The 53,651-nt window shown below is 42.5% G+C and carries 49 protein-coding genes (1 of these 49 only partly in view); 46 read left to right on the top strand and 3 right to left on the bottom strand.

What is annotated here, in order from left to right:
- Positions 1–678 carry the 3' portion of an ABC transporter permease gene (locus K1J09_RS09725; RefSeq protein WP_223323990.1) on the top strand. Its footprint begins 96 nt before the window's first position, so 678 of the gene's 774 nt are visible here — the last part of the coding sequence; its start codon lies off the left edge, out of view; its stop codon occupies positions 676–678.
- Entirely contained in the window at positions 675–1,745 is a 1,071-nt protein-coding gene (locus K1J09_RS09730) for an ABC transporter substrate-binding protein (protein WP_223323991.1), read from the top strand. The genes K1J09_RS09725 and K1J09_RS09730 overlap by 4 nt, the downstream gene beginning before the upstream one ends.
- Before the next feature lie 70 nt (positions 1,746–1,815).
- On the opposite strand, the gene K1J09_RS09735 is transcribed toward K1J09_RS09730, so the two are convergent.
- Entirely contained in the window at positions 1,816–2,232 is a 417-nt protein-coding gene (locus K1J09_RS09735) for a DUF6556 family protein (RefSeq protein ID WP_223323992.1), read from the bottom strand.
- 193 nt (positions 2,233–2,425) lie between these two features.
- The gene (gene ppdK, locus K1J09_RS09740) at positions 2,426–5,038 is read right to left on the bottom strand and encodes a pyruvate, phosphate dikinase (protein ID WP_223323993.1); all 2,613 of its coding nucleotides are present in this window, start codon (positions 5,036–5,038) and stop codon (positions 2,426–2,428) included.
- A 244-nt stretch (positions 5,039–5,282) separates the two neighbouring features.
- Between ppdK and K1J09_RS09745 the strand changes: the two genes are divergently transcribed.
- From K1J09_RS09745 to K1J09_RS09795, 11 genes are all read left to right on the top strand, one after another.
- Positions 5,283–5,912, top strand: a complete 630-nt coding sequence (locus K1J09_RS09745) for a CBS domain-containing protein (protein ID WP_002915339.1) — start codon at positions 5,283–5,285, stop codon at positions 5,910–5,912.
- A gap of 5 nt (positions 5,913–5,917) precedes the next feature.
- Entirely contained in the window at positions 5,918–6,736 is an 819-nt protein-coding gene (locus K1J09_RS09750) for a pyruvate, water dikinase regulatory protein (protein ID WP_125347762.1), read from the top strand.
- 41 nt (positions 6,737–6,777) lie between these two features.
- Entirely contained in the window at positions 6,778–8,688 is a 1,911-nt protein-coding gene (locus K1J09_RS09755; RefSeq protein WP_223323994.1) for a fructose-1,6-bisphosphatase, read from the top strand.
- 99 nt (positions 8,689–8,787) lie between these two features.
- Complete coding sequence (locus K1J09_RS09760) at positions 8,788–9,930, top strand: cysteine desulfurase family protein (protein ID WP_223323995.1); 1,143 nt, start codon at positions 8,788–8,790, stop codon at positions 9,928–9,930.
- 3 nt (positions 9,931–9,933) lie between these two features.
- The gene (gene thiI, locus K1J09_RS09765; protein WP_125330955.1) at positions 9,934–11,148 is read left to right on the top strand and encodes a tRNA uracil 4-sulfurtransferase ThiI; all 1,215 of its coding nucleotides are present in this window, start codon (positions 9,934–9,936) and stop codon (positions 11,146–11,148) included.
- 21 nt (positions 11,149–11,169) lie between these two features.
- Positions 11,170–11,691, top strand: coding sequence for a methyltransferase family protein (locus K1J09_RS09770; RefSeq protein ID WP_125330954.1), 522 nt, complete (start codon positions 11,170–11,172; stop codon positions 11,689–11,691).
- Between the two features lie 206 nt (positions 11,692–11,897).
- On the top strand, positions 11,898–12,386 hold the full coding sequence (locus tag K1J09_RS09775) for a hypothetical protein (protein ID WP_223323996.1): 489 nt from the start codon (positions 11,898–11,900) through the stop codon (positions 12,384–12,386).
- Between the two features lie 315 nt (positions 12,387–12,701).
- On the top strand, positions 12,702–13,016 hold the full coding sequence (gene rplU, locus K1J09_RS09780) for a 50S ribosomal protein L21 (RefSeq protein ID WP_002904398.1): 315 nt from the start codon (positions 12,702–12,704) through the stop codon (positions 13,014–13,016).
- 15 nt (positions 13,017–13,031) lie between these two features.
- Positions 13,032–13,376: a ribosomal-processing cysteine protease Prp gene (locus tag K1J09_RS09785; protein WP_002930300.1), complete on the top strand. Its 345-nt coding sequence runs from the start codon at positions 13,032–13,034 to the stop codon at positions 13,374–13,376.
- Positions 13,377–13,392: 16 nt separating this feature from the next.
- Positions 13,393–13,686 carry a 50S ribosomal protein L27 gene (gene rpmA, locus K1J09_RS09790; RefSeq protein ID WP_002895619.1) on the top strand — a complete coding sequence of 98 codons (294 nt, stop codon included), beginning with the start codon at positions 13,393–13,395 and terminating at the stop codon, positions 13,684–13,686.
- A 250-nt stretch (positions 13,687–13,936) separates the two neighbouring features.
- Positions 13,937–15,292 (top strand): vWA domain-containing protein, encoded by a 1,356-nt coding sequence (locus tag K1J09_RS09795; RefSeq protein WP_125330953.1) that lies wholly within the window; start codon positions 13,937–13,939, stop codon positions 15,290–15,292.
- A gap of 94 nt (positions 15,293–15,386) precedes the next feature.
- On the opposite strand, the gene K1J09_RS09800 is transcribed toward K1J09_RS09795, so the two are convergent.
- Entirely contained in the window at positions 15,387–16,127 is a 741-nt protein-coding gene (locus K1J09_RS09800; protein WP_125330952.1) for a hypothetical protein, read from the bottom strand.
- 236 nt (positions 16,128–16,363) lie between these two features.
- On the opposite strand from K1J09_RS09800, the gene K1J09_RS09805 reads away from it, so the two are divergent.
- From K1J09_RS09805 to K1J09_RS09965, 33 genes are all read left to right on the top strand, one after another.
- The gene (locus K1J09_RS09805; protein WP_223323997.1) at positions 16,364–19,165 is read left to right on the top strand and encodes a glycoside hydrolase family 3 protein; all 2,802 of its coding nucleotides are present in this window, start codon (positions 16,364–16,366) and stop codon (positions 19,163–19,165) included.
- A 285-nt stretch (positions 19,166–19,450) separates the two neighbouring features.
- A complete protein-coding gene (locus K1J09_RS09810) occupies positions 19,451–21,412 on the top strand; it encodes a peptide ABC transporter substrate-binding protein (RefSeq protein WP_223323998.1) in 1,962 nt (653 codons plus the stop codon).
- Positions 21,413–21,524: 112 nt separating this feature from the next.
- Positions 21,525–22,382, top strand: a complete 858-nt coding sequence (locus K1J09_RS09815; protein ID WP_223323999.1) for a GNAT family N-acetyltransferase — start codon at positions 21,525–21,527, stop codon at positions 22,380–22,382.
- A gap of 119 nt (positions 22,383–22,501) precedes the next feature.
- Positions 22,502–23,404, top strand: a complete 903-nt coding sequence (locus tag K1J09_RS09820; RefSeq protein ID WP_032908183.1) for a LysR family transcriptional regulator — start codon at positions 22,502–22,504, stop codon at positions 23,402–23,404.
- A gap of 3 nt (positions 23,405–23,407) precedes the next feature.
- On the top strand, positions 23,408–23,875 hold the full coding sequence (gene lspA, locus K1J09_RS09825; RefSeq protein ID WP_125330946.1) for a signal peptidase II: 468 nt from the start codon (positions 23,408–23,410) through the stop codon (positions 23,873–23,875).
- Positions 23,859–24,755 carry an RluA family pseudouridine synthase gene (locus K1J09_RS09830; RefSeq protein WP_223324000.1) on the top strand — a complete coding sequence of 299 codons (897 nt, stop codon included), beginning with the start codon at positions 23,859–23,861 and terminating at the stop codon, positions 24,753–24,755. Before lspA ends, K1J09_RS09830 begins: the two co-directional genes overlap by 17 nt.
- Positions 24,756–24,870: 115 nt before the next feature.
- Positions 24,871–25,980 (top strand): glutamate 5-kinase, encoded by a 1,110-nt coding sequence (gene proB / locus K1J09_RS09835; RefSeq protein ID WP_223324001.1) that lies wholly within the window; start codon positions 24,871–24,873, stop codon positions 25,978–25,980.
- A gap of 21 nt (positions 25,981–26,001) precedes the next feature.
- Positions 26,002–27,264: a glutamate-5-semialdehyde dehydrogenase gene (locus K1J09_RS09840; protein ID WP_223324002.1), complete on the top strand. Its 1,263-nt coding sequence runs from the start codon at positions 26,002–26,004 to the stop codon at positions 27,262–27,264.
- A gap of 2 nt (positions 27,265–27,266) precedes the next feature.
- Entirely contained in the window at positions 27,267–28,070 is an 804-nt protein-coding gene (gene proC, locus K1J09_RS09845; protein ID WP_223324015.1) for a pyrroline-5-carboxylate reductase, read from the top strand.
- Between the two features lie 137 nt (positions 28,071–28,207).
- Complete coding sequence (gene hemW, locus K1J09_RS09850; RefSeq protein WP_223324003.1) at positions 28,208–29,338, top strand: radical SAM family heme chaperone HemW; 1,131 nt, start codon at positions 28,208–28,210, stop codon at positions 29,336–29,338.
- 3 nt (positions 29,339–29,341) lie between these two features.
- Positions 29,342–30,082, top strand: coding sequence for an acyl-[acyl-carrier-protein] thioesterase (locus tag K1J09_RS09855; RefSeq protein ID WP_223324004.1), 741 nt, complete (start codon positions 29,342–29,344; stop codon positions 30,080–30,082).
- Between the two features lie 11 nt (positions 30,083–30,093).
- Entirely contained in the window at positions 30,094–30,864 is a 771-nt protein-coding gene (locus tag K1J09_RS09860) for a TIGR01457 family HAD-type hydrolase (protein ID WP_223324005.1), read from the top strand.
- Positions 30,857–31,486, top strand: coding sequence for a TIGR01906 family membrane protein (locus K1J09_RS09865; protein WP_223324006.1), 630 nt, complete (start codon positions 30,857–30,859; stop codon positions 31,484–31,486). Before K1J09_RS09860 ends, K1J09_RS09865 begins: the two co-directional genes overlap by 8 nt.
- A 13-nt stretch (positions 31,487–31,499) precedes the next feature.
- Positions 31,500–32,483 (top strand): CPBP family intramembrane glutamic endopeptidase, encoded by a 984-nt coding sequence (locus tag K1J09_RS09870; protein ID WP_002897652.1) that lies wholly within the window; start codon positions 31,500–31,502, stop codon positions 32,481–32,483.
- Between the two features lie 170 nt (positions 32,484–32,653).
- Positions 32,654–33,397 (top strand): DeoR/GlpR family DNA-binding transcription regulator, encoded by a 744-nt coding sequence (locus K1J09_RS09875; RefSeq protein ID WP_125356904.1) that lies wholly within the window; start codon positions 32,654–32,656, stop codon positions 33,395–33,397.
- Positions 33,394–34,305 carry a 1-phosphofructokinase gene (pfkB, locus tag K1J09_RS09880; protein ID WP_223324007.1) on the top strand — a complete coding sequence of 304 codons (912 nt, stop codon included), beginning with the start codon at positions 33,394–33,396 and terminating at the stop codon, positions 34,303–34,305. The genes K1J09_RS09875 and pfkB overlap by 4 nt, the downstream gene beginning before the upstream one ends.
- A complete protein-coding gene (locus tag K1J09_RS09885) occupies positions 34,302–36,263 on the top strand; it encodes a PTS fructose transporter subunit IIABC (RefSeq protein ID WP_223324008.1) in 1,962 nt (653 codons plus the stop codon). Before pfkB ends, K1J09_RS09885 begins: the two co-directional genes overlap by 4 nt.
- Before the next feature lie 126 nt (positions 36,264–36,389).
- The gene (locus tag K1J09_RS09890) at positions 36,390–36,764 is read left to right on the top strand and encodes a DUF1149 family protein (protein WP_002915309.1); all 375 of its coding nucleotides are present in this window, start codon (positions 36,390–36,392) and stop codon (positions 36,762–36,764) included.
- A gap of 2 nt (positions 36,765–36,766) precedes the next feature.
- Positions 36,767–37,615 (top strand): DegV family protein, encoded by an 849-nt coding sequence (locus K1J09_RS09895; protein ID WP_002897645.1) that lies wholly within the window; start codon positions 36,767–36,769, stop codon positions 37,613–37,615.
- 40 nt (positions 37,616–37,655) lie between these two features.
- A complete protein-coding gene (gene dapB, locus K1J09_RS09900; protein ID WP_223324009.1) occupies positions 37,656–38,423 on the top strand; it encodes a 4-hydroxy-tetrahydrodipicolinate reductase in 768 nt (255 codons plus the stop codon).
- Entirely contained in the window at positions 38,420–39,619 is a 1,200-nt protein-coding gene (locus tag K1J09_RS09905; protein ID WP_223324010.1) for a CCA tRNA nucleotidyltransferase, read from the top strand. The genes dapB and K1J09_RS09905 overlap by 4 nt, the downstream gene beginning before the upstream one ends.
- On the top strand, positions 39,616–41,484 hold the full coding sequence (locus K1J09_RS09910; protein ID WP_223324011.1) for an ABC-F family ATP-binding cassette domain-containing protein: 1,869 nt from the start codon (positions 39,616–39,618) through the stop codon (positions 41,482–41,484). The genes K1J09_RS09905 and K1J09_RS09910 overlap by 4 nt, the downstream gene beginning before the upstream one ends.
- Positions 41,481–42,068, top strand: a complete 588-nt coding sequence (locus K1J09_RS09915) for a hypothetical protein (RefSeq protein ID WP_223324012.1) — start codon at positions 41,481–41,483, stop codon at positions 42,066–42,068. Before K1J09_RS09910 ends, K1J09_RS09915 begins: the two co-directional genes overlap by 4 nt.
- A 71-nt stretch (positions 42,069–42,139) precedes the next feature.
- Positions 42,140–42,550: a GNAT family N-acetyltransferase gene (locus K1J09_RS09920; RefSeq protein ID WP_223324013.1), complete on the top strand. Its 411-nt coding sequence runs from the start codon at positions 42,140–42,142 to the stop codon at positions 42,548–42,550.
- A 755-nt stretch (positions 42,551–43,305) separates the two neighbouring features.
- A complete protein-coding gene (locus tag K1J09_RS09925; protein WP_049547376.1) occupies positions 43,306–44,265 on the top strand; it encodes an ROK family glucokinase in 960 nt (319 codons plus the stop codon).
- A 105-nt stretch (positions 44,266–44,370) separates the two neighbouring features.
- Entirely contained in the window at positions 44,371–45,210 is an 840-nt protein-coding gene (locus tag K1J09_RS09930) for a thymidylate synthase (RefSeq protein WP_002904436.1), read from the top strand.
- A gap of 124 nt (positions 45,211–45,334) precedes the next feature.
- The gene (locus K1J09_RS09935; RefSeq protein ID WP_049547375.1) at positions 45,335–45,847 is read left to right on the top strand and encodes a dihydrofolate reductase; all 513 of its coding nucleotides are present in this window, start codon (positions 45,335–45,337) and stop codon (positions 45,845–45,847) included.
- Between the two features lie 224 nt (positions 45,848–46,071).
- Entirely contained in the window at positions 46,072–47,301 is a 1,230-nt protein-coding gene (gene clpX / locus K1J09_RS09940) for an ATP-dependent Clp protease ATP-binding subunit ClpX (protein WP_002924853.1), read from the top strand.
- Between the two features lie 10 nt (positions 47,302–47,311).
- Positions 47,312–47,899, top strand: coding sequence for a ribosome biogenesis GTP-binding protein YihA/YsxC (yihA, locus tag K1J09_RS09945; RefSeq protein WP_002915299.1), 588 nt, complete (start codon positions 47,312–47,314; stop codon positions 47,897–47,899).
- Between the two features lie 147 nt (positions 47,900–48,046).
- Positions 48,047–48,745, top strand: a complete 699-nt coding sequence (locus K1J09_RS09950) for a glucosaminidase domain-containing protein (RefSeq protein WP_049547374.1) — start codon at positions 48,047–48,049, stop codon at positions 48,743–48,745.
- A gap of 63 nt (positions 48,746–48,808) precedes the next feature.
- A complete protein-coding gene (gene mmuM / locus K1J09_RS09955) occupies positions 48,809–49,756 on the top strand; it encodes a homocysteine S-methyltransferase (RefSeq protein WP_049547373.1) in 948 nt (315 codons plus the stop codon).
- A gap of 113 nt (positions 49,757–49,869) precedes the next feature.
- Positions 49,870–50,667 carry a formate/nitrite transporter family protein gene (locus K1J09_RS09960; protein ID WP_049547372.1) on the top strand — a complete coding sequence of 266 codons (798 nt, stop codon included), beginning with the start codon at positions 49,870–49,872 and terminating at the stop codon, positions 50,665–50,667.
- 443 nt (positions 50,668–51,110) lie between these two features.
- Positions 51,111–53,651 (top strand): hypothetical protein (locus K1J09_RS09965; RefSeq protein ID WP_223340968.1); only part of this gene is annotated, 2,541 nt, incomplete at its 3' end.

The raw sequence follows: 53,651 nt of genomic DNA on the forward strand, positions 1-53,651 counted from the left end.
GACATGAATCGCTTTACAGGCTTCAGTCTCAGTCATTTTCAAAATCTCTTTGAGGATTCGCGCTTGATTTTGATTTTGGTTCAAACTTTCTTTCTGGCTTTCCTGTCTTCGTTGATTGCGACGCTGATTGGAACTTTTGGAGCCATCTATATCTATCAAGTCCGCAAGAAATATCAAGATGCCTTTCTGTCTATCAACAATATCCTCATGGTGGCACCGGATGTCATGATTGGCGCCAGTTTCCTGATTCTCTTTACCACTGCGAAATTCCAGCTGGGCTTCCTGTCTGTGCTGGCTAGCCATGTGGCCTTTTCCATTCCGATTGTGGTGCTGATGATTCTTCCGCGTCTGAAGGAAATGAATGATGATATGATTAAGGCTGCTTACGACCTAGGCGCTAGCCAATTACAAATGCTAAAGGAAATCATGCTGCCTTATCTGACTCCAGCCATTATCGCTGGCTACTTCATGGCTTTTACCTACTCACTTGATGACTTTGCTGTGACCTTCTTCGTTACTGGCAATGGATTTTCTACTCTGTCTGTTGAGATATACTCTCGCGCTCGTCAGGGAATTTCTCTGGAAATAAATGCCCTGTCAGCCTTGGTCTTTCTCTTCAGCATTGCTTTGGTAATTGGGTATTACTTTATCACCCGTGAGAAGGAGGAGATCGTATGAGAAAGCTCTATTCATTTTTAGCGGGAATTCTGCTGATTATCTTAGTCTTATGGGGTGTTAGTCACCAGATCGAAAGTCGGACGCAGAGCAAGGAGATCGATAAGCTGGTCATTTACAACTGGGGTGACTATATCGATCCTGAGCTTCTGACTGAGTTTACTAAGGAAACTGGTGTCCAAATCCAGTACGATACCTTTGACTCCAATGAAGCCATGTATACGAAAGTGAAGCAGGGCGGCACAACCTACGACATTGCTATCCCCAGTGAATATATGATTGCCAAGATGATGAAGGAAGGCTTGGTTGAGAAGCTGGATCATAGCCAGATTAAAGGTTTGGAAAATATCGGATCTGACTTTTTAGACCAGCCTTTTGATCCTGGAAATCAGTACTCGATTCCTTATTTTTGGGGAACGCTGGGCATTGTCTACAATGAAAAAATGGTTGATAAAGCTCCAGAGCATTGGAATGATCTCTGGCGACCTGAATACAAAAACTCCATCATGATGATTGATGGAGCCCGTGAAGTTATGGGAATTGGTCTGAACTCGGATGGTCATAGTCTCAACTCCAAAGATGCAGATCAGCTGCAGGAGGCGGTCGACAAGCTCTACACTCTGACGCCAAATATCAAGGCCATTGTGGCCGATGAGATGAAAGGTTATATGATTCAGAACAATGCTGCTATCGGCGTGACCTTTTCTGGTGAGGCTAGGCAGATGCTGGAGGCCAATGAAGACCTGCGCTATATCGTGCCAACGGAAGCCAGCAATCTTTGGTTTGACAATATTGTCATTCCCAAAACCGTCAAAAATAAAAAAGCTGCCTATCAGTTTATTAACTTTATGCTGAGACCGGAAAATGCTTATAAGAACGCCCTTTATGTTGGTTATTCGACACCAAATCTTCCTGCCAAGGCCATGTTGCCTAAGGAGATTCAGGAAGATGAGGCCTTTTATCCGACTGAGGAAACGATGAAACATCTGGAAGTTTATGAGCAGTTGGGCCCTAAATGGCTGGGGACCTACAACGACCTCTATCTTCAAGTCAAGATGTATCGGAAGTGATCATCAAACAAGTTTGCTTGATGAATACAAAAAAACGCCTGGCTCAATGAGCTGGGCGTTTTCTGCTTGCCTAATTTGAAGCTTCTGTTTGAGTATTGGTTGCAGTGTCTTGACTCTGGCTAGAAGCGGTAGTGTCGCCTGCTGCTGTATCTGTCGCAGAACTGGATGCACTAGTCTCAACTGCTGCTGCATCACTGCTGGAAGCAGCTGTATCAGTTGCAGTTGTTGAAGCAGGGCTGCTTGTTTCTTTTTCGATTTCCTTGATAATAGTTGTTGTTGCAGTAGAGCTGCTGGTATCAGTTTTTGATTTTTCATCCTTATGACTGGTCAGATTCATGATCGTGATGCTGGCAATGATGATAGATAAGATACTGGCAACCGTTGCAATGGTCTTTTGGAAGGCTGAAAGGCCGGTTTTAATATGCTGTTTAGTAGGTTTTTTAGATGATTTTGTCTTGTTTTTATTGCTGCGAGAATAGTTTTCCATGCTTGAAAGAATCTCCTTTTAAAATTTCAATGATTTCTTATCTCTCATTATACGTTTTTTATCTGAAAATGTCTTTAAAAAATCAAATTTTTATCTATGAAAACGCACACAAAAGATTGCTGTCAAGAAAAGAAACTGCTCAAATTTGGATTGAGCAGTTTCTTGAGCTAGAATAGCAAAGTAATCACGCCTTCTAATCTTGGAGTGCAGCTTGAGCGACAGCCAGCCTAGCTGCTGGAACTCGATAAGGAGAGCAGGAAACGTAGGTGACACCAATTTCTTGGAAGAAGGGGATGGAAGCCGGATCGCCACCGACCTCACCGCAGATGCCGATAGGAAGATCAGGCTTGACTTGACGCCCTTTGCTGATAGCAATCCGCATCAATTCACCAACGCCGTCCTGGTCAACACTTTGGAAAGGATCAAAAGGAAGGATTTCTTTCTCCTTATAATGGCCGATGAATTTTCCAATATCGTCCCGTGAGAAACCGTAGGTCATCTGGGTCAGGTCGTTAGTACCAAAGCTGAAGAAGTCCGCTTCCTGAGCCAGCTGGTCTGCAACCAGACAGGCACGTGGAAGTTCAATCATGGTGCCAATTTCATAAGGGAAGGGCTCCTGACCTTTATGCCTAAAGAGCTTGTTGATATGTTGGATAAGACAGGCTTTGACAGAGTCCAGCTCAGCCTTGTCTGCAATCAGCGGAATCATGATTTCCGGCTTGACGGTCAATCCTTCCTGATTCAGCTTGATAGCACTCTTGAAGACGGCTTCGACCTGCATCTTGTAGATCTCTGGTTGCGTAATCCCCAGACGGCAGCCGCGGTGGCCTAGCATTGGATTGCTTTCTTGTAGCTGTTCAATGCGGTGAGTCAGTTTCTCTGGTGACTTGTGCAGCTTGTCAGCCAAAATCTTGATTTCCTGTGAATCTTTAGGTAGAAATTCATGCATCGGCGGATCCAAAAGACGGATAATCATAGGTTTGTCCTGCACTGCTTGGAACATTTGATAAAAGTCATTTTCTTGGAATTCCAGCAGTTTTTTGAGGGCGGATCTGGTTTCCAATTCATTGTCAGCCAGAATCAGGCGTCGCATTTCTAGAATCCGTTCCTGACCAAAGAACATGTGTTCGGTACGTGCCAGACCGATGCCCTTTGCCCCAAACTTAATAGCTGTTTTTAGATCTTGAACGGTCTCTGCGTTGGCACGGACTTTGAGCTGTGCGACTTCGTCTGCCCATGAAAGCAAACGGTGAAGTTCTTGGTCGTTTTCGATTAGGACGGTCGGAATCTCTCCGCTATAAATGCGTCCCGAGCTGCCATCAACTGAAATGACATCACCCTCAGTCAAAACAAGACTTCCGCAGGAAACGGTCTTGCTTTCCTCGCTGATGGTCAGCTCTCCACAGCCAGCCACACAGCAGGTTCCCATTCCCCGGGCTACGACAGCTGCATGAGAGGTCATACCGCCCTGACTGGTCACTATGGCTTGGCTAACGACCATACCTTCAATGTCTTCAGGGGAAGTTTCCTGACGGACTAAAATGACCTTTTTACCCAAGGAGTGGTAGTCTTTGGCGCGCTCAGCTGTAAAGACAATCTCGCCAGTTGCTGCACCAGGGCTGGCTGGCAGTCCTTGAGCCAAGAAAGGAGCATCTTGCAGAGCTTTTTCTTCAAATACAGGATGGATGAGCTGGCTAATCGTAGCAGGAGATACGCGCTGGAGAGCTTCTTTTTTGCTGATAATACCCTCGTCTACCAGATCTAAGGCTATTTTCAAAGATGCCTTGGCGGTCCGTTTACCGTTTCTAGTTTGGAGGATATAGAGTTTACCCTTTTCTATGGTAAATTCGATATCTTGCATGTCCTTGTAGTGGTTTTCGAGAATCTTAGCATAGTCTTGGAAAGCTGCATAGGCCTGAGGGAGAGCTGTCTCAAGTGCAGCGATAGGTTCAGGGGTTCGAATGCCGGCTACGACATCCTCTCCTTGTGCATTGAGCAAAAATTCGCCAAATAGCTGATGCTCACCGCTGGCAGGGTTTCTAGTGAAGACAACTCCTGTACCACTGGCTTGGTCGCTATTTCCGAAAACCATGGCTTGGACATTAACCGCCGTTCCTAAATCATGAGGAATATCATTCAAGTTGCGGTAAACCTTAGCTCGAGGGTTATTCCAAGACTTGAAGACTGCCTTGATAGCAGCATAGAGCTGTTCTTTCGAGCTTTGGGGGAAGGTCTGATGATGCTCGCGATAAAGCTGCTTATATTGCTCAATTAATGCTTGATGTTCTTCCAGTGTGAAATCCTTGGCCTGTTTGCCAGCATTCTTTTCAAAATAGCCCAAGAGGTCATCGAACTCATCCTTGGAAATTCCATAAACCACATCAGCAAACATTTGCAGCAGACGGCGGTAGCAGTTGTAGGCAAAGTCAGCATTGGTCTGCTCAGCCAGAGTCTGGGTTCTTAAATCATTCAGACCTAGATTGAGAATAGTGTCCATCATGCCCGGCATGGAAAACTTGGCTCCGCTTCGAACAGACACTAAGAGCAGGGCTGAGTCGTTTCCGCTGAAATATTTACCGGTTTTCTCTTCTAATTCGGTAATCGCTTTCAAAACATCTTCTTTTAAAGAAGATTCAAAGAAATAAGGGCTTTCTAAATATTCAATACAGCTTTCTGTAGTAATAGTAAAACCTGGAGGGACAGGCAGTCCCAAATTGGTCATTTCAGCTAGGTTGGCTCCTTTTCCTCCAAGCAGGGCTTTGTCATCTGCACATCCTTCCTCGAAGGAGTAAATCCATTTCGCCATATTTACCTCCAAAATTATGAAATATGTGTCATATTGTAGGACAACTACATTGTAATATACATCACATATATTTGTCAACCGAAAAAAGCATCCTGTTTTATTGACAATTTTTCTTTTTTTGTTATAATGTGTTACAAAATGATGATTATTTAAACGTTTAAAAATGAAATATGAGCAATAATTCCTAAATTTTAAGCGAAATTCGGCTAATCATCTATATAAAGAAAGAAGGAGTCAGACCTATTTGAAATTAAGTGAACGGCAAAAGAAAATTGTAGAAATTGTAAAAGAACACCAGCCACTCAGCGGTGAGAAAATCTCTGAATTACTAGATATTTCTCGGGCGACTCTGCGCTCGGATCTGTCTTTTTTGACCTTGGTTGGGATTTTAAAAGCTACGCCTAAAGTTGGTTACACGTACTCGGGCTCAGATTTAGAAACGCTTTTCTTTTTCGATACCTTTCGAAAGGAAGTGGCAGAGATTATGACTTCTCCTGTTTTGGTATCTCATGATTCTTTTATTCAAGATGCCATTATCACCTTATTTATGTATGATGCGGATGTTCTCTATGTGATTGATGAGCATAAGCTACTCTTGGGGATTTTGTCGCGTAAAGACTTGCTGCGTGCTTCGCTCAATACCAACATTGACAGCACTCCTGTGGCGGTCTGCATGACACGAATGCCCCATATTAAAACTTGCTACAAGGATATGAACATTTTGGAAGCGGCAGCAGTTTTGCAGGATTTTGCGATTGATTCACTGCCGGTAGTCGATGAGGATAATGAGCGTAAGATTTTAGGAACTGTGACCAAGTCAGCCCTGCTGGATTATATTATTCAAGAGGCCAGAAGCGCTGAGGTAAATAGATAAGAGGAATGAACATGAAGAAAGAAATTATTGTTTACAGCATTTCAGATTCTTTGGGTGGGACTTCGCAGAAGCTATTGTCTGCAGTGACAGCCCAGTACCCAGATATTATTTTTAATAACAGCTATCGTTTTCCATTTATCAACAAGGAAGAAGAATTGCTGGATATTCTGCGTGATGCCATCAAGGACGATGCCCTTGTTATTAGTACTCTGGTTGATGGCAAGCTTGCAGCTGTAGCTAGAGAGTTCAGTCAGGCCAATGGCCTTGCTTATCTGGATTTGATGCATCCATTTTTTGAGATTATCAGAGAAAAGACAGGCACCAGTCCTATAGAGGTGCCGGGTACCTTGCACCGGCTGGACACTGAGTATTTTAATAAAATCTCCGCTATTGAGTTTGCGGTCAAATACGACGATGGCAAGGCGCCGCAAGGATTTTTAGACTCAGACTTGGTGCTCTTGGGCGTCTCCCGTACATCCAAAACGCCACTAAGTATTTATCTGGCAAATAAAGGATACAAGGTTTCTAACCTGCCTTTGATTCCAGAAGTCCCTCTGCCTCAGGTCTTGGAAAAAGTTGATTCAGAGCGTATTATCGGTCTCTTATGTGAGCCAGAAAAACTGTCTAAGATACGCAGTAATCGCTTGAATTCTCTGGGATTGACCCAGTCGACCAGCTACACAGATCTGGAAAAGATATACGAAGAACTAGACTACTCAAAAGAAGTCTTTAAAAAGTATCGGGCTCATGTCATCAATATCACCGATAAATCAATCGAGGAAACGGCTTTCTTGATTGAAGATCATTTGAAGAAATTGAGATAAGAGAGAAGATTGAGAGAGCGGTTATAGAGTGAGGGCTGAAGATGGAGCAATATAAGCGTATTTTACTGAAAGAATTTGATAGTCGGCAGAAGGTCATTACAGAGCTGACCAACCTGGAGGCAATTTTAAACTTGCCCAAAGGTACGGAGCTGTATATCAGTGACATTCACGGGGAGTTTGCTGCTTTTGACTATATTTTGAGAAGCTGTGCAGGTATCCTCAATGAGAAAATTAAGGACTGTTTTGGGGACAGCTTGTCAGAAGCTCATAAGGATCGGCTGTCAGCGCTGGTTTCCTATCCTGAGCTTGTGCTGGGGGAAGAAACTAAAGGTCAAGACTGGTATCAGGAAACTATTCCACAGCTCTTGAACTTGCTGGCTTTTGCAGGTGCGAAATACAGTCGCTCCAAGGTCAGGAAAGCCTTGCCGCCCCAGTATGCCTATATTATCGAGGAGCTCCTCTATAGTGACAGGGCTTTGGCTGATAAAAAATCCTATTTTGAGAATATCTTGACTTATGTGATTGAATTGCGGGAAGCGGTGCCTTTTATCTTAGGCTTAGCCCGAAGTATTCGGCAGTTGTTGATTGACCATCTGCATGTGGTTGGAGATATTTTTGACCGAGGAGCTAGCAGTGCTCAGGTCATGGATGAACTGCAGCATTTTCACTCTCTTGATATTCAGTGGGGTAATCACGACATTATCTGGATGGGAGCCTTTTTTGGTTCCAAGGCTTGCTTGCTCAATGTGCTGCGCATTGCAGCTCGCTATGGCTATCTCTGGGATATCGAGAAAGATTATGGTTTAAACCTGCGCTCCTTGACTCTTTTTGCGGACAAGACTTACCAGTCTAATCCCAAGTTTAGGCCTATTCTTGGTGCTAGAGAGCAGGAGTTTTCAGATGAGGAAATTCTGCAACTGGAAAAGGTTCACCAAGCCTTAGCGATTATCCAGTTCAAGCTGGAAAATCAACTAATCAAACGGCGGCCTGAATTCCAGATGCAGGACCATGTGATGCTGGACAAGATTGATTATTGGGAAGAAAGTGTTACGATTGACGATACCAAGCATCCCCTGGTTAACACCTGCTTCCAAACTATCAATCCGGAAAATCCGTCAGCTTTGACACCAGAAGAAAATCAAGCTGTAGACAGTATGATGGCCTCATTCCAAAATTCTCTTAAGATGGCTGAGCATATGAGTCTTCTGATGAACAAGGGCTCTATGTATAAGATTTACAACCATCACTTGCTTTTTCACGGCTGCATTCCTCTGGAGCCGTCAGGAGAATTCCAGCCTTTCATTCTCAATCAAGCCCATTATTCAGGCAAGGAATTGCTGGATTTCTTTGAGTATCATATTCGACAGTCGGCCAAGAACAAGGAAGTGGGTGATGATTTGTCGACTGACTTGATTTGGTATTGCTGGAAAGGTAAGCTATCACCCCTGTTTGGCAAAGAAAAGATGACTACCTTGGAGCGTTATTTCATTGAAGATAAGGGCACCCACAAGGAAGTGGAAAATTCTTATTTTTCTTATCGTAATTCTGAGAAAGTCTGTCAGCTGATTTTGGAAGAATTTGGTCTCTTTTCTCAAGAGTCTAGGATGGTCAACGGTCATACTCCAGTTAAGACGGGCAAGGGAGAATCTCCTATTCGAGGTGGTGGTTTGCTCTTCGTTATTGATGGAGGTTTGTGTGAGGCCTATCAGAAGAAAACTGGAACGGCCGGCTATTCACTGCTCAATAATTCCTATGGCTTCCAGCTGGTGACCCATCAACCTTTCCAAAATGCTCAAAAAGTTGTGGAATCTCCTTTTGCTCAGACCTCTCTGAAAAAGGTGATTGAAAATGTAGAGGAACGAACCCTCATCAAATCTACTACCATAGGTCAGAGCTTGTTAGCTCAACAACAGGAACTCTTTGGCTTGCTGCATGAGTTTTATGACCGATGATTTTTAGTCCTAAGTTCTAGCAGAATTTAGGGCTTTTCTTTCTTGTTCCAGCTTCTCTTTCGTGTTACAATAGGAGTATTGAAATTTAGAGGAAAGAACATGATTTATTTAGATAATTCAGCGACAACCAAGCCTTATCCTGAGGCTTTGGCCGCTTACACAGAGGTCGCTTCTAAAATCTGGGGCAATCCATCCAGTCTGCACAGTTTAGGCAGTCAGGCAACCCGTCTCTTAGAAGCTTCACGCAGGCAAATAGCAGAGCTTTTAGGCAAGTCTTCTTCGGAGATTTTTTTTACGTCCGGAGGAACAGAAGGGGACAACTGGGTGCTTAAAGGAGTTGCTTTTGATAAGATTCCTTTTGGAAAACACATCATCGTATCCAACATTGAGCATCCCGCGGTCAAAGAATCAGCCCTCTGGTTGCAGAACCAAGGGTTTGAAATAGATTTTGCCCCAGTGGATAAGGCAGGTTTTGTCAATGTAGACAAGTTAGCAGAGTTGATTCGACCAGACACTACTCTGGTCTCCATCATGGCTGTCAATAATGAAATTGGCAGTATCCAGCCCATTCAGAAGATATCCGAACTGCTAGCAAACAAACCGACTATTTCCTTTCATGTGGACGCTGTACAGGCTGTTACGAAGATTCCAACAGCTGCTTATCTGACGGATCGCGTGGATTTTGCGACATTTTCCAGTCATAAATTTCACGGTCTTCGGGGTGTAGGATTTGTCTATATCAAGTCTGGCAAGAAAATCAGTCCCCTCTTGACCGGTGGCGGCCAGGAGGCGGACAAGCGCTCAACGACAGAAAATTTAGCTGGTATTGCAGCGACGGCCAAGGCTCTGAGGCTGTCTATGGAAAAGCAAGAAGTATCTGCCCAGCGGACGGCTCAGATGAAGAAGATTCTCCTTGAAGAGTTGCAGAAGTATCCAGATGTGGTAATTTTCTCAGACATAGAAGATTTCGCGCCACATATACTAACCTTTGGTATCAAGGGGGTTCGTGGGGAAGTTATAGTCCATGCTTTTGAAGACTACGAGATTTATATCTCGACTACCAGTGCCTGCTCTTCTAAGGTTGGAAAGCCGGCAGGAACCTTAATCGCCATGGGAGTAGAAAAATCGCTCGCTCAGACAGCTGTCCGTATCAGTTTGGATCTTGACAACGATATGAGTCAGATGGAGCAGTTTTTGACAAACTTTAAAATTATTTACGAAAAAACAAGAAAAGTAAGGTAAAAAATGCATTATTCAGAAATTATGGTACGCTACGGTGAACTCTCAACCAAGGGCAAGAACCGCATGCGCTTTATCAACAAACTCAAACGCAATATCCAATCAGTCTTATCAATCTATCCGCAGGTCCATGTCAAGGCCGACCGTGACCGCACTCATATCTATCTGCAAGGGACCGATTATCAGCCGGTCGCTGAATCACTCAAGCAGATTTTTGGGATTCAGAATTTCTCACCATCTTATAGGGTTAAAAAGTCTGTACCAGCCTTGATTGAAGCTGTTCAAACCATCATGAAGCAAGTCTATCAGGAAGGGATGACATTTAAGATTACCAGCAAGCGCAGTGACCATAGCTTTGAGTTAGATAGCCGCGAGCTTAACCAAACTCTGGGAGACGCTGTTTTTATGGCCATTCCAAATGTTCAGGTCAAAATGAAAGCGCCAGATATTGAACTGCGCGTTGAGATTCGCGAAGAAGCAGCCTATATCTCCTATGAGACCATTCGAGGTGCCGGAGGTTTGCCAGTTGGTACTTCAGGTAAGGGTATGCTCATGCTCTCAGGTGGGATTGACTCACCGGTGGCTGGCTATCTTGCTCTCAAGCGCGGTGTAGATATCGAGGCGGTTCACTTTGCCAGTCCGCCTTACACCAGTCCAGGTGCGTTGAAAAAAGCTCAAGATTTGACGCGAAAATTGACCAAGTTCGGTGGCAACATCCAGTTTATCGAAGTGCCTTTTACAGAGATTCAGGAGGAAATCAAGGCCAAGGCTCCAGAAGCCTACCTGATGACACTGACTCGTCGCTTTATGATGCGGATTACGGACCGGATTCGAGAGGAGCGAGGCGCTCAAGTCATTATCAACGGAGAAAGTCTTGGTCAGGTGGCCAGTCAAACCATTGAGAGTATGCAGGCTATCAATGCCGTGACCAATACACCGGTTATCCGTCCTGTTGTGACGATGGACAAGCTGGAAATAATTGAGATTGCAGAGAAAATTGATACTTTCCAAATCTCTATACAGCCATTTGAAGACTGCTGTACCATTTTTGCGCCAGACCGGCCTAAAACCAATCCGAAAATCAAGAATGCTGAGAAGTACGAAACTCGCCTAGATGTTGAAGGTTTGGTAGAACGTGCTGTAGCAGGAATTATGATTACAGAAATCAGACCAGAAGCTGAGATCGACGAAGTGGATGAGTTGATTGAAGGGCTCTTGTAAAAGTGAGAGAAGGTGACGTTTATGCTTGCTGTTTTTCTCTTAATTCCTTTTCTGCTGATTCGTTTTCCTTTATTAGGTCATTTCGGCAAAAACGCTTTGTCACGCGCAGCTTATTTTGCACCAGTACAAGGAAAGGAAAAGATAGCTTATATGATTTATCAATTGAGCAATCTAGCCTTGTTCATAACTCCTGTTTTGCTTGAAATCAAGTTTGATTTTTCTGTTTTCTTCTATGCTGGAGTGGCTATCTACCTGCTTGGTTTGGCTTTGTGTGCTATCAGTATGAGGGATTTCACTAGACCAGATGCAAACGGCATGAATACAGAGGGCCTTTATCGCTATTCCCGTAATCCCATGTATATAGCTTACTTTCTTTGTTTTTTGGGAATAGCTTTTTTGACCAAATCAATGATTTTCTTTCTGATTTTAGTGACTTTTCAGGCTGCGGCCCACTGGATTATCCTCTCTGAGGAGCGCTGGTGTCTTGAAAGATTTGGGAAAGCTTATCAAGACTATCAAGATAGGGTACGGCGTTATATTTAGAATTTTTTTGAACTAATAATTATTTAGTAAAGCAGTTAGCAGATAACAATAGAAAATAATATTTATCTGATTTGTAACAAAATTAATACTAGATGGAGTTTGAGATGGGATATTGGGATTATTTTTCGAGAGGCTTGCTTCAATCATTTTCTTAGAAAGACGGCTATGACAATGCTTTGTTAAGAGAGGTGCCAGGGGAATCATATTTGTTAGGTGTCTTCTCACATTCTTTGTTAGCCGTATTGATTACTTTCCTTGTTTTTTATGGTTTAAATATTGCTAAATTAAAAGCAGGTTCTTGGAAAGCTCTTATTAGCAAAGAATATCAAAAGAACCCAGTTAAATCTGTATTAGTTCTTGGTTTTGGTTTACCAATTACGATTCTTGTTCTTGTTTTTTATGAAGTTCATAGACCTATAGAAGCTCTATATGTTTATGAATATTTCAAAGAACAAAACGTGCACCCTGATATTGTTCGCTTAATCGATATAGATATACATACTACGACTGGTAAGTATGGAAGAAAGATATTCAGTAATCTTATCTTCATAGTTGAAACAAAAGAAGGGACTCGTAAAGTGAACATTTCCGATGCCACACAGTATGAGGCAGAATTTTTAAAAGAAAATCTTGAAACGCCAACAAATATTCCCGTTCATTTAAATAGCAAGGGTGAAGTAGTCCTAGTTCATTAGTGAACAAAATCTAAAGATAATCCTTGAAAATCCGTTTTCATGAGATGAAAAAGCTTGCTAAAGAGCTGCAGAAGTGCTATACTTATAGAGTTGACTATGCACATTCCTGTGCAACCGCACGAACATCGTTGCTCGTCGTATAACAAATTTAAACTTCGTCATTATCGCCTTGCCTAACACAAGTTATGCCTTCGGCTCAATTCCTAGTTTATTCTTTGTTATACTTAGAGCTTTTCTCTTAAGTGGTTCGTCCCACGATGCTAGGCGAGTCTTCACAAAATCCGGGGAAACCCTAAAAATCATAGGAGGTGCATAATGAGCACATACGCAATCATTAAAACTGGCGGAAAACAAGTTAAAGTTGAAGTTGGTCAAGCAATCTACGTTGAAAAGTTAAACGCTGAAGCTGGTCAAGATGTTACTTTTGACGAAGTTGTTCTTGTTGGTGGTGAAAACACTGTTGTCGGAACTCCGCTTGTTGCTGGAGCTTCTGTTGTCGGAACTGTTGAAAAACAAGGCAAGCAAAAGAAGGTTGTTACTTACAAGTACAAACCTAAAAAAGGTAGCCATCGTAAACAAGGTCACCGTCAACCATATACAAAAGTTGTCATCAACGCTATCAACGCTTAATTTTAAGGAGATTAAATGATACACGCAGTCTTTGAAAGAGCCGAAGATGGCGAACTGAGGCGTGCAGAAATCACAGGTCACGCCGCGAGTGGCGAATACGGCTATGATGTCGTGTGTGCGTCCGTTTCGACGCTCGCCATTAATTTTGTCAATTCAGTTGAGAAATTCGCAGGCTACGAACCGACCTTAGAATTAAACGAAGATGAAGGTGGATTCTTACGGGTTGAAATCCCGACAGATATTGCACCGAGCCAGAGAGAGATGACTCAGCTTTTCTTTGAATCATTTTTCCTAGGAATGGCAAACTTATCGGAGGACTCATCTGAGTTCGTCCAAACCAGAGTTATCACAGAAAACTAACACGGAGGAAAACATTATGTTAAAAATGAATCTTGCTAACTTGCAACTATTCGCCCACAAAAAAGGTGGAGGTTCCACATCTAACGGACGTGATTCACAAGCAAAACGTCTGGGAGCTAAAGCAGCTGACGGTCAAACCGTAACAGGTGGTTCTATCCTTTACCGTCAACGCGGCACTCACATCCATGCAGGTGTCAACGTTGGACGCGGCGGAGATGATACTTTGTTCGCAAAAGTTGAAGGCGTAGTACGCTTTGAGCGCAAAGGACGCGATAAGAAACAAGTTTCTGTTTACCCAATCGCTAAATAATTAATAAGAAATCCCCATGCTCGGATATTGAGCATGGGGATTTCTTATTAGAGACGGCACGATAAAGCATTTATTTAATAATTCATGATGTTGCTCATCAATTTTAGCATATAAACTCTGATAATATTCTAAAATTTTAATTTTTAGACTAATAAAAATTTGAAATCGCTTGCAGTTCCTATTTTTTTATGTTATTCTATATAAAATAGATGCAATCATGTTTCTAAATCTAAAAAGATAAGGAGAAATTATGGAAAAAGAATCATTTAAACTTCCAGGCTTTTCATTATATAAATTAAAAGTTGGATTAGCATCAGCAACTCTTCTATTTGCCTTTTCACAAGCTTCGCATGTTTTTGCAGACCAGGTTGGTACACCACCTTCATCAAGCGGTATAGCAAAAACTGAAGCAGTAAGCTCTCCGATTGAAGCTGCTGGTGCTGAAATTGCTGCTGATACGACGAAACCTGTTGTTGAAGAATCTACAGCGAAACCAGGAGATTTGATCGATGTCTCAAAAAATGTATCACCTGTTGATGTCAAAGAAAGTCAAGAAGGCAATCAAACAGTCCGTGTAGAAATGTCGACTGTTGATGTTACAAAGACAGAAGTGGCTCCGGCAAAGGTTGATAAGGCGCCAGAGCCAATAACTAGACGTACTGAAAATACTTTATCTGGCACAGATGAAAATGGAAATCCCTATACGCAGTATGAGCGAGTAGATAAGACTACAACTATTACCTACACCTCAACGCCACCAACTGTGACAAAAGCTGGTTCAGCTGATATTGTATTTGTTGTCGACCGTTCAGGATCCATGGGTGGCACAATTGATATTGTTCGTGCAAATATTAATGAATTTGTACGAAATATTACTAAAGAGGGGATTACAGCACGTTTTGGCTTGGCAACATTTAGTGATGAAGTTTACGGCCGTAATTCTGGCAGCAAAGATGAAGATACGGTTCTAACACGGTTTGGGTCATCTTATTTTACAACTGATCCGGCTGAGCTCGAAAAAGCGTTAGCTGCGATTCGTATAGCGAGTGGAGGAGATACTCCAGAAACACCAACTCCTGCCCTGAACCAGATTATTTCGACCTATGATTGGTCTAAGTCATCTAAAAATAAGAAATTCGTCGTTTTATTAACAGATGCTGAAATGAAAGAAGACCCTTCAATTCCAACGGTTGCTGATACACTTGCGGCTTTGAAGGCTGCTGGTATAGAAAGAACCGTAGCAACGGTAAAAGCGATTGAGGGAATTTACAAAAATTTTGCAACAGAAGGCAGAGTGCTTGATATCGAAAATAACCTAGCTGATGCTCTAACAAAAGGAACCACTTCATGGATTGTTGAAAGTGTCAATGAAGCTCGTTACTATAAAATCATAAAAGATAGTTATCAATTCTATCTTGAACGTCGTACTACAATGCCTACATCTACCGTCTATCATGTTCAAGCACCAACACTTTTGGCCAAATCTGAACAGTCTCTTCCTAAAACAGGAAGTAGCGAAAAGGCAGTCTATAGTGTTGTGGGGCTTGGTTTGCTTCTGACTGGATTGGGGCTAGGTATTAGTGTAAGAAAATCAGAAGAACAATAACCATCTGCTAAAAAATGAATTTCCCATTAGAGGGGTTTTGAATAAAACAAACACCAGAAACGAAGACACACGTTCTCATTTCTGGTGTTTTTCATTATGGTGTAACTTCTTCGTCTTTTATATTGACAACGCCATACCAATTTGCATAATAGGTCTTTCCTTTGTAGTTGACAATAGTTTCCCTATAAAGTTCACCATACTCACCAAAGTAATAGTAATACTTGCCAATCTTAAAAAGACCGTTTTCATAAGCTGTTCCATCTTCACCAAAGTAATAAGTATATTCAGAGTAACTAACAAATCTGTTTTTAACCATTTCTCCGTTAGAATCAAAGAAGTATAGTTTGCCATCAATAGTGTAAGTATTGATGACCCTTCGTCCTTTTTCGTCGAAATAATACGTCTTCCCAGTTGGGCTGGTATAGAAAGATTTTTTTAGATTCGTCGGAATTTGTTCAGCTGGGTCATCTTGAACTTTGTATGTATTACCATAGCGGTCCGCCCTGTAGTATTTACCCTCGTGAAGAACGATTCTATTTTCAATTCTTTCACCAGACTCATCATAAAAAGCGCCAGGGAACTCACGCTTAGGTGCTTCCGGAACTTTGATAGGTTCAGAATCATCAAAGATAGTAGGGTCGTCCTCAATGTCGGGTACACTAGGATCGTAAATACCAACTTCACGCCTAGAAGCCCAGTCTGGGATTGACTTGTTCTCCGCTTGGACTGTTCCGGTGGAAATCAAAGCAGCTGCCAAAGTCGCAGCAGAAGCGAGTGAAAGACCCAGCAAGTAGTGTCGGTTGAACATTGCTTTAGTGTTCTTTTCTTGTCTCATAGCAAATCCTTTCTATGCAACTGTTAGTATAAGATTAAAGAATCTCATTTTTAACAGTTAGGTTATGTTGTTTCTATAAAATTATACCTCTGTAACATTTCTATAATATTGTAATATTATTTCATTTTTATAGAGATTATATTACTAATTGGTGATAAAAACAAACAAGAATCAGATAATATGTAAACGTTTACAAACATAATTTTTTGTGCTATTATTATAGGGATGAAAGGAGAATGCCTATGATGAAAAGGTATAAATTGCTATTGGTACTTGCCTTGTCATTGCTAGTTTTTTGGCCATTGGGAGCCATAAAAGCAGATACGGCTAATCAGTCGCCTGAATCTGCTAACCAGTCTGAGCAAGCAAGTGCTGCAGTTGTAACGGACTCTTCTGATAGTAGTGCAGGGGTTAGGGGCACGCCAAGTCATGATGGTCAGATTGCTGCAAAAGCTCTGCCGGTCTCTGATGCTCCGTCAGTCGCAACTACTGAAGCAGATGATTCAAGTCAAGCTGCAAACGCGGGTAAATTGGTAGAAGCTTCTGCCAAGCCAGCGACTGCCCAGGCTACAGAAGTTTCTTCAGGTGCCAATCAGGCGCAAGGTCAGGCGGCGAGTGATGCACCTTCGGCTTCTAAGAGAGTACAGGAGCTTGTGGCGGATATGACAGTTCGTCAGAAGATTACACAGATGTTGATGCCGGACTTCAGAAAATGGCAGCAAGAGGGCCAAGCCGCCCAGTCCGATATGACGGAGCTTAATAAAGAAGTGGCAGAAGCGGTTGATAAATACGACTTTGGTGGTGTCATTCTCTTTGCTGAGAATGTGAAGGGAACTGCTCAAACCTTAGCCTTGACTCAGGCTCTGCAGCAAGCAGCTATTAGCAACCAAGCTAATAATGGCAAGCTGCCGCTCTTGCTCGCTATAGACCAAGAAGGTGGTATCGTCTATCGTTTGGGCAGCGGGACAGCTCTTCCTGGCAACATGGCAGTCGGAGCGACGCGAGATCCAGAATTGGCTAATCAAGCAGGTCAAATTATCGGACGGGAACTATCGGCTCTAGGTTTGAATGTCAACTTTGCTCCGGTTTTTGATACAAATAATAATCCGCAGAATCCAGTTATTGGTTTGCGTTCCTTCTCTTCAGATCCTAAGGTTGTTGCTCGTTTGGGAACGGCTATGATGGAGGGGATTCAGAAATACAATGTCGCAGTAGCGGCTAAGCATTTTCCTGGGCATGGTGATACGGCGGTGGATTCTCACACTGGTCTGCCTCTGGTAGATAAGTCATATGCTGAGCTTGAAGCTCTGGAGTTGCTGCCTTTCAAGGCTGCCATTGACAAAAACGCTGATATGCTGATGACAGCTCATATTCAATATCCTCAGATCGAAAAAGACACGGTTATATCTAAGCAAACTGGGGAAACCATTTATATCCCTGCCACCTTGTCAGATGACATTATTACCGGCATTGTTCGTAAAAAGTTCGGCTACAAGGGAGTGGTAGTATCTGATGCTATGGGCATGGATGCGATTGCCAAAAACTTCGGAGAATCTGAAGCGGCTATCATGGCTATTAAGTCAGGTGTGGATGTAGTTCTGATGCCAACTGTCTTACGCAGCAAGAGTGATTTGGCCAAGATTGATAAGATTATCAGTGATATTGAGCAGGCGGTTCAGAGAGGCGATATTCCAGTCAGCAGATTGGATGAGTCAGTGACGCGAATCTTGAATCTAAAAGAAAAACGGGGTGTTTTAGACTTTGACCCATCTGAGCGAACCCAAGCCAAGGCTGAAGCAACTGTTGGCTCAGAGTTAAACAGAGATACCGAGAGAAAAATCGCTGCTAGTGCAGTAACGGTAGTTAAAAACGATGATACTGTTCTGCCCTTTAAGGTCAAATCTGGCGACAGAATTTTGCTGTTAGCAGCCTATGACGATGAAGTGCCTGGACTAGAGTTGGGTGTCAAGCGTTTGATAGCTGACGGAGTGATTCCGGCAGGTGTCACATACGAAGCGCTGAACTACAGCAAGACAACCAAGTTGGAAGATTTGAAAGGAAAGATTGACCAGGCTACTCACCTTGTCCTAATCTCTGAAATTGGTCGTCAATCTCAACTGGCTAGCGATTTCTGGCTGACAAGGGTTCCGACAGAAGTCGTGGACTATGCAAATGCAAGTGGAAGGCAAGCAGCTGTCATGAGCATTTCCAAACCTTATGATGTAGCGAATTATCCTAATGCCAAGGCTATAGTAGCGGTTTATGGAAACAAGGGTATGGATCCAACTGAGTCTCTGAAGCCGGACAATGCTTTCGGTCCTAATATCCCGGCTGGAGTGGAAGTGATTTTCAACGGTCAAAAACATGTTGGAACGCTACCAGTGAATGTACCACGTATCAAGGATGGTATCATGTCTGAGACAGAGGTTGCCTATCCTATCGGACACGGCCTCTTTTATACCGATCCAGTTAAGGATATCACAGTCAATGTTCCTACATCAGCTCAGCTAGATCAGCCTTTTACAGCTACGGTTACCCTGAGTGGATTAAATGGTCTAGAGAAAAATGACTATCGTCTTGCTCTTAAGATGGATACTCAACATTTCAGCATTCTCCCTAGTCCAGACTATACCATCTCTGGTGATACTGTTCTGATTTCTAAAAAAGCCAATGATACTAATCCGGTTGAGATTGGCTTGAAAGGCTTAGTAGAAGGTCAGTTCAGTCCAGTTGTGTCTCTAACATTGATTGACAGTCAAGACAGAGAATTCAGCATGGGAGAAGATTATCACAAGGAGCTTGTTCAGATTACTGCAGCTAGGCAGAGCATCATGGCTCCAGGTCAACAAAATCCTCCGCAGTTGAATTTGCGTTCTGTTGAACCTGTAAGTCCTCGTCGGAAACTAAGTCAGCAGGCTCCGCTGGTAAGTCAGCTTCCTAAAACAGGAGACAGCAGAAGTTTGTTCTTAGTCTTGCTGGGTGTCTTGTTCTTGTTTGGAGTTGTCTATCTGTATAGCTTATCATGCCGAAAACTCTAAGAAATAAAAGAACGAGCAAGCATTGTTAAACTTCTAACAGTTCTAGTCATTCTTGATAAAATAACAAAAAGGAAGAATCCGAGACAACTTTGCAGTAAAAGCGGATTCTTCCTTTTTTATTTAGAAATTTGCAGATATGCAGTAATGGAAAGCTTTGTGAGCTTGCTAAAAGCACCCGCCCTTAGATATTTTACTCAACTGTCATCGGTTTACTATTTACTTTTTATACGTTTTTTGGTATAATAGTTCATGTTATAAAATATAACATCGAAGGAGGTTCTATCCATGAAAGCATCAAAGTGGCTTATTGCGACTGGAGTTGCACTGAGTGCCGGGCTATTGCTGACGGCTTGTAGCCAGTCCTCATCTAGCACAAATAATTATACTTACGTTTATAGTTCAGACCCTGACAGCTTGAACTATCTTGCTACAAACCGTGCAACGACAGGTGATGTCATTTCCAACCTGGTCGATGGACTTTTTGAAAATGACAAGTACGGGAATCTAGTTCCCTCAATCGCCAAGTCATGGACAGTTTCTAAGGATGGTCTGACCTATACTTATAAGCTGCGTGATGATGCTAAATGGTACACATCCGATGGTGAAGAATATGCAGAAGTAAAAGCCCAGGACTTTGTGACTGGCTTGAAGTATGCAGCGGATGAAAATTCAGAAGCTATTTATCTAGTTCAGGACTCTGTGAAGGGCTTGGATGCTTATATCAAGGGTGAAGATAAGAATTTCGACAATGTTGGTGTTAAGGCTATTGATGACCACACTCTGCAATACACTCTGGCTCGCCCTGAGCCTTACTGGAACTCTAAAACGACCAGTACGATTCTTTTCCCAGTCAATGAAGAGTTTCTGAAAGCAGAAGGAAGCAACTTTGGCTCAGTCAAGCCATCTAGCATCCTCTATAATGGTCCTTACTTGCTCAAGTCTCTGACTTCCAAGTCTGTGATGGAATTTGTCAAAAACCCAAATTACTATGACAAAGACAATGTCACTCTGGATAGTATCAAGCTGACCTACTACGATGGAAATGATCAGGAAGCACTGATCCGTAACTTCAGCGATGGCGTTTACAGCACAGCTCGTCTCTATCCGAATAGCTCAGGCTTTGCTTCAGTCAAGAAGAAATATGCGGACAATATCGTATACAGCCCGCAAGATTCTACTTCTTATTACTATAATTTCAACTACAACCGTCAGTCTTACAATCATACTTCTAAAACAACAGACGCTCAAAAATCTGCTACCAACGAAGCAATCATGAACAAGGACTTCCGTCAGGCTATTAACTTTGCCTTTGACCGTACATCTTATGGTGCGCAAGGAAATGGTGAAGACGGAGCGACTAAGGTCTTGAGAAATACCTTAGTACCACCTAGCTTTGTTCAAATTGGCGACAAGGATTTTGGAACTGTTGTTGGAGAAAAATTAGTCAACTATGGCAGCCAATGGCAAGGAATTGACCTCTCTGACGCTCAAGACCCTTACTACAATCCTGAAAAGGCTAAGGCGAAATTTGCAGAAGCGAAGCAAGCCTTGCAGGCTAAGGGAGTTGAATTCCCGATTCACTTAGATATGCCAGTGGATCAGTCTAGCACGATTGGCGTTCAATGGGCTAGCTCAACCAAACAGTCTATCGAATCAGCTCTTGGAGCAGAAAATGTCGTCATTGACCTGCAAAAGATGAGCACAGACGATCTTAATAATATCACTTATTTTGCTAACTCTGCTGCTCAGAAAGACTATGATATGTCTACTGGTGGCTGGACTGGTGACTATCAAGACCCATCTACCTACCTTGATACTCTCAATATCAAGAACGGTGGAAGCTTGCAAAACTTTGGATTTGAACCAGGTCAAGACAATGATAAGATAAAAGAGCTAGGCTTGGATACATATACTAAGATGCTGGAAGAAGCCAATGCAGAAACCAATGATGTGCAACTGCGTTACGAAAAGTATGCAGAAGCGGAAGCTTGGTTGCTAGATAGCGGCTTGATTATCCCGACTGTTTCACAAGGAGCAACGCCGTCGGTTACTAAATCAGTGCCATTTACAAAGGCCTACTCACCAGTTGGTGTCAAAGGTTCAGCATACAACTTCAAGCTGACCCAGCTTCAGAAGGATGTAGTAACAACCAAAAAATACGAAGCAGCTAAGAAAAAATGGAAAGAAGAAGCTACTGCGGCAAATAAAAAAGCCCAGGAAGAACTTGCAGACCACGTTGAAAAATAAAAAACGATTAACTTAGCGAGATTGGGGCTGGATTTTTCCAGCCCCTTTTTGAATGGCTTGGTCGGGCTATTCGTGGTAGAATAGAAAGAAAGACTGGAAAGAAGTGAGACAGATGCAGATAAGTATTTATAGTGCATTACCTGAGAAAGAAAAGCAGGAATTATTTGAATTAGTTCAAGAGTGTAATAAGGTAGATGGAGGCTATCGGCTGCCCTATCTGGATAATAATTATAATGCAGTTCCTGAAATGCCAGCCTTTTTCTTAGCTGAGATGGATGGCCGAACCATCGGATTTTTATCAGTCTATGCGGACGAACCTGGTCAAGCAGAGGTTTCTCTCTATGTTCTGCCGACGTATCGCCGTCAGGGTATGGCTAATCAGCTTCTGGCTGCTTTTTTAAAAGTAGGTGATAAGTATGATTTGACCGAGCTTGAGTATGTAGCAGAGCTGGTATTTTTGAACGGTCATCCCGATTTTGTTCGGAGATTTGATTACCAAGCGGATGAAGCAGAAATCTGGCTGGCACAGCCTGCTCAAACTTTTCCTCTGGAAAAGAGAGAAGGGATAGAGGTCTTGCAGGGAAGTTTGGACTTGGCAGAAGAGATTGCAGCCTTTCAGTCCCAAGTCTTTGAGACACCGCTAGATGTTACCTTGAAATACGCCCAAGAATCCATGAACAGTGGCTCCAGTCTGCTTTATATCTTGAAGAAAGATGGTAGAGTTGTGGCTTCTGTGTCGGTTGATACGGATTTTGGTACCAATTATTTCTTTGGCTTGGCGGTTGATCAAGACTTTCAGGGGCAGGGGCTAGGAAGCTATCTCTTGCTTGCAAGTATGCAGGATTTGAACGAGCGTAATGGACAGGAGTTTCAGATTGTCGTAGAAAAGCAGAATACTCGAGCTTTGAAACTCTATAAAAAGCTAGGCTTCAAAGAGATGACAGAGGTTGTCTATCTAAAAGAAAAATAGCAAATTTTTCTCAGATTACTCATTAACTTAAAAGTAGAAACCGGCTTCTTACAGCTGGTTTCTTTTGTTCTGCCTTGGTTTATGGTATAATGAGACGATATGTAAAGAAGGAAAATGTTATGAATATTCAACAATTGCGTTATGTAGTCGCTATTGCTAATAGTGGGACCTTTCGAGAAGCAGCGGAAAAAATGTATGTCAGCCAGCCTAGTTTGTCTATCTCTGTCCGTGATTTGGAAAAAGAGCTGGGCTTCAAGATTTTTCGTCGGACCAGCAGTGGGACTTTTCTGACTCGCCGAGGAATGGAGTTTTACGAGAAAGCTCAAGATTTGGTCAAGGGTTTTGATGTTTTTCAAAATCAATATGCTAATCCTGAAGAGGAGCGGGATGAGTTTTCTATTGCCAGCCAGCACTATGACTTTCTGCCGCCTTTGATTACTCAATTTTCTCAGACCTATCCAGAGTATAAGAACTTCCGAATTTTTGAGTCAACAACCGTGCAGATTCTGGACGAAGTCGCGCAAGGCCACAGTGAAATCGGCATTATCTACCTCAATAACCAGAATACCAAGGGCATTATGCAGCGGGTGGAAAAGCTGGGCTTGGAAGTAATTGAGCTCATTCCTTTTCAGACCCACATTTACCTGCGGGAAGATCATCCTCTGACTCAGAAGAAGGAGTTGGTCATGGAAGATTTGGCTGCTTTGCCGACTGTTCGCTTCACTCAAGAAAAGGACGAGTATCTCTATTATTCAGAGAATTTTGTCGATACCAGTGCCAGCTCACAGATGTTTAATGTGACGGACCGGGCGACTTTGAATGGGATTTTGGAGCGAACTGATGCTTATGCGACTGGATCTGGCTTTTTGGACAGCAACAGTGTAAATGGTATTACTGTCATCAAGCTTCGTGACAACTTGGACAACCATATGGTCTATGTCAAGCGTGAAGATGTGGAGTTGACTCAGGTCGGAGAAGACTTTGTATCAGTTATGAAAGAGTATTTTGCACAGAAAAAATAAAGTATGAAAAGAAAAATTATTATTCCGTTTGCTGTCTTGGTTCTTATTGCTGTGGACCAGCTGGTCAAGTTATATATTATCAGCGATTTTAAGCTGGGGCAAGTCAAGAGTTTCATTCCGCATCTGGTGAGTCTGACCTATCTTCAGAATACAGGCGCAGCCTTCTCTATGCTGGAAAATCAGCAATGGCTCTTTACTTTGGTGACATTTTTGGTCATCGGCGGAGCTGTTTATTATCTCATCAAGCATCTACATGCTTCAAAGTGGATGCTGGCCGGGCTGACCTTGGTGATTGCTGGCGGTTTGGGGAACTTTATTGACCGGATACGTCAAGGTTTTGTCGTGGATATGTTTCAGTTTGATTTTATCAATTTTGCTATTTTCAATGTGGCAGATATGTATCTGACCTTTGGTGTAGCTATTTTACTGCTGATGATTTTGAAGGAAGAAAAAGATGGAAGTAAGAATTGAGGCTTCAGTAGCTGGTCAGCGATTGGACAAGGCGGTGGCAGAGCTGACAGACCTATCGCGGAGTTTGGCTAATGAGCAGATTAAGGACGGCCGGATTTTGGTCAATGGACAAGCCCAAAAAGCTAAATACTCTGTCAAAGAAGGTGATGTCATCACCTATGAATTGCCTGAACCAGAAGTAGTCGAATATGTGGCAGAGGATATTCCGCTAGAAATCGTCTATCAAGATGAGGATGTGGCAGTCGTCAATAAACCGCAGGGAATGGTCGTCCATCCTTCGGCAGGCCATACTAGCGGTACGCTAGTCAATGCCCTTATGTACCACATCAAGGACCTCTCTGGCATCAACGGAGTACTCCGACCGGGGATTGTCCATCGGATTGATAAGGACACTTCTGGGCTTCTCATGATTGCTAAGAATGACCAAGCTCATGTGACTCTGGCTGATGAACTCAAGGACAAAAAATCCCTTCGCAAGTATTGGGCTATTGTTCATGGAAATCTGCCTAATGACCGTGGAGTGATTGAAGCACCGATTGGCCGCAGTGAAAAAGACCGCAAGAAGCAGGCTGTGACAGCAAAAGGCAAGCCAGCTCTGACGCGCTTCCAAGTCTTGGAACGTTTTGGTGACTATAGCTTGGTTGAGCTTCAACTGGAAACGGGACGGACTCATCAGATCCGTGTCCACATGGCCTACATCGGACATCCTGTAGCTGGCGACGAGGTCTATGGACCGCGTAAGACCTTAAAAGGACATGGCCAATTTCTGCACGCACGAACGTTGGGCTTCACCCATCCTCGAACTGGTGAAGTGCTGGAATTTACAGCTGAAGTGCCAGCCATTTTCCAAGAAACCTTAGAAAAGTTGCGACAAGAATAGGTAGGTCTGTTCATTGTTAAAATACAAATTTTCCTTTGACCGCTTCAATCGCGGTCGTTTTTATTTTCCGCAAATCGTGGTATAATAAGAAAATCTAGCAGTGAAGGAAAAGGAAATGAAAGCAAAGCGAATCGTATTTAAGGTGGGGACTTCGTCATTAACCAACGCAGATGGCAGTCTGTCGCGCGCCAAGGTAAAGGAAATTACTCGGCAGTTGGCTCTCTTGCACGAGGCGGGACATGAGTTGATCTTGGTTTCATCAGGAGCTATTGCGGCAGGTTTTTCTTCTCTGGGCTTTAAAAAGAGACCAACCAAGGTGGCGGATAAACAGGCATCAGCTGCGGTTGGACAGGGGTTGCTTTTGGAGGAATATACAACCAATCTTCTTTTAAAGCAAATCATTTCTGCTCAGATTCTTTTGACTCAGGATGATTTTGCAGACAAGCGGCGTTATAAGAATGCCCATCAGGCCTTATCTGTCTTACTGAATCGTGGCGCTATTCCCATCATCAATGAAAATGACTCGGTGGCCATTGAGGAGCTCAAGGTCGGGGATAATGATACACTGAGTGCGCAGGTGGCAGCTATGGTTCAGGCGGACCTCTTGGTACTCTTGACAGATGTAGATGGACTGTACACAGCTAATCCTTCTACCAATCCTGATGCCCACAGACTTGAAAAGATTGAGAAGATTAGCTCTGAGCTGATTGATATGGCAGGCGGTGCAGGAACGAGCAATGGAACTGGCGGCATGCTGACAAAGATTAAGGCTGCAACGCTGGCAACCATGTCTGGTGTTCCAGTCTATATCTGCTCCTCGCTCAAGACTGACGCTCTGCTGGAAGCTGCGCAGGAAACGAAGGATGGCAGTCTCTTTTTGGCCCAGGAAAAAGGGCTAAAAACGCAGAAGCAATGGCTGGCTTTCTATGCTAAAAGTCAAGGGGAAATCTATGTAGACCAAGGAGCAGCCGACGCTCTCAGAAACAATGGAAAAAGTTTGTTGGTATCCGGTCTTGTATCTGTATCGGGGAGCTTTGCCTATCAGGATACGGTGACAGTTTATGAAGAAGGCAGCGGATCTATTCTTGGTAAAGGGCGCGTGCGTTTTGGCAAGTCAGCTCTTAAAGATATGCTCAAGTCCAATAAACCTAAAGGAGTCGTCATTCATCGGGATGATTGGATTTCTCTGACACCGGAGTTGAATGATTTATTTGCAGAATTTTAGAAAACAAGGAAAGGAGAAGCGATGACCTCAACACAAGCGATTTTTGAAAAGGTTCAGAAAGTCAAGAAGACGATTAATACGGCCACAACGGCTGAGAAAAACCATGCTTTGGAAGAAATGGCAAAGCAGCTCTGGCTTTCTCGTGCGGATATTTTAGCAGCCAATGAATTGGATATGACTATATCTAAAGGTAAGATTTCAGATGTGATGCTGGATCGCCTCTATCTGGATGAGGAACGCATTGCTGCCATGGCAGAGGGTATTCGTCAGCTGATTGACTTAGAGGATCCCGTAGGGCAAATCTTGGAAAGGACCGAGCTTGATAACGGCCTTGTCATCAGTAAAAAGCGGGTGGCCATGGGCGTGATTGGGATTATCTACGAAAGCCGGCCTAATGTCACCTCTGACGCTGCTGCACTGGCTTTAAAGAGTGGCAGTGCAGTCGTACTCAGAAGCGGCAAGGATGCCTATCAGACTGCGCTAGCTATTGTCACAGCTCTGAAAACCGGCTTGGCTCAGACAGAGATTTCGCCGGATTGTATCCAGTTGGTTTCTGATACCAGTCGGGCTTCCGCCCAGGCTATGATGAAGGCTAAGGGCTATCTGGATTTGCTCATTCCTCGTGGTGGCGCGGGACTGATTCAGGCGGTCGTAGAGAATGCGACTGTGCCGGTTATTGAGACAGGTACTGGAATCGTCCATGTCTATATAGATAAGGATGCTGATCAAGATAAGGCTTTGGCGATTATTGAGAATGCCAAGACCAGTCGCCCTTCTGTCTGCAATGCCATGGAGGTACTGCTGGTTCACGAAGCGATTGCAGATGAATTTTTACCACGTTTGCAGAAGATGCTGGTGACAGATTGTGATGTTGCGCAAGAAAAAGCTGTTGAATTACGTTTGGATGAGAAAGCAGCTCAGTATATCTCGGGTTCGCAAGCTAAACCAGAAGATTTTGATACCGAATTTTTGGACTATATCTTAGCGGTCAAGTTAGTTTCCTCGCTGGAAGAAGCGGTGGAGCATATTGAAGCCCACAGCACCCATCACTCGGATGCCATTGTGACGGAGAATGATGCAGCGGCAGCTTACTTCACAGAGCAGGTGGATAGCGCAGCAGTTTATGTCAATGCTTCAACCCGCTTTACAGATGGCGGTCAATTTGGCCTTGGTTGTGAAATGGGGATTTCTACTCAAAAACTGCATGCCAGAGGCCCTATGGGGCTGAAAGAGCTGACCAGTTATAAGTACGTCATCCAAGGGACTGGTCAAGTGAGGAAATAATGATGAAAATTGGATTTATCGGTCTGGGAAATATGGGCGGCAGTCTCGCTCGTCTAGTTGCCCAAGATGAAAGATTTAGAAGCGAATTACTCCTGGCTAATCGCAGTCGTGACAAGGCTGAAAAAATTGCTGCGGAAGTTGGTGGGCAGCCAGCAACCAATGCAGAAGTTTTTGCTCAGGCAGAGGTGATTTTTCTGGGTATCAAACCAGCTCAATTTGCTGACTTGCTAACTGAATATCAGGAAGTTCTAGAAAAACGGGAGTCTATTTTGTTGGTTTCAATGGCTGCTGGTCTAACCTTAGAGCTATTAGAAAAATTTACACCTGGCCACCATCGTTGGATTCGGATCATGCCTAATACACCAGTAGCTGTAGGTGAGGGTGTTATTACCTATAACTTATCTCAGCGGGCAAATCAAGCAGACGAAGACTTGTTGCGTGAGCTTCTGTCTTCGGCTGGCCTTTTAGTCAAACTAGAGGAAAAACAGTTGGATGCAGCGACAGCTCTTGCTGGTTGTGGACCAGCTTTCGTCTATCTCTTTATAGAGGCCTTAGCGGACGCTGGGGTGCGGGCAGGACTCAGTCGCGATATATCACTTGAACTGGCCAATCAAACTCTCTTAGGTGCTGCCAAGCTAAGTCGGGTCAGCGGGCAACATCCGGCTCAACTTAAAGACCAGGTCTGCAGTCCGGCTGGTTCGACCATCGCTGGGGTAGCCAGCCTGGAAGAAAATGCCTTTCGAGGAACGGTCATGGATGCCGTTCAAGCTGCCTACAAGAGGACGCAGGAGTTGGGGAATAATTGATTTAGATCTTCAATTTTTTTAGATTATAGAAAGGGTGTGACTTGCGAGGACAATTTTTGTCTTTACAGGATCACTCTTTTTTCTTTGTTTGATAATCAAATAAGTCCTCTCTTTAAAACTGTGGTATAATAAGTACTATGCAAACCAAACCGACTTCTGCTTATGTGCACATTCCTTTTTGTACTCAGATTTGTTATTACTGCGATTTTTCCAAGGTTTTTATTAAAAATCAGCCGGTAGATAGTTATCTGGAGCATTTGATTGAGGAGTATGACTCTTATGATATCCAAAAGCTCCGTACCCTTTATATCGGTGGTGGGACTCCGACTGCTCTATCTGCGCCTCAATTAGCCTTTTTGCTGGAAAAGCTAACGGAAAAGCTTGATTTATCCTATCTAGAAGAGCTGACCATTGAAGCCAATCCTGGGGATTTGGACAAGGAGAAGATTGCTGTACTTAAAGACTCGCCTGTCAATCGTGTTTCGCTGGGTGTACAGACTTTCAATGACCGCATGCTTAAGCAAATTGGTCGCAGTCACTTGGAAAATGACATTTATGATAATATTGCCAATCTCAAAAAAGCGGGTTTTGATAATATCTCGATTGACCTGATTTATGCCCTGCCCAAGCAGACCATGGAAGATGTGAAAACCAATGTAGCCAAGGCCATTGCCCTAGACATTCCCCACATGAGTTTGTACAGCTTGATTTTGGAAAATCATACGGTCTTTATGAATCGGATGCGGCGAGGAAAGCTGCCTCTGCCTAAGGAAGATTTGGAAGCGGAGATGTTTGACTACATTATAGCTGAGCTGGGAAAGGCCGGCTTCGAGCATTATGAGATTTCAAACTTTTCCAAGCCAGGCTTTGAGAGCCGTCACAATCTCATGTACTGGGACAATGCGGAGTATTATGGTATTGGAGCGGGAGCGTCTGGCTATGTCGATGGTGTTCGCTATAAAAACCACGGGCCTATTCGCCATTATCTGCAGGCAGTGGAAGCGGGTAATGCCCGTGTGCAGGAAGAAATGCTGACGCTGAAAGAAAAGATGGAAGAAGAAATGTTTCTGGGACTGCGCAAGAAATCTGGTGTTTCTAAAAAACGTTTTGAAGAAAAATTCGGTATTTCCTTTGAAGACCAGTACGGAGCTGTTGTGTCTGATCTGACTGAGCAGGGCTTGCTAGTGCCGGACAGAGACATCGTGCGTATGACCAAACAGGGTCTCTTTTTGGGCGATACGGTTGCTGAGAAATTTATATTGGAGTAAATCATGGGCTTAACTTATCAAATGAAAATGAAAATTCCTTTTGATATGGCAGATATGAATGGCCATATCAAGCTTCCTGATGTCATCCTGCTGTCCTTGCAGGTATCGGGGATGCAGTCGATTGAGCTTGGTGTCAGTGACAAGGATATGCTGGAGCAGCATAACCTAGTCTGGATTATCACGGACTATGATATTGATGTGAAACGTCTGCCACGATTTGCAGAGGAAATTACCATCGAGACGGAAGCTTTGACCTACAATCGGCTCTTTTGCTACCGACGCTTCACAATCTTTGATGAAGCAGGTCAGGCCATTATTCAGATGATGGCGACCTTTGTTCTCATGGACCGGGATAGCCGTAAGGTTCGTCCGGTAGATCCAGAGATTGTGGCACCTTACCAGTCTGATTTTTCCAAGAAATTACTGCGCGGTCCTAAGTATCCAGACTTGGAAAATCCTGTCAGCAAGGACTACCATGTGCGTTTTTACGACTTGGATATGAACGGACATGTCAACAACAGCAAGTATCTGGACTGGATCTTTGAGGTCATGGGCGCAGACTTCCTCACCCAGCACATTCCCAAGAAAGTCCATCTCAAGTATGTCAAGGAAGTTCGACCGGGCGGCATGATTGCTTCTAGCTATGACCTAGAAGGTCTGCAGAGCAATCACCAGATTTCTAGTGATGGTGAAGTCAATGCCCAGGCTTTAGTGACCTGGCAAGAGTTTAAACAAGAGAATTAGGAAGAGTAGAAATGACTTATAAAGGATATTTGATTGATTTAGACGGGACGATTTATAAGGGCAAGAGCCGGATTCCAGCTGGTGAAGCTTTTGTGCATGAGTTGCAGAAGCGCAAGATTCCCTATCTTTTCGTGACCAATAATACTACTCGCACGCCAGAAGCAGTGCAGACCATGCTGGCTGAAAATTTCAATATTGAGACGCCACTTGAAACTATTTACACAGCTACTTTAGCTACCATCGATTATATGCAGGAGAAAAATCTGGGCAAGAAAGTCTATGTTATCGGTGATGTCGGGCTTAAACATGCCATTGAAGAAGCTGGATATATAGAAGACACAGAAAATCCTGACTATGTAGTAGTGGGGCTGGACTGGGAAGTGGATTATGAGAAGCTGACAATAGCGACTCTGGCCATTCAAAAGGGTGCTCATTTTATCGGGACCAATCCAGATCTTAATATTCCGACAGAACGAGGTCTGCAGCCGGGAGCGGGTGCTATCAACGCCCTCTTAGAAGCAGCCACTCGGGTTGAACCGACCTTTATCGGCAAGCCCAATGCCATCATCATGGAAAAAGCCATAGAGCATTTAGGTCTGGCGCGTGAAGAAGTGATCATGGTGGGCGATAACTATCTGACAGATATTCGAGCGGGAATCGACAATGGCATTCCGACCCTCTTGGTTACGACAGGCTTTACTCTGCCAGAAGAAGTGCCTAATCTGCCAATTCAGCCGACTCATGTCTTGTCTAGCCTAGCGGAGTGGGACTTCGATGCGTGATAAGTTGAGATTTTTAGCCAGCGCTTTGTGCTTGTTGGCAACAGCGATATTGCTAACCATTTATCTGGCCTGGCTCTTATACCCTATGGAGATTTCTTATTTTGCCTTACCAGGTAAGGTTTATTTGAAATCAGAGACCATTCAGTATAATTTTAATATTTTGATGAATTACCTGACCAATCCTTTTAGCCAGATGCTGGCGATGCCGGATTTCCGCTCGTCAACAGCTGGCCTGCATCATTTTCAGGCAGTCAAGTATCTTTTTCACTTGGCACAGACTGTTTTTCTAATAACTTTGCCGGCCTTTATCTTCTTTATCAAAAAAGTTGTTAAAAAGGGATTCTTAGGTCTCTACAGACGGGCTTTTCTAGTGATCAGTATCTTGCCACTTGTCTTTGCTGGACTGGCTTTTATGATTGGTTTCAACAATTTTTTTACACTCTTTCATCAAGTTCTCTTTGCCGGAGACAATACTTGGATGTTTGACCCGGCTAAGGATCCTGTCATTTGGATTCTACCAGAAGAATTTTTCATGCACGCCTTTATTCTTTTTGCTTTACTTTATGAGGGAATCTTTTTAACCTTGTATTTTCTAAGCCGAAAGGGTAAAGAGAAAATTTAATATAGGAGATTTTATGTATTATATGCCCGAACCTTTAAATCCTAAAAAAGATCTAGGCCGATTTTCAGCAACTTGCTTTACTTATTTATGGGTTATGCTTGCTTCTGTTTTCGTTTATGCATTTGTAGCTTTTTTCGTTATTATGCCAGGGCAAGATATGGATATCCAAAAGACCCAGGAAGTTCTCACTAAATTTATTGAAAAGGACGGTGGAGCTTATATTTTAGCTTCTTGTCTCGGTGTTCTTACTTTCACGGTGTCTCGGGGTAAGCAGCTCTTTAAATACGACCTTCGTCGCAAGGGACGGAAGATGACTCCTAAAGTTTTCTTTTATATGATTTGCTTCCTTTTGTTCGCCCAATTGTTTACAGCTGTTGTCAATCAGATGATGCAGGCTATCATGCAACTCTTCAATATAGACCTATCTGGTATGGAATCAGGGAGCGGTGGTTCTGAGACACTGACTATGCTGATTTATTCATCTTTGATGGCCCCAGTTACAGAGGAAATTATTTTCAGAGGCGCTGGTTTGCGAGCTTTAGAGAAGCATGGAAAGATTTTTGCCATTCTTATGACTTCGATTTTATTTGGCCTTTTTCACGAAAATCTTTATCAGCTTTATTTTGCTAGTTTAATTGGTTTGGGGCTTGGCTATATCGCTTTTGAGTATTCGATTATCTGGTCTATCATTTTTCATGCTATTAATAATTTTGTTATAGCAGAAGGTTTAGCTTTTCTTTCAAAAAGAGCTCCGGAGCCTATAGTTAACATCTTTTTTTACGGCTTATTAATTGCTGGTAGCACAGTATTTCTTTTGTTTTTAATCTTGAAATGGCCAAAATTTAAGGAATACATTGCTTCCAATCGTTCGCTCCCAGGGACCTACAAACAGGCTTTTAAATCAGTCTGGTTCTGGGTTCTGGTTGTGTTTACTTTTCTTGGAACTTTTCTGCCTGTCATGGCAGCCTATATTGTATCCTTAATCAATAATAGCTAATTGCCTTTTATTTGGCAGCTATGCAACGATATGAAAGGAGTTGGATGTAGTCCAGCTCTTTTTTTGTTCGATAAAAAGATAGAAATTGAAAGTTTTTGATAGAAAATGCTTGACATTGAAAATTAAAGAGGTATAATAATAATCGTAAACGATTTCAAAGGAGGTGCTTTATGCTGAAGTCGGAAAGAAAGCAAGTTATTCTAGAGACAGTCATAAGAGAAAAATTTGTTTCTCTAGACTATCTAGTACATGCTTTAAACACTTCAGAATCAACTATCAGAAGAGATTTGGATGAGTTGGAGAGTGAGCACAAGCTGCGACGAGTTCATGGTGGAGCCGAGAGCCTTCATTTTCTACAAGAAGAGGAGAGTAATCAGGAAAAATCTATCAAAAGCATTCAAGAAAAGACAGCCATTGCCAAGATGGCAGCAAGCTTGATTCAAAAGCATGATGTGATTTTTATTGATGCGGGGACAACCAATGAGCTTTTAGTTAATGAGCTGCATGACCCTAGAGTGACAGTCGTCACCAACTCCATTCACCATGCGACCAAGTTGGTAGAGCGCAATATACCGACAGTCATTATCGGCGGAAAGGTCAAGCGCTCAACGGATGCCAGCATTGGCGGTGTTGCCCTAAATCAAATCGGTCAGTTGAATTTCGATAAAGCCTTTATTGGAATGAATGGCATTGACGATGGCTTCTTTACCACTCCAGATATGGAAGAAGGAGCTATCAAAAGAGCGATTTTGGAGAACGCTAAGAAGACTTATGTCTTGGCTGATCTTTCTAAACTAGGACAGACATCATTTGTCAAAGTCGCTCCTCTTGCCAAAGCAAGCATTATTACTATTCAAAATGAATCGGAAGTGATTCAAGCACTGAAAGAAAAAACGGAGGTGATTGAGGTATGATTTATACTGTCACACTAAACCCTTCCATCGACTATATTGTCCGTCTGGACAAGGTCCTTATAGGAAGCGTCAATCGGATGGACAGTGACGACAAATTCGCTGGAGGAAAGGGAATCAATGTTAGCCGAGTTCTCAAACGTCTAGGTATTGAAAATACAGCGACTGGCTTTATCGGTGGTTTTACTGGCAAGTTCATCACAGATACTCTGGAAGAGGAAGGAATCTCAAGCCATTTTGTAGAAGTTGAGCAGGATACTCGTATCAATGTCAAAATTAAAGCAGATGCTGAGACAGAAATTAACGGACCTGGTCCAGAAATTTCCAGTCAGAAACTAGAAGAACTGGAGAAATTCCTTTCTTCTCTGACCTCGGAAGATACGGTAGTCTTTGCGGGCAGCAGTCCTAAAAATTTAGGTAATATTGTCTACAAGGAGCTGATTGGCTTAACCAGAAAGACGGGAGCACAAGTTGTATGTGACTTTGAAGGTCAGACGCTACTGGATTCTTTAGAGTTTGAGCCGCTCTTGGTTAAACCTAACAATCACGAACTAGGTGATATTTTCGGAGTTAAGCTCGAAAGCTTGGATCAGATTGAGAGTTATGCTCGTCAAATCTTAGACAAGGGTGCCCAGCATGTAATCATTTCCATGGCTGGAGACGGGGCTTTACTGGTAACTCGAGACGGTGCCTATTTCGCTAAACCTATCAAGGGCGATGTGAAAAATTCTGTTGGTGCTGGTGACTCTATGGTGGCTGGGTTTACTGGAGAGTTTGTCCGGTCTGATGATGTTATTCAAGCCTTCAAATGGGGAGTGGCCTGCGGAACAGCAACCACCTTCTCAGATGATTTGGCGACAGCTGATTATATAAAAGAAATCTATGAAAAAGTAGAGGTAGAAAAAATATGAAAATTCAAGACTTACTAAGAAAAGATGTGATGTTGCTAGACTTGCAGGCAACAGAGAAAAAAGCTGTTATCGAAGAAATGATTCAGAGCCTAGTGGATCATGGCTATGTAACAGACTTCGATACTTTCAAAGAAGGGATTTTGGCTCGTGAAGCCTTGACTTCTACAGGCTTGGGTGATGGAATCGCTATGCCTCACAGCAAAAATACTGCAGTGAAAGAAGCGACAGTACTTTTTGCCAAATCAAATAAAGGCGTAGATTATGAAAGTTTGGATGGCCAACCAACTGATCTTTTCTTCATGATTGCAGCTCCAGAAGGTGCTAACGATACTCACTTGGCTGCCTTGGCTGAATTGTCCCAATACCTGATGAAGGATGGTTTTGCGGATAAACTGCGTCAAGTGACTTCGCCTGATCAGGTGATTGAGCTCTTTGACCAAGCTTCGGAAAAAGCGGAAGAACCTGCTGTTGTTGAACCTGCCAATGAAGGAGGAGATTTCCTTGTAGCTGTAACAGCTTGTACGACTGGGATTGCACATACCTACATGGCTCAAGAGGCCTTACAAAAGGTCGCAGCTGAAATGGGTGTCGGCATCAAGGTTGAAACCAACGGTGCCAGTGGTGTCGGAAATAAACTGACAGCAGAAGATATCAAAAATGCCAAAGCTGTTATCATCGCGGCAGATAAGGCCGTAGAGATGAATCGCTTTGACGGCAAGCCGTTAATCAATCGTCCAGTTGCAGATGGTATTCGTAAGACAGAAGAACTGATTAATCTGGCTCTTTCAGGAAATGCTGAGATTTACAAGGCTGCTAACGGTGGCGGTGCTGCAGAATCTGGTAATGAGAAACTTAGTCTGGGCGGCGCTTTTTACAAGCACTTGATGAGCGGTGTTTCCCAAATGTTGCCATTCGTTATTGGCGGTGGTATTATGATTGCCATTGCATTCTTGCTGGATCAGATCTTAGGTGTACCAAAAGATCAGCTTTCTAATCTGGGAAGTTATCATGAAATTGCAGCTCAGTTTAAAGCAATTGGTGGAGCAGCCTTTGGCTTCATGCTGCCAGTATTAGCTGGTTATATCGCATACTCAATCGCTGAAAAGCCAGGTCTGGTTTCTGGTTTCGTAGCTGGTGCAATTGCAAGCAGCGGTGCATCATTTGGCGGTGTTGCCTATGCTGAAGGCGGTCAGAAAACACTTGATTTAGTTGGTGTATCATCTGGTTTCCTTGGAGCTTTGGTAGGCGGCTTCTTAGCTGGTGGTATTATTCTCCTTCTTCGTAAGCTTCTTGCAGGTCTGCCTCGCTCACTTGAAGGTATCCGTTCAATCTTGCTTTTGCCTCTTCTGGGTGTTCTTGTGACTGGATTTGTGATGTTGGCGGTCAATATTCCAATGTCAGCAATCAATACAGCCTTGAATGATTTCTTGGCAAGTCTGAGCGGAAGCTCTGCTGTCCTCCTCGGCCTCTTAGTCGGTGGTATGATGGCTGTCGATATGGGTGGGCCGGTTAATAAGGCGGCTTATGTATTTGGTACTAGTACACTTGCAAGCACTGTTTCAACTGGTGGTTCGCCTGTTATGGCAGCAGTTATGGCTGCTGGTATGGTCCCTCCTTTGGCAGTATTTATTGCGACTCTTTTGTTCAAACATAAATTTACTGAAGAAGAACGTGATTCAGGTTTGACAAACATCGTCATGGGACTATCTTTCATCACAGAAGGAGCGATTCCTTTTGGAGCTGCTGACCCAGCCCGTGCTATTCCAAGCTTTATCGTAGGTTCAGCTCTAACAGGTGCTCTTGTAGGATTGTCAGGTATCAAGCTCATGGCTCCTCACGGAGGAATCTTCGTTATCGGTTTGACAAACAATCCAATTCTTTACTTGGTATATGTATTGATTGGTGCAGTAGTCAGCGGTATTATCTTTGGTTACCTGCGCAAACCACTTAAGAAATAATATTTAAAAGAATCTCGCTTGTCAGTGAGATTCTTTTTTGTGTTTTCCGGCCTGCAAATTTTAGCATGGAAACTTCGCTCGATATATGGTATAATGGGCCTATCGCATATTTTTAGGAGAATAAAAATGAACATACAGCGCGAAAAAGAATTTGTTAGTCAGTACCATTTTGACGCTCGAAATTTTGAGTGGGAAAAAGAAAATGGAACACCTGAAACCAAGGTTGATGTGAATTTCCAATTGGTCAAAAGAGATGTCGAAGCCCATACAACTTCATTGATTGTGATTTTGACTTTTATGATTGTTTTTGAGAATTTTGTTATCAGCGGAACTATTTCGCAAGCTAACCACATTCACGGTCGTCTTATTGAGGAACCGAGTGAATTTGACCACGATGAAGTAGAAGAGCTGGCTCGGCCTTGCTTAACCATGCTCAATCGCTTGACTTATGAAGTGACAGAAATTGCTCTAGATTTGCCAGGCATTAATTTGGAGTTTTAATCATGAAGTTAGCGGTTATCACAGATTCATCGGCCTATCTGCCGGCTTCGCTGCTAGAGAGCGAAAATCTTTTCGTCTTGGATATTCCGGTCGTGATTGACGGTGAGTCTTATGTCGAAGGAAGAAACTTAACAGCTAGTGAATTTTATGAAAAAATGGCTCAGTCAGATGAATTGCCTAAGACCAGTCAGCCTAGCATTGCGGACCTAGAAGAGATTCTTACCATTCTAGACGGCAAAGACTATACCCATGTTCTGGGACTCTTTCTATCTAGCGGAATTTCTGGTTTTTATCAAAACATTCAGTATCTGAAAGATGAATTTCATGGTTTGCAAATTGCCTTTCCAGATTCTAAGATTACCAGTGCACCGCTCGGTATTATGGTTCAATCTGCTCTAGAGTGGGCAGAAGAAGGACTAGATTTTGAAACAATTTTAGCTAATGTCCAGAAGCAGATTGATGGCACCAGCGCCTTTATCATGGTGGACGACTTGGACCACTTGGTCAAAGGAGGACGCCTGTCTAACGGCGCAGCTATTCTGGGAAATCTGCTCAGCATCAAGCCTATTCTGTATTTTAACAATCATGGTGTGATAGAAGTTTTTGAAAAGATTCGGACGGAGAAGAAGGCTACCAAGCGTATGCTGGAACTTGTCCAAGAAAGAACAGCGGGCGGTGTTTATCAGATTATGGTTATCCATGGCAATGCGCCAAAAAAAGCAGCCGAGCTTCAGAAAAATCTGCTAGACAGCGGTATTGCTAGTGAAGTTCCTATCGCAACCTTTGGCAGTGTCATTGGAACGCATCTAGGCAAGGGGAGCGTTGCACTTGCTTATATTCCTGTGATTTGATTGTCTGAATATCTGAGCTTGTCTCTGTAAGGAGGAAAACATGAGTATCAAAGTTATTATTGCTGGTTTTAAAGGAAAAATGGGTCAAGCGGCCTATAAAATGGTAACAGAAGATCCTGAACTAGAATTAGTTGGACTGCTGGATCCTTTTACGGATGAAAAAGAAGTGGCTGGTGTTCCTGTCTTCAATGCCAAGGAAGAAGTGGCTGGGCTGGAAGCCCATGTCTGGGTTGATTTTACAACCCCAAAAGTAGCTTATGACAATACTCACTTCGCTCTGGAACAGGGATTTTGCCCAGTGGTCGGAACGACAGGTTTTACACCAGACCAGTTGGAAGAGTTAATCACATTGTCTAAGGAAAAGGAGCTGGGTGGATTGATTGCGCCAAACTTTGCCTTGGGAGCTGTTTTGCTGATGCAGTTTGCAGCACAGGCAGCCAAGTATTTCCCAAATGTAGAAATCATTGAGCTGCATCATGACCAGAAAAAGGATACTCCGAGTGGGACAGCTATCAAGACAGCTGAGCTCATCAGCCAAGTCAGACCGAGCAAGCAGCAGGGAGCTGCTGATGAGGAAGAATCTATAGCTGGCGCTCGTGGAGCTGATTTCGACGGCATGCGTATTCACTCGGTTCGCTTGCCTGGTCTGGTTGCCCATCAGGAAGTAATCTTTGGCAGTCAGGGAGAGGGATTGACCCTGCGGCATGATTCCTATGACCGTGCTTCCTTTATGACAGGGGTTAATCTTGCCATTAAAGAAGTTGTCAAACGCTCAGAATTAGTCTATGGATTGGAACATTTACTATGAGATTAGAAACTCTGCCTTCTGAATTTCAGGAGGCTTTGCCAGTATTAGAGAAGATAAAAGCGGCTGGCTTTGAAGCTTATTTTGTTGGCGGTTCTGTTCGAGATGCCCTTTTGCAGCGACCTATTCACGATGTGGATATAGCTAGCTCTAGCTATCCTGAGGAAACCAAGCGTATCTTTGACCGGACAGTTGATGTGGGGATTGAGCATGGAACCGTCTTGGTTCTGGAAAATAACCGTGAATACGAAGTAACAACTTTCCGGACCGAGGATGTCTATGTGGACTACCGCAGGCCAAGCAAGGTTTCTTTTGTGCGCTCTTTGGAAGAAGATCTCAAGCGACGTGATTTTACCATCAATGCTCTGGCTTTGGATGAAAGCGGTCAAGTTATCGATCTTTTCCAAGGCTTGAATGACTTGGAAAATCAGATTTTGCGGGCAGTTGGGACGGCTGCTGAGCGTTTTAATGAAGATGCTCTACGCATCATGCGGGGCTTTCGTTTTCAGGCTGCCTTGGATTTTGACCTAGAGCAAGATACTTTTGTGGCTATGAAGGATTGTGCTCCTTTACTTGAAAAGATTTCGGTTGAACGAATTTTTATCGAATTCGACAAGCTCTTGCTGGCCCCGTTTTGGCGCAAGGGTTTAGAAGCACTCTTGACAAGTGGTGCTATAGAATTTTTGCCAGATTTGAAGGGAAGCAGAGCTAAGTTAGAAAGGCTCTTTGACTTGGCTTCAGATTTTCGATTTTCAGCGTCCGAGCAGGCTTGGGCAGCCCTTTTGCTAGCCTTGGATGTGCAAGATGTTAAAGGCATTCTAAAAGACTGGAAGACGTCTCGTGAATTTGCCAAGAAAGTAGAAGACTTGGTTGAGATTGCGGCATTCCGCTCAGAACGAGACTTGACCAAGCGAGACTGCTATGACTATGATATTGACTTATTGCTACAAGCAGAAGATCTTCGACAGGCGCAAGGTTTGGCAGTTGATTTCTCTGCGATTCAGAATCTTGATGCCAGTCTAACTATTCATAACAAGCAGGAAATGGTCGTCAATGGCGGTATGCTGATGCGGGAGTTCGGCTTTGAGCCAGGACCAAAACTTGGCCAAATTTTGAAAGAGTTGGAATACGATATTGTAGATGGCCACTTGCCTAATGAACTAGAGGCCATTTACGCCTATATCAAGGAGAAAAAATGAGCGATTTTATCGTTGACAAGCTAACCAAATCAGTAGGAGATAAGACTGTTTTTCGGGATATTTCCTTTATCATTCATGATCTAGACCGGATTGGTCTGATTGGTGTCAATGGAACAGGAAAGACAACGCTGCTGGATGTGTTGTCAGGTAAGTCGGGCTTTGACGGAGATGTCAGCCCTTTTTCTGCTAAGACGGGCTATAAGATTGCTTATTTAACTCAGGAGCCTGATTTTGATGAGGAGCAGACGGTGCTTGATACTGTTTTGTCCAGTAATTTACGGGAAATGCAGTTGATTCGAGAGTATGAGCTGCTTTTGACGGCTTATGATGAAAGTCAGCAGTCTAGACTAGAAGCGGTTATGGCCGAGATGGACTCGCTCCATGCTTGGGAAATCGAAAGTCAGGTCAAGACGGTTTTGTCCAAGCTTGGTCTGACTAATCTGTCACTTAAGGTTGGTCAGTTATCAGGAGGTCTTCGTCGCCGAGTTCAGCTGGCTCAGGTTCTCTTAGGTGATGCCGATTTGCTCTTGCTGGACGAGCCGACCAACCACCTAGATATTGATACCATTGAATGGCTGACGCATTTCTTGAAAAATTCAAAGAAGACCGTGCTTTTCATCACCCATGATCGCTATTTCTTGGATAATATTTCGACACGGATTTTTGAGCTGGATGGCGGTCGCTTGATTGAATACCAGGGAAATTATCAAGACTATGTCCGTCTCAAGGCAGAGCAGGATGAGCGGGATGCGGCCTTGCTTCATAAGAAGCAGCAGTTATACAAGCAGGAGCTTTCTTGGATGCGACGGCAGCCTCAGGCTCGGGCAACCAAGCAACAGGCTCGTATCAATCGTTTCCATGACCTCAAGAAAGATTTGGCAGGCCAGACGACTGAGAGCAATCTAGAAATGAATTTTGAAACCAGCCGTATTGGTAAGAAGGTTATCGAGTTTCAAAATGTAGACTTTGCTTATGACCAGAAGCTTATTCTCTCTCAGTTCAGTCTTTTGATCCAGAACAAGGACCGTATTGGGATCGTCGGAGATAACGGTGTCGGCAAGTCGACCTTGCTCAATCTGATTGCCGGTAAACTTCAGCCTCAGGCTGGCCAGCTTATTATAGGAGAGACAGTCCGAGTGGCCTATTTCTCTCAGCAGATTGAGGGCTTGGATGAGTCTAAGCGAGTCATTAATTACCTGCAAGAAGTGGCTGAGGAGGTCAAGATAGGCAGTGGAACGACTTCCATTGCAGAACTCTTAGAGCAGTTTCTTTTTCCTCGTTCTACTCATGGGACTTTAATCGAAAAGCTTTCTGGCGGAGAGAAGAAACGCCTTTACCTGCTCAAACTTCTCTTAGAAAAGCCCAATGTCTTGCTTCTTGACGAGCCAACCAATGATTTGGATATTGCAACTCTGACGGTCTTGGAAAACTTTCTGCAAGGCTTTGCCGGGCCAGTTATTACAGTCAGCCACGACCGTTATTTCCTGGACAAGGTAGCCAGCAAGATTTTGGCTTTTGAGGATGGGAGTATCAGAGAGTTTTTCGGTAATTACACAGATTACTTAGATGAAAAAGCCTTCCTGACAGAAAGCTCTGCTATTTCCCAAAAGACTGAAAAGGAAAAATCGCCCAAAGTGCGCGAGGATAAAAAGCGCATGACCTACTTTGAAAAGCAGGAGTGGGAGTCTATTGAGGACGATATTGAGGCTTTGGAGGAGCGGATTTCTGAGATTGAAGCGGCCATGCAGGAGAATGGCTCGGACTTTGCTCGCCTATCTCAACTCCAGCAAGAACTGGATGAGCAGAATGAAAAACTGCTGGAAAAATACGAGCGCTATGAATACCTGAGTGGGTTAGAAGGATGAATGAAGTAGTGTTTAGGCAGAGCTGGTTGAAAATATTCTTTTTAGCTATATCGGCGAGCGCTCTTGCTGGCTTTTTGACTGCAGTTCTTATATTACCATCTAAAAACGGATACCTATTATTCGACTCCAATATTTCTGTGATTGAAAAATTGTTTTTAGTGATAGGTACAATTGTTTTTGATTTTCTCTCTATTTTAGTATGGATTTGTTTGTTTAGGGATAAACGTTTTCTTCGTCTAACGGCACAGGGATTTTACTTCAGACCCCTTCTTTTTAGAGAAGTTTCGTTTTATAGTTGGGAAGAAATCCAGAGAATAGACTATAGAATTAAACGTATTCGACATTATGCAAAATATCAATTATTCAATAAGAGTCATATTTTGACGATTTGTTTTCATTCAGTGGATCCTGTAGTTTTGAAGAGAAGTAGGCTTGCTTCTAGAAAGAGCAAAAAATATAAGTTTGGTATTCCTGAACCGTTAGAAATTACTCTTATGTTACTGAAAAAAGAGAAACCTAAATATATTTATGAAACAATGATGGATTACCATAATCAATGGCGAGCAAGTCAGAAGGATATTTAAGGTGAAGATATAGTCCGAACAGTTTCATAAACTGTAAATCTAAAACCTTTAGAGATGGAACGGAGGCATCTATGAAACTAAGATTGGAAAATACCAACTCGAAGAAGACACAAGAACTGGGAAATTTAATCAGATCCTACAATCGCTCTAAAAGAGAGTTCTCCAAAAGTGAGCCTCTTAACATCTATGTAGAAGACGAAAAAGGAAATCTGCTGGCTGGTATGGCGGCCGAAACTTTTGGTAATTGGCTGGAGATTGAATATTTGTATGTGAGTGAGGATTTACGAGGGCAAGGCATAGGCTCAAAAATACTGTGTAGGGCTGAACAAGAAGCCAGAGAAAGAAAATGCAAATATTCATTTGTGGATACGTATCGGTTTCAAGCCCCAGATTTTTATAAACAGCACGGCTATACAGAAGTGTTCGCGTTGAAAGAATACCCTTATACTGGTGAAAGATATTATTTTACAAAAGAGTTGTGAGTTAGGATGAGTAAATATAGAAAAGATTATTGGTGAAAAATAGTGCAAGAAAGAATAATAAAAAGAAGTTCGAAAAAAATACTTTTTTGGGCAATTCTTAATAGTTTATTTTCTATTTGTTTGTCTTATTTTTTTGTCTGTTTTATCGTTTTGGAAAATCGACTGACATATTTTTATTCTTACATTTTATTAGTATTACTTTTGATTTTATATCTAATTTTGTTCGCTTCTTGGTGTCTTCTTTTTGCTGACAAAGAGTTCATTAGACTAACGGTGAACGGTTTCTATTATAAGCCTTCTCTAGTGGCAGATAGAGAATTTTTTTCATGGAAAGATGTGTCAGAGATGAATTTTCGTATAATACGAAACAGGTTTACAACTTCTTACAGAATTGAAATAAATTTTAATGACGTCGAGGGACTTTGTAAAACTTCAACTATTGTACGTAAAAATAAGAAGCGCGTCTTTAAAAATCAAGTTGATTTAATTATCCCGTTGATTTTTCTTGAAGAAACGTTTCTGGAACGTATATATGATTCAATGAAGTATTATGAAAGAGAGTGGAGGATAGAATCTAACCATAAGCCATTGGTTAAGAAAAAGAAATTACTAGTACAAGAAAGTAAAGGATAAAAGTGGCTAAGAGAAGTAGCAAAGTTAGATTTTTGTTGATTTTCACTTTTCTTTATGCAAACCTTCTCCTTACTGAAAAAATCTGATATAATGATGATAAATAAAACACAGAGGAGAACATCATGTCGAAAAAAATAATCGGAATTGACCTTGGTGGAACATCTATTAAGTTTGCTATTTTGACTTCAGAGGGCGAAATTCAGGAAAAATGGTCCATTAAAACCAATATTTTGGACGAAGGAAGCCACATCGTAGATGATATGATTGAGTCAATCCTGCATCGTTTGGACTTGCTTCAGCTTTCAGCAGAGGATTTTATCGGGATTGGTATGGGCTCGCCAGGAGTAGTTGACCGTGAGAAAGGGACTGTTATCGGTGCTTACAATCTCAATTGGAAGACGCTGCAGCCGGTCAAGGATAAGATTGAAAAAGCGACTGGTATTCCTTTCTATATTGACAACGACGCTAACGTTGCCGCTTTGGGTGAACGCTGGATGGGAGCTGGAGAAAACCAGCCTGATGTAGTCTTTATGACACTGGGTACAGGTGTTGGCGGAGGAATTGTTGCCGAAGGCAAGCTCTTGCACGGACTTGCTGGAGCAGCAGGAGAGTTGGGTCACATCACTGTTGACTTTGATCAGCCGATTCAATGTACTTGTGGCAAGAAGGGCTGCTTGGAGACGGTTGCATCTGCGACTGGTATTGTCAACCTGACTCGCCGCTATGCTGATGAGTATGCTGGTGATGCCGAGTTGAAAAAACTGATTGACAACGGTGAAGATGTTAATGCAAAGATTGTCTTTGACTTGGCGAAAGAAGGCGATGAGCTGGCTCTGATTGTCTATCGCAATTTCGCTCGCTACCTAGGAATTGCCTGCGCTAATATCGGCTCTATCCTCAATCCATCTACAATTGTTATCGGTGGTGGTGTATCAGCCGCGGGAGCCTTCTTACTTGATGGCGTTCGCAAGGTTTATGAAGAGAATAGCTTCCCGCAGGTTCGTACTTCAACCAAGTTGGCCTTGGCTACTCTTGGAAATGATGCTGGTGTTATCGGAGCAGCATCATTGGTTTTACAATAAATTCTACAAGTTTGCTTTATTTGTTCTCCTGCAGAAAGGTCTGTAGGAGAATTTTTATGGAAAATTTGCTATACTAGAAAAAGCTCACTGAACGAAGGAGAAATCATGACGCTAGCAGATACGATTTTCAAAGAGAATATTAAAAAAATTATGGAGCAAGGTGTTTTTTCTGAAAATGCTCGTCCGCGCTACAAGGATGGAAATGTGGCCAACTCCAAATATATCACTGGTTCTTTTGCTGAATATGATTTGAGCAAGGGAGAGTTCCCAATCACGACTCTGCGCCCTATTGCTATCAAGTCTGCCATTAAGGAAGTTCTTTGGATCTATCAAGACCAGTCTAATAGTCTGGAACTGCTCAATGACAAGTATAATGTTCACTACTGGAATGACTGGGAAGTTGGCGATACGGGTACTATTGGCCAGCGCTACGGAGCTGTTGTCAAGAAGCACAATATTATCAATAAAATTCTCCAACAGCTTGAAGCCAATCCTTGGAACCGTCGCAATATCATCTCTCTCTGGGATTATGAAGCTTTTGAAGAAACAGATGGCTTGCTTCCATGCGCTTTTCAAACAATGTTTGACGTTCGGCGTGTAGATGGAGACATTTATCTGGATGCGACTCTGACTCAGCGGTCAAATGATATGTTAGTTGCTCACCACATCAATGCTATGCAGTATGTGGCTCTGCAGATGATGATTGCCAAGCATTTCGGCTGGAAGGTCGGCAAGTTCTTTTACTTTATCAATAACTTGCACATCTATGACAATCAGTTCGAGCAGGCGGAGGAGCTATTGCGTCGGGAACCTAGTGACTGTCACCCTAGGCTCGTGTTAAATGTGCCGGATGGAACTAATTTCTTTGATATCAAAGCAGAAGATTTTGACTTGCTGGACTATAATCCCGTTAAACCTCAGCTGAAGTTCGATTTGGCTATTTAACGATTTTGATAAGTGTATGCGAAAACTGCCAACCTCTGCAAAAGTTCTGCTTGAATCATACTTTAAACATGCCTTTTTACAGCAAATTTGATAGAATAGAGTTACTAATACAAAGGATAAAAGGATGACAAAGAAGATTATTGCCATTTGGGCTCAGGCAGAGGATGGTCTGATTGGAAAAGACAAGGTCATGCCTTGGCATCTACCGGCAGAATTGCAGCATTTTAAGGCAACGACGACTGGACATGCTATTTTGATGGGGCGTGTGACCTTTGATGGTTTGCAGCGTCGCGTTTTGCCGAATCGAATCAGTTTGATTTTGAGCAAGGATAAGAACTATCAAGTTGACAATGAAAATGTCTTACTGTTCAGCAATGTGGAAGATGTTTTGGATTGGTACCAAAAGCAAGATAGAAACTTGTATATTATCGGCGGAGCGCAAATTATCAGAGCTTTTGAGCCGTATTTAGAAGAATTGATTCAGACTCAGATTGCTGCTAAGTTGGAAGGAGATACCTATTTCCCTGATACATTTGACTGGGCTCCTTATCAGGAAGTTAGCAGTGAATTTCATGCCAAAGATGAAAAAAATCCTTATGATTTTACTATAAAAAGATACCAAAGGAAGGACTCGTAAGAATGGAACGTAGTATTTTTGGTTTTTTTACGGCCTTTTTATGTGTCATTTGTCTTATTTGTGCCGTTCAAACCTTTCGGAAAAAGCGGTTTGGACTGGCAGCTTTATTTTTGCTGAATGCTTTTACAAACTTGGTAAATTCCATTCATGCTTTTTATATGACACTTTTTTAACATGTACGAAAGAAAATAAATAGATTTAGAATTTTAGAATTGGAGTAAACAATGCCTACAAGTCGTAATGATGATATGATGGTTTTTTGTTCTTTCTGTGGGAAGAACCAAGATGAGGTGCAGAAGATTATTGCTGGTAACAATGCCTTTATCTGTAATGAATGTGTGGAACTGGCACAGGAAATCATTCGTGAAGAGCTAGCTGAGGAAGTGCTGGCAGATCTATCTGAGGTACCAAAACCTCAGGAGCTGCTGAATATCTTGAACCACTATGTTATCGGGCAAGACCGAGCTAAGCGTGCCTTAGCAGTAGCGGTCTATAATCACTACAAGCGTATTAACTACCACGACAGCCGAGAAGAAGAAGATGTGGAACTTCAAAAGTCAAATATTTTGATGATTGGCCCGACCGGGTCAGGTAAAACCTTCCTGGCGCAGACTCTTGCTCGCAGTCTCAATGTGCCTTTTGCCATTGCGGATGCAACTGCTCTGACTGAAGCTGGTTATGTCGGAGAAGATGTGGAAAATATCCTGCTCAAGCTTTTGCAGGCGGCTGACTTTAATATTGAACGTGCAGAACGTGGGATTATCTATGTCGATGAGATTGACAAGATTGCTAAGAAAGGCGAAAATGTCTCTATCACCCGTGATGTTTCGGGTGAAGGAGTTCAACAAGCTCTGCTGAAGATTATCGAAGGAACAGTAGCTAGTGTACCGCCGCAAGGTGGACGCAAGCATCCCCAGCAGGAAATGATTCAGGTTGATACCAAGAATATTCTCTTCATTGTTGGCGGTGCTTTTGACGGTATAGAAGAAATCGTAAAACAGCGTCTGGGTGAGAAAATCATTGGTTTCGGTCAGAATAACCGAGCAATTGACGAAGATGGGTCCTATATGCAGGAAATTATCTCAGAAGACGTTCAAAAATTTGGAATTATCCCTGAGTTGATTGGCCGTTTGCCTGTTTTTGCTGCTCTGGAGCAACTGACAGTGGATGATTTGGTTCGGATTTTAAAAGAGCCTAGAAACGCCCTTATTAAGCAGTATCAGGCGCTTCTATCTTATGATGATGTGAAGCTTGAATTTGACGAAGAAGCTCTGCAGGAGATTGCCAATAAAGCGATCGAACGTAAAACTGGTGCACGAGGGCTTCGCTCTATCATTGAAGAAACTATGATGGATGTCATGTTTGAGGTTCCAAGTCAGGAAAATGTCAAACTTGTCCGCATTACCAAAGAAGCAGTAGATGGAACAGATAAGCCTATTCTAGAAACTGCCTAACGAGGTGCTTATGGAAATCAATACCCACAACGCAGAGATTTTGCTGAGTGCAGCCAATAAATCGCACTACCCTCAAGATGATATTCCAGAGATTGCCTTAGCTGGCCGATCAAACGTCGGAAAGTCCAGTTTCATCAATACACTTCTCAATCGCAAAAATTTGGCGCGAACTTCAGGAAAACCTGGAAAAACGCAGCTGCTAAACTTTTTCAACATTGATGACAAGCTGCGTTTTGTCGATGTGCCAGGTTATGGCTATGCCCGTGTTTCCAAAAAAGAGCGTGAAAAATGGGGCCGGATGATTGAGGAGTATCTGACCAGTCGTGAAAATCTCCGAGCAGTTGTCAGCCTTGTTGATCTTCGGCATGATCCCAGCGCAGATGATGTGCAGATGTATGAATTTCTGAAATATTATGACATTCCGGTTATCCTAGTAGCGACCAAAGCTGATAAAATCCCTCGCGGGAAATGGAATAAGCACGAGTCGGCTATTAAGAAAAAACTGGATTTTGACAAAAATGATGATTTCATTCTTTTTTCCTCAGTCACCAAGGATGGCTTAGATGCTGCTTGGGACGCGATTTTATCAAAAATTTAATAATACGAATTAAATCCAACTCGTTTTTGAGTTGGATTTTTTGAAATAAAACGAAAAATGTCATATACTTGTAAATTATCAATAGTGTTTTTTTAATCTTTAGTATGTTACAATGGTATCATTAACATCTTATTCAGGAGAAGTGCTGTGAAAAAGAGAATTTCAAAAAAAGGTAAGAGAATCCTTTCAGCTTTATTCATCATGACAACAACGATTGCTGTTGGCGTCGTCTTGGCCAAGCATATTAATCCTGCTAGCGCTAATAATAGCGATCAGCAGCCTATGAATCAAACAGACTATTTCATTTCACAAATCGGTGAGCCAGCGCGTCAGTTGGGACAGGATAATGATCTTTATGCCTCTGTTATGATTGCACAGGCTATTTTGGAAAGTGGTTCAGGACAGTCTGGTCTGTCTGGTGAACCTCATTATAACCTTTTCGGTATCAAAGGTCACTATGACGGTCAGTCTGCTAATATGGAGACTTGGGAAGATGATGGAGCGGGAAATGCTTACACCATTAACGACAGTTTCCGTTCATATCCTAGCTATGTAGAATCTCTGCAAGACTATGTTTCGGTTCTCAAACAGGGGCATTTTGCGGGCGCATGGAAGAGCAATGCACCAACTTACCAGGATGCAACAGCTGCCCTGACTGGTGTCTATGCGACAGATACTAGTTACAATGCTAAATTGAATTATATTATTGAAAAATACGATTTGACTCGCTTTGATTCACCACTCTATGAGTCTGGTGCTGGCTATATCGTTTACAATCCCTATCGTCAGCAATACACTACTCAGGATATCTTGGATGTCGATACTGCCTGGGCGAATAGATTTTAATGAAGACAACAAAAAAGAGGGAGACCTCTTTTTATGTTTAATCGTAGATTTTAGGAGTATAGCATGGTAAAATTTAAAGATTTGCTTGACAAGCGAGAAATTATTATTTTAGATGGAGCCTTAGGTACAGAGTTGGAAAACCGGGGTTATGATGTATCTGGTAAGCTTTGGTCCGCTCAATACCTATTAGACCAGCCTCAGATTATTCAAGATGTGCATGAAAGCTATGTGAGAGCTGGCAGTGACATCATCACTACGTCCAGTTATCAGGCTAGCATTCCAGCATTTATAGAGGCAGGACTAACTCCTGAAAGGGGTTACGATCTTTTAAAAGAGACAGTCTTCTTAGCACGGAAGGCAATCGAAAATGTCTGGCAAGCATTATCTCCAGAAGAGCAAAAGCAGAGACCCTATCCTCTGGTTGCAGGCTCGGTAGGGCCTTATGCTGCCTATTTAGCTGATGGTTCGGAGTATACGGGAGACTACCAGCTGAGCGAAGAGGAATTCCAAGAGTTTCATCGACCGCGTATTCAAGCTTTGTTAGAAGCAGGCTGTGATTTATTGGCTATTGAAACAATTCCAAATGGAGCAGAAGCGGCAGCAATCCTCCGACTTTTAGCTGAGGAATTTCCGCAGGCAGAGGCTTATTTGTCCTTGGTCGCCAAGTCGGAGAATGCTATATCAGATGGCACTAAGATTGAGGAATTAGGAAACTTGGCTCAAGAAAGCCCACAAGTCCTGGCCGTTGGTTTTAATTGTACAGCTCCGCATTTAATTGCTCCATTATTAGATGGACTTGGACAAGTGTGCAACAAACCTTTTCTGACCTATCCAAACTCTGGCGAAACTTATAATGGCTTGACCAAGACTTGGCATGATGATCCAGAGCAGGAGCGGAGCTTGCTGGAAAATAGTAAACTTTGGCAAAATCAAGGAGTGCGGCTTTTTGGTGGTTGTTGTCGAACACGACCAGAAGATATTGCTCAGTTAGCAAAAGGATTAAAGGGTTGAAAATAGATTTTCAAACCTTTTTTAGAAAATTCAAAAAGGTTCTCGAAAACGCTATCAAAAGCAAGAACTTTGTGATATACTATACATAGTTTAAATTAATAGGAGAACTTTTTATGCCTGAATCGACATTTATCCCTAAAATTGAAGCAGCTTGCCGCAAGAAAGAAGCTTTGTTTGATACAAGCAAGGCCAAGTACGCTGTTCGTTCCATCTTTGCTGGAGCTTTCCTAACATTTAGTACTGGGGCTGGGGCTATTGCGGCAGATTTGACGAATAAGATAGTTCCAGGAACTGGGCGCTTTCTCTTTCCTTTCATCTTTGCTTGGGGATTGGCTTACATTGTCTTTCTAAATGCAGAGTTGGTGACTTCCAATATGATGTTTCTGACTGCTGGTACCTTTTTGAAGAAGATTGACTGGAAAAAGGCTTTGATGATTTTGCTTTATTGTACCTTTTTCAATCTGATTGGCGCTTTGATTGCTGGCTGGCTCTTTGCTAACTCGGCTGCTTACGCAGGGCTTAGCAAAGAAAGTTTCATTTCTGGTGTTGTGCAGATGAAGCTTGCCCGATCTAATGAGCTGATTCTACTCGAGGGAGTCTTGGCCAATATCTTTGTTAATATCGCTATTCTTTCCTTTGTTTTGGTCAAGGATAGTACAGCTAAGCTCTTCTTAGTCATATCAGCCATTTATATGTTTGTATTCCTGACTAACGAACACTTGGCAGCCAACTTTGCTTCGTTCGCTATCGTGAAATTCAGCTCAGCAGCAGCGGAAGTGCAAAATTTTGGTATTGGAAATATCCTACGCCACTGGGGCGTAACCTTTATCGGTAACCTCATCGGTGGTGGCCTACTCATAGGTTTGCCATACGCTTGGTTTAATAAGGAAGAAAGTAATTATGTGGACTGACAAAAAAGGATTTTCGAATCCTTTTTTTGATGTCTCCTTAAATAAATAGAACCTTGTGGACAAATTTGATAACCCATTGTTATTTGTTGGTGATAAGCTACTTTAGTAGATTTAGTTCACTTGCAACTAGTAGGGGATTTTTTGCAAACCTAATAAAATCATTGAAGAAGATAGTATGATAAAAAAGCGATTGACAGGTTAAGTGATTTTTTGTTATACTGACAATGATACTATATAAAGATAACTGACGTTTTTTTGAAAAGTAATATTTCAATCACCTGATGCAATTAAATAAAAGGTTCTGTTGATAATCTATTTTCCTAACTCTTTTATTCTCTTTGTTTTTTCGATTATCTATCATAAAAACGAGATAGCATCCAAGGCCGAAATTTTTACTTGCCATATATAGTATTATACTAATGAATTATATAAGGAGTAAAATGATGGCAGATGGTAAAATGTCGCAAGTGCTTAAAGAGGATTTAAAACAGGATGGAGTCAATGATAGCAGACTTTTTGATTTAGCTTTGCAAAATATGCTGAAAAGAGCAATTGCTAGCGGAATTGTGGAGCAGAATAAAAGTGAAAGTAAAAAGTCATCTATTTCTTCAATTGAAGATGTCACAAGAAACGAGGTTAGTGTAGTTGCTGAAGTTAAGCCTGCAAAACCTCCAGTTATCAAGGCTAGTGTCATTGCTAATGTCAAACCAATCACAGATCTGATTAAAGATTCTGTTGCTATTGACGGCGAGAGAGAATTGGGAGAAGAAAACAGCTCGTCCAATATCTCAGGGAACGAGCAGTCTACACCAACTGATGGAGAAGTATACTATCTCTTTAAGACTTATCGTCAATTTTCCAGTCCCGATTCCAATCCTTATGTACCTCCGATTCCTAAAAAAAATGAAGATAATCCAAGACAAAAGAATAACTCTACACCATCTGATGAGAAGCAGTCTTCGAAATCAAACGGCAATAAAGACGACAAAACTCTTTTAGAACTAATTAAACAATATTACCAAGAAAAACAGCAAGATAAAAAAGAAAAGGAACTATTAGATAAGATTGTTGACCGTTTAAAACAAGTGTATGATTTAGGTGATATTATTGAAAGAGGTAGTAAAGGGATTATTGAAAAAGAGGAAAATGTTAGAGTTTCTAAAGGACTAGGTTTTACTGATATTGGAAAATATTTTGGACCTAAAAGTAGAAAAGTCGGGAAATTAGTTGATGAAGTTATAGAGAAAATCAATGATAGAAGTGTTACAGTACCAGATGAATACCTTCCCGATTTTATTGAGGAGGGAGGAGGAAAAATTAATGCTTTTGATTTTTTAGAAATTTCTCAAAAAATAATAGAAGGGTATAAGGATGTCAAAAGTGTCCGTGAACATAAAGGAGATGAAAGGGAGAGATTTACAAAGGCAGGTTCTATTATAGGTAAAAATATAGCCGATTTATTTTCTATGTTTGCTTTTCAACGCAATACCAAAAATAGATTTCGGTTAGCAAATAACATTTTAGGACTATTCTTCTTACAAGAAGCTCTGGAAAGTGGTGGTGAAGCTATAGGTCATAAAGGAGCGGAAATACTTTGGGATTCCCAAGCTGATAAAGCCTCTGAAACTCCCAACCTTGATCCCCTTGTTCTTGATTTATCAGGGGATGGATTCAAGCCAACTTCTTTGGATAAGGGTGTGCATTTCGATTTAGATGGGAATGGTTTCGCTGAGCGGATCAATTGGATTCAAGGTGATGATGCTCTATTGGTTCTAGATAAAAATGGGGATGGCGTGATTAACGATGGTAATGAGCTTTTTGGAGATCGCTATCGTTTAGCTAATGGTAAACTTGCAAGATTTGGTTTTGAGGCGTTGATGGAGCAAGATACAAATGGTGATAAGGTCATTGATGATAAAGATGCTAATTACAGTCGTCTTCAAGTTTGGCAAGATGCTAACCAAAATGGTATTTCTGAAAAAGAAGAGCTACGCAGTTTATCACAAGCAGGGATAGCTGCTATTCAGCTTAACTATCAAAAAAGTCAATTGGGTGGTCACGAGGAGGTTATTTTCGGTAACAGCGCCAAATTTATCAAGGCGAACGGTGAGACTGGGGATGCGACTGAATATTGGATCAAGAAGAGAGGTTACGATACTAAGTCACTCAATGATATTAATATTCCGCTGGAAGTCCACTTTTTGCCAAATGTAGCTGGTTCGGGTAATATGCCATCTCTCCATCAGGCGATGGCAAAGGATGTTACTGGTCAACTCAAGGATAAGGTGGGTCGATTTATCTTGTCTCGCGATGTAGCAGAGAGACGTCAGCTAGTGGAAAGTATCCTGACTCAGATGGCAGGAGCTCAAAACACTGCCTCTAACAGTCGAGGGACTGCTATGGATGCCAAACAGCTTCAGGTTATAGAAGCTCTCCTAGGACGCGATTATACTGGGACTTCTGGGTCTAATCCACACGCAAGTTCAGCATCAATTCTCAAGGATCTCTATCAGAAGATGGTGGATTATTATTACTATGCTATGATGAGCAGCAGCCACCTCTCTGGTGTAGTACCTCTTATACAGGTTAAGGAAGATAAGGTCATTGATCTTGAGCTTCTCAAGTCAGTATTGCCGGGCTATCTGAATGTTAAAGATGGAATCCAGCTAAGCGACATAGCGGGCTATCTCAAACACATGGAGAATCAGGGGATCAGTGGTTATCAGGACTTTAAGACTTACTTTGGTTCTATGTCTCATGACTACCTCAAGGCTATTATGATAGGAGCTGGAGAGGTCGTGATGGGTAGCGATCAAGGAGAAAGTTTACAGGCGACGGAAAAGCAAGTTTTTGTTATGGCTTCCGGGGGAGATGATAATGTCCAAGGAGACAAGCAAAATAATATATTAGAGGGCGGTTCTGGCAATGATAAGCTCTATGGAGGTGCTGGTGATGATACCTATATCTTCGATTTAGGTCATGGC

Origin of the sequence: Streptococcus sanguinis (assembly GCF_019928825.1) — a bacterium.
Lineage (GTDB): Bacteria > Bacillota > Bacilli > Lactobacillales > Streptococcaceae > Streptococcus > Streptococcus sanguinis_L.

Bases quoted from the DNA above. Each gene is read 5' to 3' on its own strand.
- K1J09_RS09730 (WP_223323991.1), top strand. From the start codon at position 675: ATGAGAAAGCTCTATTCATTTTTAGCGGGAATTCTGCTGATTATCTTA.
- K1J09_RS09735 (WP_223323992.1), bottom strand. From the start codon at position 2,232: ATGGAAAACTATTCTCGCAGCAATAAAAACAAGACAAAATCATCTAAA.
- ppdK (WP_223323993.1), bottom strand. From the start codon at position 5,038: ATGGCGAAATGGATTTACTCCTTCGAGGAAGGATGTGCAGATGACAAA.
- K1J09_RS09750 (WP_125347762.1), top strand. From the start codon at position 5,918: ATGAACATGAAGAAAGAAATTATTGTTTACAGCATTTCAGATTCTTTG.
- K1J09_RS09755 (WP_223323994.1), top strand. From the start codon at position 6,778: ATGGAGCAATATAAGCGTATTTTACTGAAAGAATTTGATAGTCGGCAG.
- K1J09_RS09760 (WP_223323995.1), top strand. From the start codon at position 8,788: ATGATTTATTTAGATAATTCAGCGACAACCAAGCCTTATCCTGAGGCT.
- thiI (WP_125330955.1), top strand. From the start codon at position 9,934: ATGCATTATTCAGAAATTATGGTACGCTACGGTGAACTCTCAACCAAG.
- K1J09_RS09770 (WP_125330954.1), top strand. From the start codon at position 11,170: ATGCTTGCTGTTTTTCTCTTAATTCCTTTTCTGCTGATTCGTTTTCCT.
- rplU (WP_002904398.1), top strand. From the start codon at position 12,702: ATGAGCACATACGCAATCATTAAAACTGGCGGAAAACAAGTTAAAGTT.
- K1J09_RS09785 (WP_002930300.1), top strand. From the start codon at position 13,032: ATGATACACGCAGTCTTTGAAAGAGCCGAAGATGGCGAACTGAGGCGT.
- rpmA (WP_002895619.1), top strand. From the start codon at position 13,393: ATGTTAAAAATGAATCTTGCTAACTTGCAACTATTCGCCCACAAAAAA.
- K1J09_RS09795 (WP_125330953.1), top strand. From the start codon at position 13,937: ATGGAAAAAGAATCATTTAAACTTCCAGGCTTTTCATTATATAAATTA.
- K1J09_RS09800 (WP_125330952.1), bottom strand. From the start codon at position 16,127: ATGAGACAAGAAAAGAACACTAAAGCAATGTTCAACCGACACTACTTG.
- K1J09_RS09805 (WP_223323997.1), top strand. From the start codon at position 16,364: ATGCCTATGATGAAAAGGTATAAATTGCTATTGGTACTTGCCTTGTCA.
- K1J09_RS09810 (WP_223323998.1), top strand. From the start codon at position 19,451: ATGAAAGCATCAAAGTGGCTTATTGCGACTGGAGTTGCACTGAGTGCC.
- K1J09_RS09815 (WP_223323999.1), top strand. From the start codon at position 21,525: ATGCAGATAAGTATTTATAGTGCATTACCTGAGAAAGAAAAGCAGGAA.
- K1J09_RS09820 (WP_032908183.1), top strand. From the start codon at position 22,502: ATGAATATTCAACAATTGCGTTATGTAGTCGCTATTGCTAATAGTGGG.
- lspA (WP_125330946.1), top strand. From the start codon at position 23,408: ATGAAAAGAAAAATTATTATTCCGTTTGCTGTCTTGGTTCTTATTGCT.
- K1J09_RS09830 (WP_223324000.1), top strand. From the start codon at position 23,859: ATGGAAGTAAGAATTGAGGCTTCAGTAGCTGGTCAGCGATTGGACAAG.
- proB (WP_223324001.1), top strand. From the start codon at position 24,871: ATGAAAGCAAAGCGAATCGTATTTAAGGTGGGGACTTCGTCATTAACC.
- K1J09_RS09840 (WP_223324002.1), top strand. From the start codon at position 26,002: ATGACCTCAACACAAGCGATTTTTGAAAAGGTTCAGAAAGTCAAGAAG.
- proC (WP_223324015.1), top strand. From the start codon at position 27,267: ATGAAAATTGGATTTATCGGTCTGGGAAATATGGGCGGCAGTCTCGCT.
- hemW (WP_223324003.1), top strand. From the start codon at position 28,208: ATGCAAACCAAACCGACTTCTGCTTATGTGCACATTCCTTTTTGTACT.
- K1J09_RS09855 (WP_223324004.1), top strand. From the start codon at position 29,342: ATGGGCTTAACTTATCAAATGAAAATGAAAATTCCTTTTGATATGGCA.
- K1J09_RS09860 (WP_223324005.1), top strand. From the start codon at position 30,094: ATGACTTATAAAGGATATTTGATTGATTTAGACGGGACGATTTATAAG.
- K1J09_RS09865 (WP_223324006.1), top strand. From the start codon at position 30,857: ATGCGTGATAAGTTGAGATTTTTAGCCAGCGCTTTGTGCTTGTTGGCA.
- K1J09_RS09870 (WP_002897652.1), top strand. From the start codon at position 31,500: ATGTATTATATGCCCGAACCTTTAAATCCTAAAAAAGATCTAGGCCGA.
- K1J09_RS09875 (WP_125356904.1), top strand. From the start codon at position 32,654: ATGCTGAAGTCGGAAAGAAAGCAAGTTATTCTAGAGACAGTCATAAGA.
- pfkB (WP_223324007.1), top strand. From the start codon at position 33,394: ATGATTTATACTGTCACACTAAACCCTTCCATCGACTATATTGTCCGT.
- K1J09_RS09885 (WP_223324008.1), top strand. From the start codon at position 34,302: ATGAAAATTCAAGACTTACTAAGAAAAGATGTGATGTTGCTAGACTTG.
- K1J09_RS09890 (WP_002915309.1), top strand. From the start codon at position 36,390: ATGAACATACAGCGCGAAAAAGAATTTGTTAGTCAGTACCATTTTGAC.
- K1J09_RS09895 (WP_002897645.1), top strand. From the start codon at position 36,767: ATGAAGTTAGCGGTTATCACAGATTCATCGGCCTATCTGCCGGCTTCG.
- dapB (WP_223324009.1), top strand. From the start codon at position 37,656: ATGAGTATCAAAGTTATTATTGCTGGTTTTAAAGGAAAAATGGGTCAA.
- K1J09_RS09905 (WP_223324010.1), top strand. From the start codon at position 38,420: ATGAGATTAGAAACTCTGCCTTCTGAATTTCAGGAGGCTTTGCCAGTA.
- K1J09_RS09910 (WP_223324011.1), top strand. From the start codon at position 39,616: ATGAGCGATTTTATCGTTGACAAGCTAACCAAATCAGTAGGAGATAAG.
- K1J09_RS09915 (WP_223324012.1), top strand. From the start codon at position 41,481: ATGAATGAAGTAGTGTTTAGGCAGAGCTGGTTGAAAATATTCTTTTTA.
- K1J09_RS09920 (WP_223324013.1), top strand. From the start codon at position 42,140: ATGAAACTAAGATTGGAAAATACCAACTCGAAGAAGACACAAGAACTG.
- K1J09_RS09925 (WP_049547376.1), top strand. From the start codon at position 43,306: ATGTCGAAAAAAATAATCGGAATTGACCTTGGTGGAACATCTATTAAG.
- K1J09_RS09930 (WP_002904436.1), top strand. From the start codon at position 44,371: ATGACGCTAGCAGATACGATTTTCAAAGAGAATATTAAAAAAATTATG.
- K1J09_RS09935 (WP_049547375.1), top strand. From the start codon at position 45,335: ATGACAAAGAAGATTATTGCCATTTGGGCTCAGGCAGAGGATGGTCTG.
- clpX (WP_002924853.1), top strand. From the start codon at position 46,072: ATGCCTACAAGTCGTAATGATGATATGATGGTTTTTTGTTCTTTCTGT.
- yihA (WP_002915299.1), top strand. From the start codon at position 47,312: ATGGAAATCAATACCCACAACGCAGAGATTTTGCTGAGTGCAGCCAAT.
- mmuM (WP_049547373.1), top strand. From the start codon at position 48,809: ATGGTAAAATTTAAAGATTTGCTTGACAAGCGAGAAATTATTATTTTA.
- K1J09_RS09960 (WP_049547372.1), top strand. From the start codon at position 49,870: ATGCCTGAATCGACATTTATCCCTAAAATTGAAGCAGCTTGCCGCAAG.